The sequence below is a fragment of the Hymenobacter sp. M1-2 genome (genome assembly GCF_057808495.1).
In genome coordinates this window covers 1-57,671 of record NZ_JBTYZO010000025.1, presented here as the reverse complement: position 1 = coordinate 57,671, position 57,671 = coordinate 1, and the positions used below count along the sequence as shown (strand labels likewise).

Below are 57,671 nucleotides of genomic sequence, written 5' to 3'. Positions count from 1 at the left end.
ACGGCGCGCCGCAGGTCACAGTGTCGTCGCAGTTTCTAGTTTCGGAGCTGCGTAAAAAGCTCGATTACAATCAGTACCCATTCCGGTTTGCGAACACCAACAATGCCGACCTGACCCAGGAACCGGTGCAGCGCTACGACTACCAGGATTTGATTTTTCGCACTGCGGTAGGCACCGACAATTATGTGTCGCTGTCGGGTGGCAATGGCGGCACCAAGTATTTTGCTTCTGGCAACTACTTCCGTAATCAGGGAATTATTGATAATACCGACTTCAACCGTGGCGGCGGACGGGTGCGGGTGCAGCAGACACTAGGTAGCAAAGTTAGCCTGAGCGCGGGTGCTGCTTACACGCTGAGCCAAAGCCGGGATGTGCCAAATGGGGGAATAATTGAAGCTTACGGCGCCTTGACGGGTTTTGTCTTTTCCAACAACGACATCGACCCTAATCCTGACCCCGTGACCGGGCGCTACCCTAGCACGGCACGCAACATTGCCCGCACTAATCCGCTCGAAGCCATCAACCGCTTCGACTTTCGACAGCGTACTTCCCGCTTTATTGGTGACGTACAGTTGAATCTGACACCTTTCGTGGGCTTCACCATAGACTACGTGCTTGGCTACGATGCTAGCACGCAAATTGGCACGGGCTTCATCCCGGTAGGCAGCACAGCCCCCACTTACACGGCTGGCTATGCTCGCCGGGCCGACCGCACGGCTCTGCTCACTAACAACGACCTAACACTAAGCTACCGCCGCGACTTTACGCCGTGGCTGGCCAGCACCACTACTGCAGGTGGCACGTTGCAGTCGGATCAGACCTTCAGTCTTAATAACCGAGGCGTAAATCTCTCGCCCGTAGTGCAAATCAGTGCTAATGGCACTGCGGTAGCGGGAGAGGAGCGCACGGAGCGCACTATTCGTGGGGCGTTTTTGCAGCAGACGTTAGGCCTCGGCAACCGCCTGTTTCTAACTGGCGCCGTCCGTGTGGATGAGGGTTCCATTTACGGCGCCAACAACCGCACTCAAACCTATTATAAAGCGGGGGCGTCCTACGTGTTGTCAGACGAGAACTTCTGGAAAGAGAGTGCGCTAAGTCGGGTGCTGCCACAAGTGAAGCTGCGGGGCTCCTACGGGCAAGCCGGCAACCTAACAGCTATCGGTGCTTATCAGCGCTTCACCAACTTCGACCCCGTGGTGGCTGGCTCGGTACCAGGTCTGCTGGCCAATACTCTACAAGGCAATCCAGACTTAGGACCGGAACGCCAGGAAGAATTTGAGGTGGGTGTTGACCTAAGCGCGCTCAACGACCGACTAGGGTTTGAATTTTCGTACTACAACAAGCGCGTGAGCGACCTTATTCTGCGCCGTGACCTCAATTTCAGCAGTGGTTTCTCTTTCCAGTTCGACAATGTTGGCCTGCTCACTAACCGTGGCGTGGAACTGCTGCTACGAGCCGTACCAGTGCAGGCTCCTGCTGTGCGCTGGACGGTAACGGGTACTTTCACCACCAACCGCAACAAAATTACCAACATCCCCAACGGGCTGGTTACTTTCCCTGATGGTTTCGGGCTCGTGGCGGCTGTAGAAGGCCAACCACTGGGCACGTACTACGGCACTTACTCGGCCCGTAATCCCGATGGTTCACTGCTGCTAACGCCGGCTGGCTTGCCTCAGCGGGAGCGCGGCATTCAAGGCAACTTTGGACAAGCTAATACACCGCAACGGGGGGCTGATGGTCAGCCTTCAGGTGCGCTTCTAAATGGGGTTGTTGGCGACCCCAATCCAAAGTATATCGCCTCCCTTATCAACGAAGTGAATTTACTCAACGACCGTCTTACGTTTCGGGTGCAGTTCGACACGCAACAAGATTTCGACGTGTTTAACTTCACTAAGCGCGTGGGCACTCGCGATATCTTCGGCGGACTGGCTGGCTATGAGGCCGAACTACGTGGCGAAGTGCCTAAAGGCACTAGCACCGCTGCCTACAACACCTTCGAAAAGTGGGTAGAAGACGGCTCGTTTGTGAAGCTACGCGAGGTTTCCCTTAGCTTCCTTATTAAGCCCAAAGCACTAGGCCTGCGCGATCTGCGCCTGAGCGTGGCTGGCCGCAACCTCCTCGTGTTCACGGACTATACCGGCTATGACCCGGAAGTGAACGCCGCCGGCCAGAGCAACGCTGTGCGCGGCTTCGACTTCGTGGAGGTGCCCATTCCACGCTCGGTATCGGTGGGCTTCAACGCCACATTCTAAGGGAGTGGCTTTCTGACTTTTATTCTTCAAGAACATGAAATCCATTTCCTTAAAACTGCCGGTTGCCAGCTTCGCGGCGCTACTGATGCTGCTAACATTGCTGAGCGGATGCGACATAGATCTGCCCAATCCCAACGCGGCCTCGGACGAGGACACGCTTAGCTCACGTGAGGGCCTACTAGCGTTGAGTGTGGGCTTGCGCCAGGTGTACTCCACTCAGGCTCTGGAGCCTATTATTCTCACTACCGGAACTACGGCCCGCGAGGTGAAAGGCATCACGACGTTTTTCAACATCACGGAGCTGGAGCAAGGTGGACCGCAGCTTTCGCCTAATAATGCAAATACCTCGGCCCTGTTCGCGCGCAACTACCGTGTTATTCGCACGGCCGATCAACTGATTGGAGCCGCGCCGGGAGTGCTAGCCGCCGATGCGCCCACTCGCAGTGGTGTACTGGCACACGCCTATCTGTTCAAAGCTGCCGCGCTGGCAGGAGTAGCTTCGGGCTTCGAACAGGGGCCGCTGACGGCCGTCGATGGCACCCCTACTTTTGTCCCACGTCAGGAACTGCTGGCTGAGAGCATCCGCCTGCTCGATCTAGCCGCTGAGACGTTGGCAGCTAATCCTCCCTCGGCCGAGTTCAACACTACGGTGCTAGGCACGGCCTTCAACCTGCCCAATACTGTGCAAGCCTACCGTGCCCGCTTCAACCTGCGAGCCGGCAACTACGCTGCTGCCCTCGCCGCCGCTAACCTTGTCAACCTGTCTGTACGCTCCGAGTTCACCTACTCAGCTCAAAATCCAAACCCAGTATTTCAGTTCACTATTCTAGCGGGCACCAACTTTCGCCCTCGCGAAAACTTTGGTTTGTCGGCTAATCTGCTGGAAGTTGGCGACGGCCGCTTGGCTTTCTACCTGACCGGACCCGTGGTGCGCAATACAGAAAATGGAAGTACCGACAACATTCGGTCGTTGGCTGGCTTCTTTGGCACAGTTAGCACATCTATTCCGGCATACCAGCCCGATGAAATGCGTCTAATACGGGCTGAGGCCAATTTACGAGCTGCTACCCCTAACATTCCTGCTGCCTTGGTTGACATCAACGCCGTGCGTACCCAGGCTACTGGTGACTTGTTCAACGTCCATGCTAACCTACCTGCTTATAGCGGTCCGCAAACAGTAGAGTCCTTGCTGCTAGAAGTATACAAGCAGCGCTCTGCCGAACTGTTTCTGAGCGGGCAACGACTGGAAGATAGCCGCCGCTTCGGCCGTCCAACCCCACCAGCTAATTTAACGGAGCGCAACCGTAACTTTTACCCTTACCCCCAGCAGGAGCGTGTAAACAACCCCAATACACCCGCCGATCCTGCGATCTGAGTTGCTTTGATAGACTGAAAACGTCATGCTGAGCGCAGTAAAAGCACATGGCCTAGTTCGCTGGAAGTGTATTCCAGTAACATGGTCGAGTGCTTAGTCCTGCGTCTAGCATGGCGTTCTTCTTGTTACCGTATCTTGATTTTGCTAACGCGAAACTTCTGGGTGATAAATAGTGCCTCGATCTTCACTTGGAGCGATACCCTTCATAACTTTTCACATCGCCCCACTCCACCCCATGCAAACCACTACCCAAGCCGCTGTAGAAACCACTGGTGCGATGCCGTTGGCTGAGGCTTCGCAGCCGGCGCGCCTCGTTTCGCTTGATGTGTTTCGGGGGCTCACTGTGATGGCGATGATATTGGTGAATAACCCTGGCGACTGGGGCCACATTTACGCGCCGCTGGAGCACGCGCACTGGCATGGCTGCACGCCCACGGACCTCATTTTTCCGTTTTTTCTGTTCATTGTGGGGGTGAGCATCGTGTATGCGCTCGACTCGGCGCGGCGGCAGCCAGCCACGCACGGCCGCACAATGGCGCGGATTCTCAAACGCTCGGCCATCTTATTTGGCTTGGGGCTGTTGGGGGCGCTATACCCGAAGTTCGAGTTTGATACAGTGCGGATTCCGGGAGTGCTGGCGCGTATCTCGTGGGTGTTTCTGGTGTGCGGGGTGCTGTTTCTGAAGACCACGCGCCGGCAGCAGCTGGGGCTGCTGGCGTTGGTGCTGGTGATCTACAATGTACTCCTGCAAGTGGTGCCGGTGCCTGGCTTCGGTGCGGCCAATATTGAAGCCGGTACCAACCTTGGTGCTTGGCTGGATAGGCTCGTCTTCACCGAAAACCACCTCTGGAAAAGCAGCCGCACCTGGGACCCGGAGGGGTTGCTCGGTACATTGCCCGCCGTGGGTACCGGCCTGCTCGGGATGCTGACAGCCCAGTGGCTGCGCCGTAAAGACGTGGAGCCAGCTGCGCGGGTGGCGTGGCTGTTCGTAGCTGGAGCCGGGGTCATCATTCTAGGAATGATTTGGAATAGCTGGTTTCCCATCAACAAAAGCCTCTGGACCAGTTCCTACGTGCTCTACACCGGCGGCCTTGCTATGGCTTCCTTAGCTGGTCTTTACTGGCTTACGGACGTGCAGGGCTACCGCGGCTGGTGGACCAAACCCGCCCTAGCCTACGGGGTCAACGCCATTACCGTATTCTTCCTCTCTGGCATCGTCGCCAAAACGCTCAACTTTATCAAAGTGCCCGGTGCTGATGGCACTCCGGTGGCTTTGAAAACGTGGATGTACACTACCTTCTTTACACCTTATTTAAGCCCCATCAACGCTTCTCTAGCCGGTGCCATCACGTGCGTGCTTATCTGGCTGGGCGTGTTGTGGGTGATGTACAAGAAAGGCGTGATTATTAAGGTCTGATCACGGATTAGCACGGATTTTAACGGATTGCACGGATTTTGTGGACGATTAAAACCAGCAGGACTTGCCTTATGGCAAGTCCTGCTGGTTTTGGCATATTTAGACGGAATTAGTGTCGCCCACGAAATCCGTGCAATCCGTTAAAATCTGTGCTCATCCGTGATCCGAAAGTCGTGAAATTCGCTTAAATCCGTGCCAATCCGTGATCAGAAAGAATAGCCCGCGAAATCTTGGCGGAGTTTGGTTTTGAGGAGCTTGCCGGTGGCGGTGTGGGGTAGCTCATTCACGAATTCTACGGCGTCGGGTTTCCACCAGGTGGCTACTTTGCCGTCGTAAAAAGCCAAGAGTTCTTCCTTGGTTACGGTGGCGTCAGGTTTGCGGACGACGATTAGCAGGGGCCTTTCGCTCCATTTCGGGTGGGGCACGCCGATGACGGCGGCTTCGTCTACTTGGGGGTGGGCGACGGCCAGGTTTTCCAGTTCGATGCTCGAAATCCACTCGCCGCCTGATTTGATGACGTCTTTGGAGCGGTCCGTAATCTGTACGAAGCCGTCGGGGTCGATGGTGGCGACGTCACCGGTGCGGAACCAGCCGCTGGCGGTGAGTTGGCCTTGCGTTTCGGCGCGGAAGTAGTCGGCCACGACGAAGGGGCCGCGCACGAGTAAGTCGCCGAAGGCGTGGCCGTCGTGGGGTAGGGGGTGGCCGGTATCGTCCACTATTTCCAGGTCGATGCCGAAGATGGCGCGACCCTGCTTGGTTTCAATGGCGAACTGCTCGTCTTCGCTGAGCTTAAGGTGCTTGGTTTTGAGCGTGCAGACGGTGCCCAGCGGCGAAGTCTCCGACATGCCCCAAGCGTGGCGGATCTGCACGCCCAGCTCCTCATCGAATGCTTTTAACAAAGCTGGTGGGCACGAGGCGCCACCCACAATCATGCGCCGGAGCGTGGTGAATTGCAGTTTTTTCTCCCGCATAAACGTCAGCAGCCCAAACCAGATGGTGGGCACGCCAGCCGTAAACGTGACCCCTTCCGTCTCATATAGCTCGTACAAGCTAGCCGCGTCCAGGCCGGGGCCGGGCAGCACGAGCTTGCAGCCATTGAGCGGCGCCGCGTACGGAATGCCCCAGGCATTGACGTGAAACATGGGCACCACCGGCAAGACGACGTCGCGGGCCGAGCAGTTGAAACAGTCGGGCAGGGAGGCGGCGTAGGAGTGGAGCAACGTGGAGCGGTGGGAGTAGAGTACGCCCTTGGGCTGGTCGGTGGTGCCGGAGGTGTAGCAGAGCGAAGACGCCGTATTTTCGTTGAACACGGGCCACTCGTATTCCGCCGACTCGGCCGCCAGCAGGTCTTCGTAGCAGCGGAGGTTGGGCAGATTACTGGTCTCTCCTTCCGGGGTTTGGGGCATGTGGGCGCGGTCCGTCATTAGCACCCAGTCTTTCACCAGCGGGCAGTGCGACGCCAGTTTTTCCACCAGGGGCAGGAACGTAAGATCGAAGAAAATTACGCGGTCCTGGGCGTGGTTGATGATGTAGACGAGCTGCTCGGGAAACAGGCGCGGGTTGATGGTATGGCACACGGCCCCGCTGCCCGACACCGCATAATATAGCTCCAAGTGGCGGTGCGTGTTCCAGGCCAAGGTGCCCACCCGGTCGCCAATACTCACGCTCAGACCAACCAGCGCATTGGCCAGCTGCTTGCTGCGCTGGCTCAGGCCAGCGTACGTGTAGCGGTGCAACACCCCCTCGGGCAGGCGCGACACAATTTCAGTATCAGAATGCCACTTGGCGACGTATTCCAGCAGCCCTGCGATGCGCAGAGGCTCGTTCATCATTAATCCTAGCATGGGAAGAGCGTTGGTGGGCCTTTAAGCTAGGAATTTGTACCCGTTATTCCACGTAAGATTCTCTGCTCCCATTGCCTGACACTGCGAATCTCTGCGCCTAACCCTGCGAAACACTGAGAGAAACAAAAAAGCCCCGACCATTAGACCGAGGCTTCTCGAATGAGGCGGAATAAGCTTTAACTGGCCCGCCCAATTTGCGTAGCAGCCGGCACTTCAATGAGTTGACCAGTTTTCACGTCGTAGATGTAGCCGTACACCGGAATGGTGGCCGGTACCAGCGGGTGCTGCCGAATACGCTGTACGTCATCGACCACGCTTTGCTCTAGGTTTTTGAAGGTGAGGAAAGCAATGTGGCGCGCTTCCGTCGAACCGGGACCCTGGCCGACATCATGCCAGCCAGTTTCATCGACGGTGGCCGTTTCCAGGCTGTTAGCCAGCAGGTCGCGGATGATGTCGTCGGTGAAAAGCGCCATGCCGCAGTCGGTGTGGTGGATGACGAAGAATTCCTTGGTGCCCAGCAGTTTGTAGGAAATGACCAGAGAGCGAATGGCGTCGTCGCTGGCCCGGCCGCCAGCGTTGCGGATAACGTGGGCATCACCTTCGGCCAGACCAGCATACTTGGCCGGGTCGAGGCGGGCATCCATGCAGGTGAGAATGGCGAAACGGCGAGCCGGAGGCAGCGCCAAGCCGCCTTTTTCGCCGAAGCTGGCTTGGTACTGCTGATTGGCGTCGAGAACTTCCTCTAAAATCTGGCTCATGAAAAACTGGTTTGGAATGGCAGAAAACGGGTGAGTTTAGGCTAAGCGGGTAAGGGCTGCGCGGCGGGCCAGTCGGTAGGCACTTGGGCAATGTGTTGCACGTAGTTGTTGAAGGTGTTGAGCGCCACCACCCCAATCAGCTCCACAAGGGCCGCTTTGCTGTAGCCGGCCGCGAAAAACTCGTCGAGCGTTTCCTGCGATGGGTGGCCGTTGTTGCCGACGATGCTCAGCGTCAGGGCCGCCAGCGCGTTGAGGCGGGTATCGGTGCTGCTGGCGGTGCGCACGGCAATGGTTTCTTCTTCGGTCAGACCCTGGAGCTTACCGACGGTGGTGTGGGCGGCCACGCAGTAGTCGCACTCATTGGCTTCGGAGGCGGCCAGGTATATCGTTTCAATTTCGCGGCCGCTTAGCTCGCCTTGGCTCAAAGCCGTACCGAAACCGATGGACCCATTGAGAGCCTGCGCCGAATGGGCGAAGGTGGCGTACAAGTTGGGCACGAAACCCAGCTTGCCGCGCAGGCCATCGAAAGTGGCTTTGGCGCCCTCCGGGGCCTGCTCACGGGTGAGTACTTGCAATTGATTGCTCATGAAGAAAAAGTAAAAGTGTGAATGGAAGAGAAGGCGAAAAGGCCCTCTTCGCAGTTCACGCGCGGCAGCTACCATGGACCTCTTCTCCAACTTCTGCCACCCAGCTGTGCAGCCGTACGGCCGCGTTTGCTTCAGGCAAGCACGCTAAGCACCAAGGCACATAAGGCCAAGGCTTAACCCGAAAGACAGAAAAGAGGAAAGGCGCGGTAGCGGGAAAACGCGATACGCAGTCAGGCAAGCAGCCAGTGCTGGAGCGCTTCAGGGCTGGACTAGCCTACCGTAAGCGCAAACTGGAAGAGGAAACGTGTGGGTCCTTCAACAACCACTCCCGGCCGGACACGCGACGCAACAACACATTCGCAGGCTAGCAACGAGGTGGGGCGGTAGGGCAGGGGAGGGAAAGAAGGTGTCCACGGCAACTTGTTTTTATATGGTCAGGAGTTGGCACCGTTCCAGCTTGTCACTGGGGGTTGCCGGCGTTTCGTCGAGCCTGTCTCTCCACGCCTCTGTATAAAAACAATCCTTTTATAGGTAAAGAATTGGTGCTCAAATGTAGTAGATGAATTTCAATAAAGCCACATAGCCAAATTGTTAAGAAATCGGGGCTTAGAATTGCGTGATGAGAGCTTAGACCAACTGCTTGTTTTGAATCTTGTTACGACTTGCTCAGTCAGAATTTTCCAGCCCCGGAGGGGCGGCATATCGGTAGCCCACGACAGCACACTATCTCCTAAGCCCTGTAGGGGCGACACTGGTTTAGGCCCTAATGGCGTGTCGCCCCTACAGGGCTTGTTCTTTCTCTTCTCGCTAAATACTACCGATATGTCGCCCCTCCGGGGCTGGAAGAATGTCAATAGTGTAAGGCTTGCCCGTACACAGATTGTGTAGACGTTTGTTCTACTTGACCACCGGGGACAGCGCGTCCTGACATGCTGAGTGCAGCCGTCGCGCTAGCATCGGTTACGACATTAGCCAGATGCTTCCTGCACTCGGCATGACAGGGTGCCGCCACATAATCTCAGAGAAAACGCAGCGGCCCGCAGAAGAATATCCTCCGCGAGCCGCTGCGTTTTTGGGCTGTAGAACCTCTTGGAAAGTTATTCCTCTACCGTTGTTTCTACAGTTTGCTTCTGCACCGGTCGCACACTTTCCAGCGTCACTTGCAGCACGTTGGTGCGCACGTTCAGCTCCGAGATTTTATTGTTGCGGCGCGTGGGGTTCACGCGGTTGGTAAGCACGATGCACATGATTTCCTCCTTGGGGTCGACCCAGAAATAGGTGCCCGTGTAGCCGGTGTGGCCGTAGCTGAGTGGCGAGGCGCTTTTGGCGGAGTTCACGGCCGGGTTGGTGGCGGGCCGGTCGAAGCCGAGGGCGCGGCGGTTGTCGGGGCAGAACTGGCACTTGGTGTACTCGGCCAGAGTTTCGGACTTCAGTATCTGTTGGTTGCCGTAGCGACCGTTCCAGGCGTAGAGCTGCACCAGCTTGGCCAGGTCGTTGGCGGAGCCAAAAAGGCCGGCGTGGCCGGAGAGGCCGCCGAGCAGAGCCGCGCCTTCGTCGTGTACGGTGCCGTGGAGCTGGCCGTGGCGAAACAGCGAATCGTACTCGGTGGGGGCAATGCGGCTGAGCGGGAAGCGGCGCGTGGGGTTGTAACCGAGTGTGGTGGCGCCCAGCGGCCGGTAGATTTCGTCGGTGATGAACTGGTTGAGGGGCTTGCCGCTGGCGGATTTCACGAAGCGCGGGTATAGAATGAATGACAAATCGGAGTACACATACCCCGGCTTCTCATTCAGCGGCGACTCGGCAATGGCTTTCACAATCCGCGCTGGGAAGTCCTTGCGCGCCCACAGCTTGGGGCCCGCGTGTAGCGGGAAGCGGGCCGATGAATCGGGGCGGAAGTAGCGGCGGCTTAGTTCCGAGGGTTTGGTGGTGGACACGTCCTTCGCGTCGGGGCTTTTGCCGAACAGAGCGTTGAAGATGCCGCGCGGCTTGGTGTAGTCTTTCCAGAACGGAATCCAGGCTTTGAGGCGAGCTTGGTGGGTGAGTACGTCGCGCAGCTTCAGGTCTTGCTTGTTGGTGCCGGCCAGTTCCGGGAATAGCTGGCCCATGGTCATGTCGGGATTGAATTTGCCTTGGTCCTGGAGCCGCATAAGGGCCGGCAGTGCGGCGGCTACCTTCGTCACGGAAGCCAAGTCGTAGAGGTCGGTGTTGCGGACGGCGCGGCTGGGTTTGCCGGCCTGCGCGGGGGCATCGGCAAAGGAGTGCGTGCCGTAGCTTTTGCGCATCACCACCGTGCCGCGCCGGGCAATGAGCACCTCGCCACCGGGAAACGCACGAGCCGCAATGGCGCCGTTCATGATGGAGTCGACGCGGGCTTCGAGGTTGTTGTTCATGCCCACGGCTTCGGGCTGGCTGTAGCGCAGCCGAATGCCGCCTTGTGTGGCTAAGCCCTTGCCGTAGCTGTATTTGTCGCTCACCGTCACGGGCAGGTGGCCGCTGGCCGAGATGCCGCCGAAAATCACCTCTGCCGCCACGTCCTGGGCGTTTTTACTTTCTTGGTAGGCCATGACCACGGCATCGGCGCGGTCCAGGTCCCGGATTTTAGCCACGGCGTACGCTGAGCCAAACACCGTCACGATGAGTTTTTGGCCCTTGCTGCCCATTTCGCGCAGCAGCACGTTGGTTTCCGGGCTCACCCCGAAGTTGGTGGCGGGCAGGCGGCCGAGGTTGTTGACGCCAATCAGCACCGTGTTGTAGGCTTTCAGCGTCTCGCGCATTTGCGTCAGCTCGTTGAGCGAGGGTGCGGCTGGCAGCCAGAAGTGGCGCACCGGCGCGTAGTCGGCCACCATGCGCTGGAAGTCGGTGGTGTCGCGGGTGCCGATGGTGAGCGTGGCGAGGCGCAGCGTATCGAGGCGTTGCAAGGGGAGCAGGTTCTTCTCGTTGCGCAGCACCGTCACGCTTAGCTCGGTGAGGCGCTGGCTCAGGTATTGGGCGTGGGGCGTGTTGAGGTCGGCGGTGATATTCTGGAGGTCGATGGGGCGGTATTTGTTCAGGCCGGCCCATTCTTTCAGGGCCAATACTTTGCGGCAGCGAGCATCAATGTCAGCCTGCGAAATCCGGCCGCTGTCGATGGCGGCGCGCACCATTTTCAGGGCCAACGGCACGTTTTTGCTGAACTCCAGAATGTCGTTGCCGGCTTCGAGGGCGCGCACGTCGGCTTCGCCGGGCGGGTACTTCGAGATGACGCCCTTCATGTTCATGGCGTCCGTGAAGATGATGCCCTCAAAGCCCAGCTTCTGCTTCAGTAAACCCGTCGTGATGGGCCGGGAGAGCGTGCTGGGCAGGCCGGTGGTGTCGAGGGCCGGAATATTGAGGTGGGCCACCATCATGCCACCCAGCCCGCGCGCCATCAGGCTCCGAAACGGGAACAGCTCTAGCGTATCAATGCGCCGCTTGTCGATGCGCAGCAGGGGCAGGGCCAGGTGGGAGTCGGTGTCGGTGTCGCCGTGGCCGGGGAAGTGCTTAGCCACGGCCAGCACGCCCGCATCCTGCATGCCTTTCATGTAGAGGTAGCTCTTTTCGGTCACGTTCTGGCGGTCTTCGCCCCAGCTGCGGAAGCCGATAACGGGGTTGGCGGCGTTGTTGTTGACATCAACCACCGGCGCGAAATTGACGTGCATGCCCAGGCGCTTGAACTGCGCGGCTACTTCGGTGCCCATGTCGTAGAGGAGCTGGTTTTCGCGGACGCCCCCCAGGCTCATCTGGTAAGGAAACCGCACCACGCTATCCAGGCGCATGCCCACGCCCCATTCGGCGTCCATGGCCACCAGCAGCGGCACTTTGGCCTGGCTCTGGTAGCGGTTTAGGAGCTTGCTTTGCCGCACTGGCCCGCCCTGAAAGAAGATGAGCCCGCCCACGCCGTACTGCTGCACCAGCGCCGTCACGGAGTCCTCATCGATGCGCTTGCGGTTGGAGTAGGCGGCCACCATAAAGAGCTGCGCCACGCGCTGGTCGGGCGTGAGCGTCGCCATCACCGAATCGACCCAGCGGGACTTACGCAACTGCCCGACAAACGGCACCGGCTGGTTGCGGCGCTTCGGGGCCGGCTTGGCTTTGGCGGTAGTCTTGCTAGCCGCCGTGCCCTTTTTCGGTGTGGCCGCTGGGCGTTTGGCTACGGAGGCGGGTTGGCTCCGGGAGGTTGCGCGGCGGCTTACGGCGCGGGTGGTTTTCTTCTTGGACGCGGGCTTGCGGCGGCTTTGTGCGGCGCTATCGAAGGGGCTCAGCAACACCAGCAGCAGCCACAGAAACGGGAGAAAACGGGGGGTAGGCAAGGACAGGAGAGGATGGGTTGGGTGGCGAATTTACGGGAATACGGGTCTTTTGTGTCAAGGAAAAGGAGCTGTGGCAGAAGCGCCGTATCTGCGTACGCAATCCATTCACTGCCAGAAACTCACTACCACACTATAACCGCAAGCCAAAAGCCCACCTCATCACCCACAGACACGCTGGAACAAGCGGACGAAATTGCCACCGATGATGCCGTTGATATGGTCGTTGGAATAGTTGCGGCGGGCTAGGCCTTCGGCTAGTGCGCTTAGGCGGTTGGGAGCGTTAAGGGCGGCTACGCGTACGTGTTGCACGGGCCATTCGGCGCTGGGATTGCCGTTGTTTAGCTGCTGTACCCGCGCCATGCGGGTTTGTTCAGCAGTGGCATCGAGCTGGTCAAGGCCGCCGTCGCTGCCGAAGCCTACCTGGGTGGGGCCGATGAGTTGCACGGCGTGGTCAATGTGGTCAAGTACGGTGTCGAGTGAGGCCGTGGGGCCTGCGGTGAGCCAGGTCGTTAGGTTGAACACGCCGAAAAAACCACCGGCTTTGCCGAGCGCCCGTATCTCGTCGTCGGTCTTGTTGCGGGCCGTGGGGGCCAGGGCGTGGCAGCCGGCGTGCGTGACGGCGCAGGGTTGTTTGGAGAGGTCTACGGTGTCGAGCAGAGTCTGGCGGCTGCAATGTGACAAATCGACCACCATGCCCAGAGTGTTCATCGCCGCCACCAGCCGCTCGCCGGCTCGGCTCAGCCCGCCGTCGCGCTTTTCCATAAACGAATCGGCCCAGGGAGTGCGCTCGTTGTGGGTGAGCTGGAGCACGCGCAGCCCGAGGGTGTGAAAGAGGCGGAGCGTGGCCGCGAAATCACCCGACGGCACCCCCAGAATATTCGCATCCTGGCAGGCTAGCACGATACCTAGCTTGGCTTCCCGTTTGGCGCGGGCGAAGTCTGCGGCCTGGCGTACGGCCACTACCTTGGCGTCGGGCGCTTGAAACCGCTCGTTCCACTGTGTGAGCACGCGCACTGCTCCTGTATACTCCCGTGGGTATAGGTCCAAATCGAATACTGCTGCCGACAGCCCACCTTTCAAAGCTCGGTCGATTGTTTCGGGCGTGATTCCGTCAAAGTTGTAGCACAGTGTGTCGATTCGGATAGGGTCTTTGGCGGCCAGAGCATCGGGGGCGAAGGCACTACCGGGCCATTCGGCACCGGTGGTGGGCAGGGCCGCCACCATACCCGCTGAAGTCAGGCCGGAAAGAAAGTCGCGTCGGGAAAACATAAATAGGAGCTGGCTAGAAGTTGAGGATGGAAGAGAGGAGCAGCGCGCGGCGTCGATTAGACGTTAGCGTTTCGCCTTCAAATGCTTGAGGGCCGCTTCCAGCACCGTGTCGCGGCCGTTGCGCACGTCGCGCACGGTCGGATGCACTACTATCTGCGGCTGCACGCCAACTCCCACGAATTCCTTGCCGTCGGGGTAGGTGTCGCGCTTGGTGCAGATGCGGGCCGAGCCGCCACCGGGCAGCGCGAAAGATACCGGCTGGCCGGTACTGCCGCCAGTGGGCTCCCCCATGATTTGGCCGCGTTTCATGCCGTCGAAAGCCACGGCAAAATCCTCGGCGGCCGAGTACGTGCCGGCGCCAGTAAGCACCACTACGGGCTTGGTGTAAAGGGTGCCGCCTCCTTTAGGTTGATTAGGAGCTTCGGCCTCCGACACCCACTGCGGGGTTCTGCCCCAGGCCCGAAACGGAGCAATGTAGTTGCGCGTCCTCCATTGCGAGGTTGGGAATGGCTGGTCGGTTAGGTAGCTGAGCACGTCGTACCCGATGTCGCTGTTGCCGCCGCCATTGTTGCGCACATCGAAAATGAGGGCGCTGGTTTGGCTTAGCTGCGGGTATGCATCGGCGAAGAGCTTCTTCAGATTTTCGTCGCCGAAGGTATTTAAGGCCACGTAGCCCACATTGCCGGGCAGCATCTTCACTTCCATAATCGGGCGCTTGGGAGCCTGATCGGGGTAGCCGCTCCGCGCAATGGTTTTCTGGAAAGAGCGGCCCTTGGCGTCGCGCAAGGTCAGGGCGATGGGTTGGCTGGCACTGCCGGCCAGCAGCGTATAGGTGTAGATCCGCTGGGTAAGGTCCTGCGGTGTAGAGGCACTGGCCCAAGCGGCCCGCGCCTTGGCGTAGTCGTGCACCGGAATCCCATCAACGGCCACTACTTCCAGCCCCGGCGCTAAACCCTGTTGCTGTAGAGTTAGGCTCGTGACTTCAGTGATCAGCACTTTCCCCTCCATGAGGCTGGTGCGCAGAGGAGGCCGTTCGTTTACTTCACTTTGCAATTCTTTGGGCGGATATACATTGGTGTGGCCGTCGTGTAGTTGGGCGCACATTGCTTGCAGCACTTGGTAGTAAGCCAGCGTAGTAGGCGCGGCTTGTACTTTCGGGATGGTAGCCAAGTAAAGACTGTCCCAGGACAGCTTGGGCACCTTATCAAAGAAGGCAAAGCCGTACTTAGCTTCCGACCAAAACTTGGCGAGACCTGCTAGTTTCTGGTCGTCGCTGAGCATGGGTTGGTAGGGCGTTTTCCAAACCGGGTCATTCCACAAACGCTGCTCTACTTTCACCTGTTGGTCGGAGTAGGGGATGTAGACGGGCTGGGGCTGTTGCGCGCGGCCGGGAAGCGCCGCCAGTAGCGGCAGGGCAAGCAGGCAGAGGTATCTCATACACAATGAGGGGAAGAGGGTGTGTAGTCCGAAGCTAAAGACGATGAGCCAAAGACAGCCCGAGGCTCGCCGAAGCTGCGTACCTGGCTGGCTTCCCCTAACCCCCGCCAGTTGACTAGGCGCCGCCTTCCGGCCTGTTTCTTGAGCGACGTAATGAGCTGCAAATAAAGAAAATCACCCCATAAAAAAGCCCGCCGTGTGGTGCAAACCGGCGGGCTTTTCTATGACTGGTCAGCGGCAGGACTACTGCCGCTCTTTCAGGAAACCGAACTTGCGCCGTTCGGCGTCGGCGCGGGTTTCGTCGGGGTAGTTGGCTTCGATGAGGCGCAGCAACGAGCGAAGCACCTGCTCCACGTCGTCGCGGAGGGTGTTTTTGCCGGCTACGCCCGTGGAGCGGGTACCGCGGGCTTTATCGGTCTTCTTTACCAGGGCGGCGTACTCGGTGGCCAGGGGCTGCCAGTAGGCAACGCCAAACTCCGCGGCGGGGTCGAAGCCGTGGGCGGTAAGGGCCGCTACCAGCTTCTTCAGGCTCTTGGTGCGCTCGGTGCGGTTGCGGGGCAAACTGCCCTTGCTGTCGAATCCAAATTCGGGGTGGAAGGCGCGGCCCTTGTTCTGGCGGGCATACTTCACGGCCAACATACTGCGCACGATGGAAGCGTGCTCATCAATTTCGTCGTCGAGCACGCCCAGGCGCGCTACATCGGGCGAGAGGGAATCGCCGGTCTGGTCGGTGGCACCGAGGTTGGCGGTATAGTCGGTGGCGAGCTGCCGGAACGCGGCGCTGGTGGTGTACACCAGCGTCAGCTCGGGCCGTTGCAGCCATTCATCGGCGGCCAGCTCGGCCAGGGAGGCGATGTCGAGCTCGGCGCGGGGGATATAGCCCGTTTTACTGGTAGAAGATGGGGCCTGCGGCGTACCGTCGGGGCCGGCGAGAGGAGTAGGCATAGAAGAGAAAGGATGAAGAAGAGAAAAGCACCACGTTTAAATATATAAATAATAATGTACAGGGCGCGCCACGGACCCTCCGCGTCTTTTCCCGAGGCTCCGTGGCACGCCACGCGAGCCTAGCAACTTTTCCCGAGGGCGCGTGGCATGCCACGCAAGCCCGGGAAATTTTCCCGAAGGCCCGTGACACGCCACGCGCCCTCGGGAAAAGGTACGGAAGGCGCGTGGCATGCCACGCGCCTCCAGGAGTGTTACGCGGCAGGTGCGACACGCTACCGGGGCGCTACTTCACGTCAATAACCTGTTCGGTCAGCGGCTTGCCGTCTTCGCCTTTGAGCTGGGCCGTGACGAGCAGCTTCTTGCCCTTCTCACGGAACTGGAGTAAGCCGTAGTGCTTCTGGTTGATGAGCGGACCCACGCGCAGGTCGTTGGCCTCACCCTTGTTGTTGGCGGCCGGGTGCGTGAGGCCGCTGGATGTGATTTCGTAGACCGGGTACGTGCCGCCGGTCGGCGTGAGTTTGGAAATCTCCCCGATGTGCCGGTCGCCGCTCACGAGCAGCACGCCTTTGGCTTTGCTCGAAACCAGCAGGTCGAGGAAGCGTTGGCGGGTGGCCGGGAAGTTGGCCCACTTCTCGTAAGGGTGCTGAGTGGGCAGAAACTGAATGCCCGAGGCGATGATGTGGGCATCGGCGGTGCTATTGGTGAGCTGCTGCTCCAGCCACTGCCATTGCGCCGCGCCCAGCAGGTCGCCGGTGGGGTTGGGCAGGTAGCCGCGGGTCGGGTCGCGTTGCAGCTCGTCCTGGAAGTACCGGTCGTCGAGCAGAATCACCTTCACTTTCTTACGGCCCACCTGGTAGTCGTAGGAAGTGTAGATGCCCTCCTGCGTGCGGCGTGGGGTGCCGGCGGGTTCCTTCAGGAAATCGAGGGCGAGTTGCTGGCTTTCTTTCTTGTAAGGATACTCTTTGCCGGCGTCGTTGCGGCCGTAGTCGTGGTCGTCCCAGGTGCCGATGATGACGGGCACCTGCGCCCGGAACTGGCTGTAGGCGGGCAGGTTGAACTGCGTGTCGTACTTCTGCTTGAGCACGGCCATGTCGTCGGTGTCGCCGTAGATATTGTCGCCGAGCCACATCCAGACGTCGGGCTTGTCCTGGGCAATAACGGGCCACAGCGGCTGCGGCAAATCAATCCGGTTGCAGGAGCCGAAGGCGATGGTAAGGTCTTTCTTCTGGGCTTCGGCGGGGCTGCTCCACAGCAGAGCCGCCGCCAGAGCGAACACTAGAGTTTGCTTCATGCCGCAAAGATGCCACATTGCCCAAGCCAACCGTCGGGACGCGGTGTGAAGATTAGGTTAAGAGGCATGTGAGATACCGAATTGTAGGGCAAGAGAAGTAAGAGGGTTCGGTGTCTTCTGAGATGCTGTTTTGCCCCGGGTATTCGTGCCTAGCTACAGCCTGCTTAACCCAAGTTGCGACGTAGCCGCGTAGCGGCTCAAGGATTGTAGAAAACAAGCCTAGAACGACCCCGCGCCGCGTAGCGGTGCCAGATCGACGGACGTCTCTCCTCGAACCGAATTGAGGCTACAAACCTATTGCCGCTACGCGGCTACGCCGCAACTTGGGTTACGGGGCCTACTTATCAGCAACGAAAAAGCCGCTCCCGATAGGAAGCGGCTTTCGTGGTGGTGCCTGCTCTGGTCTGCCCGCTTTTTCGCGGGCTGACCGGTCGAAGGGCGCGCGGCTTGTTAAGGAAGAATTGCGGTGAATGGGCAGACGAAACAACCTCAGCTTGCGGCGACCGGTCTGCCCGCTGAAAAGAGCGGGCAGACCGGGGCGTTCTGGCGTTGCGCCGATTCCCACCCGGTAGGCAGTTTTTCGTCGCCTGCCGGGTGGGTTCAGCCGAAGCGCGCTACTGTTTCTGGAAGCGGCGGGTGAAGGTGCCGTTGTCGGTGGTGATGCGCAGGAAGTACACGCCCGGAACCAAATCGGCCACGCTCAGGCGAGTGCTGGGCTCGGGGCGGCGGAGAGTTTCGGTTTGTACTGTTTGGCCTAGCACGCTCAACACTTCCAACCGGCGAATAACTTCCCCGGCCGGACCTTCCACCCGCAACTGGCGGCTGGTCGGGTTGGGGTAGAGCTGAAACTCGCTGGCTGCCCGGACCGGCCGGTTGGACAGCGGCGCGCCCTGGTAGTCGGCCGCCGAGCGGGGCCACAGCTCGTAGCCTTCCGCGTAGGGCATATCGGCATCGAACTGATACACCACGCCGCGGAGCGTGAAGTAGCCTTGTGGCGCGGAAGCGTTGTAAAGCGCCGTTTGGCGATGGATGAAGGCGCGGTAAGTCCGCACGCTATCCTGCACATCCACGCCAAAGCCGGGGAAGCCCTGCCCGGTGGTCCATTGCGCGGCATTCACGAGGCGCAAGCGGCGCAGCTCCACCGGCAACGACTCCAGGCTGTCCACCAACGCGCCCGTTACGCGCAGCGGCGTAGTCAGCGGCGCGGCGGCCGTCAGCAGCCGAATCGAATCGGCCTGGAAGCGAATCAACCCATTTTCCTGGCTCAAACGGCCAATCACCCGCAGCCGGTCGCCGAGGCGCACGGCGTAGCTGGCATTGTCGGCGGAGCGGAACACGTTGATGGCTTTGCCGCCATCTACCAGCGAGAAATCGAGGCCGGTAGCGCGGAAATTGGGCGAGTTCACCACGCCTTCGAGCTTGCAGTACACGCCCACGGAGTCGGCCGCGCCGGTGGGACGGATGCCGCGCACCTGCGCAATCCGATAGGCTGGGATTCGGCCCACTACTGGCGCTGGCCCGCCAGCCCGCACTCGCACGTAGCGGTGGATGCCCAGCCCGTTCCAGGCACAATAAATCAATGTGTCGCCCGTCACGGATACGCCCAGGCCGCGGGCTTCGGCGTTGCCAAGCTCCGGCAGCGGCAGCGTCCAGAGGCGCTTGTTCACTTCGTCGCGGAAGTGGAAGGATGCCGCCGTGGCCCCCGCCGCCCGCACGGCGGCGTAGACTTTACGGCCTCGCAGCACCTGCACACCGCTGGAACCCGCCGCTAAGCTGGTAATGGGTGTGGCTAGCTGGTAGTTCACAGTATCGGTGCTGGTGAAGCGCTGGATCTGGGCCGTGCCGGGGTCGGGGAGGTAGAGCGTGAGGCCGTTGGGCTCGATGGCGAAGGCGCGGGCTAGAATGCGGCCCGGCAGCGTGAGGCGTCGCACCTGCTGATAGGTGTTGCCGGTTTGCTTGAGCACGTACACGTAGTCGTCGCCCCAGAGGCTGGCCACGTACACCCGGCCCAGACTATCAGCGCGGGGCGTGGTGAGGGTGTTGCTCTGCGTGTTGGACCGCACGGGCGCGGTCCAGGAGGCCATAATCACGCCGGTCTGGGCGTTGATTTTCACCAGGCGGCTGTTGGAGCTGAGTAGGATGTGGCCGTCCCGGTCGGTGCCCAGGCCGGTGTTGTTGGCGCTCAGGCCCAGGGCCGAATTGAGCAGCGGCGAGAAGCTAGCGGGTACGCCGGCGCGGGTCTGGGCGTAGATCTTGCCGTAGTAATCCACGTACCACAGTTTGCCGAAACCGTCGTAGGTGGCGCCGTAGCCACTGCCGTTGGGCACGAGGTTGCCGTCGTAGCGGTACTCGGGCGCGGGCACTTCCACGAGGTCGGTGAGCGGGGCGTCGCTCTTGGTGAGCTGCAACACCCGGGCCGGACCAGCGCTGATGTTTTTGCCGTCGGAAGTAAGCACGCGCTGGTAGAACGTAACGGGCGTGCCAGCTGGCGTAGCGCCAAGCAGCGCGTACCAAGCATCTTCGCGGCGGCGTAAAGTGGTGAGGCGGCCAGTGCCCTGCTCAAATAGCACAGTGCTGAAAGAAGAGTCGCGGGCCAGCTGGTAGAAGTAAGTCACGGCGTCGCCGTTGGGGTCCACGCTGTTGGCCCAGCTCACGTTGAAGAGCGCCTCAATATTGCGCACCGCATACACGTTGCCGGGCCGCGTGTTAGTGACGGCCGTACGGGCCGGGGCGCGGTTGGCGGCATCGTACAACTGGCCGCGAATTTCCCCGTTGGGCGCGGCTTGCGTGCGCAGCTTCACGAACAAGCCGCCCGCCATGAGTTGGTCGGTAATAGTATCGGACTTGGCATCGAGCGTGCCCGTGAAGGAGCCGCTCCGTCCGTCCGCCGACGTTACGGTGAGCTGCGTCAACAACCGGCCTTGCTCGCCGTGCGGGCCGCTGTATACTGCCACCGCCGAGCGGTCTTCGAGCAGCGGGCTGCGCAAATTGCTGAACGTGCCCGTAACCTGTACGCGGTTGCCGCTGATGGTAGCTTGGGCCGCGCCGGTTCCCTGCGGAGCTTGGCCGGTTTCGAGGTGGAGGCTGGAGAGGCTGGCGCTGCTGGGCGCCAACTTGGCATCGCGCCGGATGATGAACGTGCCGTCGTAGGAGTAGATGATGCGCGGCAGGATGCTCGGGTCGAACACGCTCATATCGGCCGCGTTGCGCTGTTGGATGTCGTAGGTGGTGTAGGCCACGCTGTCTTGGTCGTAGAACACGTCCATGAGCGTGATGGTGTTCACCGGCGCTTTGTCGAGCGTGAGCCACGGACGCGGACCCGAGCCAGCCGCTCCGGCGTTAAGCAACTCCAGGTCGCCGCGCTTGCCGGGGTAGTAGGCGTGGTGGTGCCCGCTGATGTAGGTGGTCACGTCGAGGTCCTCCAGGATGCGGCGCAGCTGCTCGCTGTTGCGCAGGATGTTGCCCGGCGTGTCGCGCTCCTGGGCAATAGCGTACAGTGGCAAGTGGCCCACGAGGAAGCGCATCTTAGCGGCCCGCGCCGCCGGCGAGCTAAACTGCTGCTGCACCCAGGCCAGGTTGGCGGGCGTAATCTGGTCCGAAGAAGCATCCCAGCTCACGATAAACGCCTGATCCTGCTTAAACGAGTAGTACACCGGAAACTCGGTGCTGTCCACGAAATCGAGGCGGGGCGTCACAGCCGGATTCTGCCAGAATTCCTGCGTAACGCGCCGCTCCAACGGCAGCGAGCGGGTACCATCGTGGTTGCCGAGCGTGAAGGCAAACGGCACGTTGGCCCGCCGAAACTTGCTGGTTACGGACCTATCGAAGCCCTGCCACATGGTACGCATGATGGCCTCGGTGCTCACGCCCTGGCCCGCCACCATGTCGCCGCCACACACCACTAGATCGGGCCGCCACAGGCGCGGAATCCGCTGCATGATGCTGTCTACCTGCCATTCGTAAGTGCTGGAACCCAGCGCCCCGTTCAGGTCCGATACCACCGCAATGCGCAGATTGCCCCGCTGCGGCTGGCTGCCGCCGCCTCCCCCAGGGAAACGCTCCAGCTCCACCAACCGAATGGCGTCGGCCACTACGCGGGTGCCGCCCTGGCCGCGGGCTAGCAGTTCCACGTAGTCGCCGGGGTCCAGCTCGAAGGTGCCGAGCACGTTCCAGCGGGCCGTGGTAGAAAGGTCGTTTTGCGCAGCGTACAGTGTGTCGCGGCGGGTGCCGCGGTGCAGTACGTAGGGCACGCGCCGGGCATTGTCGAGGCCCTGCGTCCACCAAGCCGCCAACTGATAGCGGCCGCGGGCCAGCTGGCCCAAACCGTAGCGGGCCGTGGTGCCCACGGCGCCTATCGTCGCCGTTCGGGAAGCTGTAGTGCCGTAGTTGCTCGTGTGGTTGGTGGCACTCCATAACCCCTGCTCAGTATAGAGCGGGTTGTTGGTGTCGATGATGGTAACGGCGCGGCGTGGAGTTGCCACGTCCTCTTGCAACACCAGCGCCGAAGCATTAGCGCGCAATTGATTGCGGTTGCCGCCATCCTGGTCAGACGGGTTATTCACCACTTCGTCGGCGGCTAGCATGGTCGTGGAGCCGCCGCCATCAAGGTTGAGAGCCTCGATAGCGCCTAGCTCCTTCATCAGCTGGGCCAGTTCCTCCAGTGTAACGCCGGCGCTGGCCCGCTGGCGGCCATCTACGGCCACTACCATCACCGTGTCGCCGGCCAGATAGCCCACGGCCGTGCGCGGATTGCGGGCCAGAATATCATCGGCTACTACCTCCTCACCACTCGTGATGCGCACGGTGCCATTGTGCACCAGCACTGGCGCTCCACCCACGGCTTGGCTGGCATTCCAGATGGCCGCGCCCGCCGGAAACGTGGGGCTAGGTACCGGTTGCGGAGTTTGGGTGGGATCATTTGGGCTGGGAGTCGGATAAGCCCAGGTGGTGTTATCGGGGCCGTCTACGCTGCCGCCCAGGCCGTAGACCCAGGCCACATCGGGGCGGCGGTTTACGAGCCCGAAAGCACCGCGGGTCGGGTAGTAGGTGCGGCCGTTGCGGGCAATGGCTTTCTGGTTGGGAGCCACGCCATTGCCATCCGTGATAACGAGGCTAACCGACGCGGTGGAGCTGAAAAAACCACCGTTCGAGGCCCAGATGGCCTGGTTGGCCTGCGCGTGCTCGGCGGTGGTTTTTAGGCGGAAGTTGGGTCCTTTTTCTGCTCCTACAGCCCGCAGGCGCAGGTTTCGGTCGGAAAGAGCCATTTTGGTGTACATGGCCCGTACGCGCTGGCCGCCGGGCAGCGTACCGTTGGTTTCGAACACGCGCACCGAGGGCGGGAGCAGCACGTTCAGGTCTTCGCGCGGCGCCCAGCGCAGGTTGAGGGGCGTGGTGGGCTGGGCGAGGCTGGGCAGCCAGGGCAACAGCGCGCCGGCCAGCAGCAAGTACAGCTTTTTCATAGGTGTGGAGATGGAGTTAGACGGAAAGCCAGGCAAAAGTATCTCCGCATTTTTCCATTTTGTGCCACTTCCCGAAGGCTTAACTATAAGGTTACGTAGCGGTAAACTAGGCAATGTGGCTCGCAGCAAATAGCCCGAAACCCAATCCTAATTAAGCTATAAGCTGACGTTGCGCAGCGAGGCTGTACGGAGCTGAATCTGGTAATCATAGCTGATTTCCTGGCCCCATGCTTGTAACTACGGAAGCTGCCAGCAGCTACCTTTGTGTTTTCCGCTATATGTATTGCAACTGGTACGTCGTTTGACAGGCTGGTTGTCTCCTCACGTTTGCTAACTCAGCTGCCTCAATGCCTTTTGTATCTCTCCTGGTTTCGTTTGCCCGGCTCCGCTGGTTGTTGCTCGTCGGCTTACTAGGCCTGCTCACTTTTTCGGCCCAGGCGCAGATACAGCTGCGGGGTACCGTCGTAGACAAGGATTCTCGCGAGACGCTGCCCTTTGCCAGCGTAGTGGTGCGCAACACTTCCCTCGGTACCACCACCAACGCCGACGGCGCTTTCACGCTGACCGTGCCCAAGCTGCCCGTCACGCTGCTGATTTCCGAGCTGGGCCACCTCAAAGACACCGTGCGCGTTACGAGTGCCGGCGCGCCGCTGCAACTGGCCTTGGCCACGGCTTCGGTGGCGCTGCCCGAAGTGAAAGTGGGCAGCTACCCATTTCAACTTGTGGATAGGGCTTACCGGCAAATGAAAAGCAACTACGGCCGCAAGTACTATGGTAAGGCCTTCTACCGCCAGATCACGCGCATCGACAAGCAGCCGACGGAGCTGCAAGAAGTGGTATGGAACGTGAAGTCGAGCAACGCCCGAATTGAGGGCACAGCCATTGCGCAGGGGCGCTACGCGGCGGTTCCGAGCCTCACCAACTTCGGCAACTTCTCGCTCTATACCAAGTCCTACGGCCTCTTCGATGCCAACGCCGACACCACGAAATCCCTGGCCTTGCTCAGCCCCAACGTGGTGACCAACTACCTGCTGGAGCTAAAAGGCGTGGTAGCCGGTGCCGATACAACCAAGGGCGGCATCGCCGAAATTGCCTTTCAAACCCGTCCCGAGCTGACGAAATACCGCGCCGAAGGCACCATCTGGATTGACGTAGACACCTACCGGATCGTGCGCTACCACATGACCTCGCCCAATTTCACCGGTTCTACATCCAACCCCAATCAGAAATTTCGCAACACCAAGCTGGAAATCGAAATGGCCTTCCAAAACCTTGACCAGGAAGCCGTAGTAGCACCGCTGGAATACATGAAAGTGAACCTAGCCGCCGACCTCATCAGTCCCGGCAAGCCTACTACGCCGCTCACTGTATCGTCCTTCACCTTCTTCTACGATACCAACACCACGCCTACCACCATTCCCTACGCCCGCGTAAGCGTGCAGGACCGCGACTTGGTGGCCATCAAAGCCATTAAATACGACCCGGAGTTCTGGGCCAACAATCCCGTGGTGCGTCGTACGCCTGTGGAAGATGAAGTTGTTGCCTCCTTCGAGAAGAAGGGCGCTTTTGGTACGATGGTGAAAAAGGCCGAACCCAAACCCGACGTACGAATCCGCAACGGCCGCATTGAGTAGCCTACGCAGTGAGATCTTAGATTTGAGAACTTAGAGCTTAGAAGAACACATTGGGCGTTTACTTCCGCCCAGCTGCTTCTCGTGCGTCTGCTGAGAAAACGGCCTGACGAGCAACAAAAAAGCCGCTCCAATGTAGGAGCGGCTTTTTTGTTGCTGAAAGCCAAGGCTTGAGTGGTTGGCATAAGGAAAGCGCCCTGCTGCTATATGCCGCAACCTCGTTAGCAGTACCATAGCTCGACTCTTAGTTCTAGGCTCTACCTACTTAGCTTTTGCGGGCAGCTTCGTAGCGGCGGTTTACTTCGTTCCAGTCTACCAGGTTCCAAAAAGCAGCTACGTAGTCGGGCCGTTTGTTCTGGTATTTGAGGTAGTAAGCGTGCTCCCATACATCGAGGCCGAGAATGGGCGTGCCCTGCTGAATGCCAGGCAAGTTCATGAGCGGATTGTCCTGGTTGGCTGTGGAACTGATAAACAGCCGACCCTGCTTGTCGCGGCACAGCCAAGCCCAGCCAGAGCCGAAGCGACTGGTAGCAACTTTGGTGAATTCCTCTTTGAATTTATCGAACGAGCCGAAAGTCGTGTTGATAACGGCCAAAAAGGCGCCCTCCGGCTGCTTGTTGCTGCGGGGCGTGAGGATGGTCCAGAAGAAAGAGTGATTCCAGTGGCCTCCCGCGTTGTTCCGAACGGCGTCAGTTTGCTGGTCGGCTATGGAAAGCAGCTTCTCCAACGACATTTTCTGCTGGGGTTTACCCTCCACAGCCTCGTTCAGCTTCGACACGTAGGTTTTATGGTGTGCATCGTGATGCACTTCCATGGTGCGCGCATCAATGTGCGGCTCCAGCGAGTTAGCAGCGTAAGGTAGAGCGGGCAGCGTGAATGGACCATCGGCAATGGGGGTAGCACGGGCTTCTCGCAGGAGTTTTTCGTCGTGGGCCCGGGCCAACAGCGCAGGACTCACGAGGGCACCCATCATGGTTAGCAGGCTATTTTTCAGGAACTCTCTTTTCAGCATAGGATGAAGAAGGGGAAAGGAAGGTGAAGGCCTAAGATAACGCCGAAACTACAGGAAATCCACTGCCGATGGCACAAAACCACTAGCTGGGCTTTCTTCTCAAATTACAACGTCAACCATTCGGAAACCGGCTTTGGGTTATGGATTGGTGCTCCACATGCCGGCTTCTTTGATAAAGATGCGCCGGTTGAGTTTGAGTTGCGCCACGATAAATTCGGCCAGGTCTTCGGGCTGCATCACTTTGTCGGGGTTGCCGTCGGTGAGCTTGTTGCTGATGGCGAGTTCCGTCGCTACGGTGCTTGGTGTGAGAGCCGACACGCGGATGTTGTGGCGGCGCACTTCCTGCATCAACGATTCTGTGAGGCCAAGCACCGCAAACTTGGACGCGCTATAGGCACTCGTGGTAGCCGCACCGCGCTGCCCAGCCGTGGAAGCAACGTTGATAATGTCGCCGGTTTCGCGGGCTATCATGCCGGGTAGTACGGCGCGGGTAGCGTAATAAGTGCCCAGCAAATTCACCTGAATAATATGCTCCCACTCAGCCGGGTCCATGTCCACGAGCTTAGCGAAAGTGCCGATACCCGCGTTATTGATCAGAATGTCGATGGATCCAAGCGCGGCGGTGGCGCTTGCTACTGCCGCCTCCACAGCGGCCCGGTCGGCTATGTCAGCGGCGACTATTACCGGTTTGCCGCCGAGGGCTTCAATCTCTTGAGCTACTGCTTGCAATTGGGCTTCGTTGCGGGCCAGCAGCGCCACCTGTACGTTTTCTTGCGCCAGAGCCAACGCTATGGCACGCCCAATTCCTTTGCCCGCGCCCGTCACGAGGGCCTTTTTACCAGCTATAGAGTCCATTGATGAAGGAGTTATAATTTAGATGCCAAGGGGGTAGCATGGCATTGCGGCTACTTAACGCCTCGCCAATACTATATGTTGGCTACGGCCGGGTATTCTCCCGAATGGAGAAAGTTTTTCCCAAAAAGGCATACCGTTTTTAGCAGTGAATTAGGATTTTCAAATATTTCATAAGTACAAAGAAGTGCCACTGTTATAGTTGCGGGACAAAGCTTCGGGCTTGATATATCTAATTGCTTTGAACGATTATTTATTAGTATAGAATAATACTTGTATGTGAAATTTTAGTGTTTACACACCGCCATAATGCGAAGGAAGGCGTAAAGGTCACAAACAATTCCTGTTTAGTTTAAACAAAGCCGCCTTTCCCATGAAAACCCATGTACTTTCTTTCGTTCTATTTCTGCTGTTCGGGTTCAGTGCTTCTTCGCGAGTACTAGCCCAAGTCACGTACACTTCTCGACCCGGGGGTGGTGCCTGGAGCAACCCCAATACCTGGGTCGTGAGCGGAGCATCTGGTGCTTCGTCCGTTCCATCTAGCAGCACCACTCGTGAGCGGGAAAGCAACAACATCATCGTCATCACCTCGCCAGTCCGCCTCGACACCGACTACAACATTGATGGCGCCGCTGGCATGCTGACCATCAACGCGGGCGGCTCATTGATTGAAGACGCTCCGGGCCGCCGGCTAAACTTTGGCAGCCAGCAAGGCGCCGACCAGCTGCGTCTCGTTCTCAATGGCACCCTACAAGTAACCTCGCTGAGTTTCTACAAAGCCGACGCGGAAATAAACGCGCCGCTGCGCACTAGCTGCAACATCTCGGTCGAAAACCAATCGACGCTAAATGTGAGCGACAACGTGACTATAGCCGGCAACTTGATTGTGCGCCAAGGCAACCCTAGTATCGAAGGTGCCGGCCAGTTGAACATCAGCGGCTGCGTGCTCAGCAACAACAATGGCTCTTTGAATGGCCTGTTCGGTCCTAATCTGCGGGTGTGCGTGCAAGGCCTGGCCAACACCTGCGATACGGAAGGACTGAGCTGCAACCCCCGCGTGGCGCAGGCCATCAGTATCAATGGCTGCCGTGGGCCGCTGCCGGTAGAGCTGCTAAGCTTCACGGCCCGCAACGTAAACGGAGCAGTTGAGCTGCAATGGTCCACGGCATCGGAAAAGAACTCAGCCAGCTTCCTAGTGGAGCGTTCCACCGAAGGCTACGAATTTGCGCCAGTTACCTCGGTTCCGGCGGCCGGCACTTCGCAAGGCTTGCGGTCCTACTCCACCCTCGACCAACGGCCGCTGGCGGGCGTCAACTTCTACCGCCTCAAGCAGATTGACTTGGATGGTACGTTCTCTTACTCGCCGGTGGTGAGTGCGCAGGTAGCCGGCACCAGTAAGCAGGAGTTAAGCGCTTATGGCAACAGCGGCCGGCTGAACGTGGCAATGAACACCCCCGCCGTGTGCCAAACTCTCCGCATTCTCGACAACATGGGCCGCGTGGTATACACCGAGTCACTACCGGAAGGCACCACCGGCAACGTGGTGCGCGAAGTACCTTTGCGTGGAACTGGTGCCGGCGCTTACATTGTGCAAGCCATTACAACGCAGGGTACCATCAGCCGCCGGTTTATGCTGGTCGAGTAAGCTCCTCCCGGGTAATTGCTACCTGATCTGAAAAAGCCCGTGGCGCAGTCCACGGGCTTTTTCGTGTTTGTGGGCGAGGTAGAGGTATTACGGTTCAATAAACCTCTTACCTTTCCCCTCTTAAAACCACATTTCCCACTCCCATGAAAAGACTTGCCCTCACTGGCCTGCTGGCCGGGGCACTGCTAGTTGGCTGCAATCAGCAGAAGCCGGCTACGGAGTCCGGTACGGCGCCTACCGCGACTTCGCTCGCCAACGTGAAAGACGTGAATCAGCTGTTCGAACTGTACTGGGAAGAAAACGCCAAGCTCTTCCCGCTGGAAGCCACCACCCAAGGCGACAACCGCTACAACGACCAACTGCCCAACGACGCCTCTCGCGCCTTCCGGCAGAATCTGGTCAGCTTCTATCAGAAGTACCTGGACCGACTCAAGAAATTTGACCGGGCCAAGCTGGCCGCTAAGGACAAAGTCAGCTACGATATTTTTCAGTACGACCTCGAAAACCGGCTCGAAGGCCTCAAGCTGAACACCTGGATGATGCCGTTCCAGCAGTTCTGGGGCCTGCCCATCTCCATGGGGCAGTACGGTTCCGGCGAGGGAGTGCAGCCCTTCAAAACCGCCAAAGACTACGACAACTGGCTGGGCCGGGTGTGCGGGTTTTCGGCGTGGGCCGATACGGCCATCAGCAACTTCCGGCAAGGCATGCAGGCCGGCGTCGTGCTGCCTAAGACGCTGGTCAAGAAGATGATTCCGCAAATGCGCGACCTGGTGGTGACGGACCCAACCAAGAGCCTGTTCTACGGCCCCATCAACAAAATGCCCGCCGATATTTCGGCGGCCGATAAGGAGCGTATTACGGCCGCTTACAAGAAGGCCATCATGGAAGAGCTGGTGCCTACTTACCAGAAGCTCGGCAACTTCCTGGAAAAAGAATACCTGCCCAAAGCCCGGCCCAGCACCGGTATTTCGGCTATTCCTAATGGCTCGGAAATCTACCGCTACTACGTCAAAACGTGGACTACCACCGACAAAACGCCGGAGGAAATCTACCAGACCGGCTTGAAAGAAGTGGCCCGTATTCAGAGCGAGATGGAGAAGGTGAAAACCCAAGTGGGTTTCCAGGGTGATTTGAAAGCCTTCTTCGCCAACCTGAAAGAAGACCCCAAACTAATGCCCTTCAAGCAGCCGGAGGACGTGCTCAACGCCTTCCGCGGCATTCAGGCTAAAATCACCCCGAACCTGCCTAAGATGTTTGGGCGCACGCCCAAAACGCCGTTCGAAATTCGCCAAACGGAAGCCTTCCGGGCCGCTTCGGCTTCGGCGGAGTACAACCAAGGCTCCCCCGACGGCTCCCGACCCGGCATTTTCTACGTGCCTATTCTCGATGCCACCAAGTTCAACGTGACGTCGGGCATGGAGTCGTTGTTTTTGCACGAAGCCATTCCGGGCCACCACTACCAGATTTCGTTGCAGCAGGAAAACACGGATCTGCCCAAGTTCCGGCGGTTTGCCTGGTATGGTGCCATGGGCGAAGGCTGGGCCCTCTACACCGAAAGCCTAGGTAAAGAGCTAGGTCTCTACACCGACCCGTACCAGTACATGGGTGCCCTCGGCGATGAAATGCACCGGGCCATTCGCCTGGTGGTAGACGTGGGCATGCACACTAAAAACATGAGCCGCGAAGAAGCTATCAAGTACATGATGGCTAATGAAGCCATCAGCGAAGAAGGCGCCACGGCCGAAATTGAGCGGTACATGGCCATTCCGGGCCAGGCGCTGAGCTACAAGATTGGAGCACTCAAGATTCGGGAAATGCGCGCCAAGTACGCTAGCCAGCTAGGCGCCCACCACGACAAGCTGCGCGAGAAGTACGCGGGCCAGAACCGGGAGCATTTCAACTTGGCAAACTTCCACGACGAACTGCTCAAAGATGGCGTAATGCCCTTGTCTGTGCTGGAACGTAAGATGGACAACTGGGCCGCATCGGAGAAGTAGCACCGCCGCTCACAACTAATAAAGCCCGCCTCACGCTCAGTTTCCTGAGGAGGCGGGCTTTTATTGTAAGGTCAGGTCTTGGTCAGCTAATCCGGGGGACTATATAAGCTGTGGGCAGAGTATCAGGTGGTCGAGCCGCCGGTTGAGCCAGAAGTAGAACCGCCTGTAGTGCTGCCGCTGGTGGTACCCGAAGTGGTGCCACCCGTTGACCCAGTGGTAGAGCCCGAAGTAGTACCGCTGGTTGAGCCAGTAGTAGAGCCAGACGTAGTACCACTTGTTGTACCTGTGGTACCGCCAGTAGTCGTACCAGAAGTGGTGCCCGTAGTACCACCAGTGGTGGTACCGGAAGTGGTGCCGGTAGTACCACCGGTAGTAGTACCAGACGTGGTACCCGTGGTTCCTCCAGTGGTAGTGCTCGAAGTGGTGCCCGTAGTACCACCAGCAGTCGTACCGGAAGTTGTGCTGGTAGTAGAACCCGACGTTGTGCCCGAGGTGGTACCAGTAGTGCCGCCTGCAGTAGTGCCGCTTGTCGTGCCAGTCGTGCCACCGGCAGTCGTGCCCGACGTAGTGCCAGTGGTTCCGCCAGCAGTCGTGCCCGAAGTGGTACCGGTCGTGCCGCCAGATGTCGTGCTGGAGGTTGTACCTGTTGTGCCACCAGCAGTGGTACCAGATGTCGTGCCAGTCGTACTACCTGAGGTAGTGCTGCTGGTCGTGCCGGATGTGGTGCTGCTGGTCGTGCCCGTCGTAGAGCCCGAGGTGGTGCCACTAGTCGAACTAGTGGTGGAGCCCGAGGTGGTGCCGGACGTAGTACCTGTTGTAGAGCCCGACGTGGAGCCCGAGGTGGTACTGCCGGAAGTTGTAGAAGGAGTGCTGTTGTCGTCATCATCGTCGTCACAGGCAGTGAAGACGAGGGAGGAGCAGAGGAGGGTGCCGACTAGCAGCGGAAGCCAAGATTTCTTACATGACAAGCAAAGGGGGTGAAGGTGGATAACAAGACTGAAACGCCCCTTTATACGCCCCGTTGGCCAGGCCCTAGGTGTTTATGAGCACTGAAGAAACACGGATTTTGACCCGGTAAAAAACTACGGTTGTGGGCATTTTTAACGATAGTTCACGTAGTTACTACCATTATGTCTGTCCAGTTTTTGAGTCAGCAATCAATTGTCGAGTCAGTTCTACGAGGCTGCTATAAGCGCGTATCGACCGAGAAAGAGCAGCTTTCTACCTTGCCTCGGAAAACAATGCGCCACAGTTGCTAGTCCAGCTGCTGCCGTCTCACCCGTTCCATCCTTTTATCGCATGCGCCACCTCACCACCGCCGATCTGCAAGGCTTCGACAAGATCTTCCGCCTCAACCTCGTCAATGCCCTGCCCGGCTATAAACCCGCCAATCTCATCGGCACGGCCAACTCGGAAGGCGCCACGAATTTGGCCATCTTCAGCTCGGTGCTGCACCTAGGCTCGGCCCCGGCCGTGCTCGGCCTCGTAACGCGGCCCACCACTGTGCCGCGCCACACCTACGAAAACCTCAAAGCCTCCGGCTGCTACACCATCAACCACGTGCCCGCCGACTTCGTAGCCCAGGCCCATTACACCTCCGCCGATTTTGCCCGCGAAGAATCAGAATTCGATGCGTGTGGTTTCACTCCAGCGTGGCGCGACGATTTCCCAGCTCCCTACGTGGCCGAAAGCCCCATCAGCATGGGCCTGCGCCTACGCGAAGAGCTACCCATTCACAACGGCACCGTGCTGCTGGTAGGTGCCGTAGAGCACATTTACCTATCCGAAAACCTACTGCTCCCCGACGGCACCCTCGACCTTGTAGCCGCCGATACCGCCAGCATCTCCGGCCTCGACTCTTACTACCGCGCTCAGCCAGTAGGCGCCTTTGCTTATGCCCGACCCGGCCAAGGCCCCCAGCCAAAAGCTGAGTAACTACCTACAATGAAAAAGCCCGACGCAACTAGCGCCGGGCTTTCATTTTCTATTTCCCGAAGGAGTGAAGAACCTTAGTCGAGGATGTAGCGCAAGCCGATCTGAGCGCGCCAGCGGCTGTTCAAATCAGTGTTGTTGATGAAGGTCTGGTTACCGCCTGTGAAGTTAAATGTTGGCGTGTTGGGCGTAGCCGTTGGATAAGCTACTTCTACCAAACGATTGTTGGCAAACACTCGCCGCACGCCCCAATCGGAGTTGATCAGGTTGCCTAAGTTCTGAATATCAAAGCTGACCTGGAAAGTGTGCTTTTTCTCACCAGTCATTACAGAGAAATCTTGCAGAAGTTTAGCGTCAAGCTGGGTGTACCAAGGGCTGATAGCACCGTTGCGCTCCGTATACTGGCCGCGGCGGCTCCGCAAGTAGTCGTCCTGCTCGATGTAAGCATTTAGGCGCTGCCACTGCTGGTCGGCCGTTACGGTGCCTTGCGCATTAGTGACATCTACTAAGTTGATTTGCTCACGCGAGGCTGGCACAAAAAACAAGTCATTGCCAGGAATACCATCGCGGTTTAGGTCACCGGCATAGGTGTAGGAGAAGCGGTTGCCCTGCGCTGCTTCAAAGAAGAAGCTTAGCGTAGTAGCCATGTGTTTGTTGGCATACTCAAACCGCTTACCTGCCGCCCCAATAATGCGGTGTTGTAAGCCGAAGTCACTGTAGGCCAGCTGCGGGTTGTTTGCGTTGCCGACAACCGGGTTGCGCTGGAAGGCGTCAGCCGCAATTTCGCCGGGATTAGAGGTTACGTCCTTGGCGCGCGAGTAGGTGTAAGCTGCTTGCACATACAAGCCATTGGCAAAATCCTTCTTCAGTTGCCCTGTGAGCGAGTATTGGTAGCCTTTGTTGGTATTCTCCAGTACGATTACGCCAGCATCTAGGAAGCTGAATTGCCCATCAGGACCATTGAAGCCCGGCGTAATGCGCGGTCCAGCAGCTGGATAAATTAGGCGGTCGTCGGTTCCCGTTAGTCGCTCAGTGGGAGTCACCAGGTTGTAGTTGCGGTGAATGGCCGCATTGCGATCCTTGGAGTAAATGGCCTCCAGGGTTGCTACGATGCCGCCTGGTAGTTGCTGGTCGATGGCGAGATTAGAGCGCCACACCTGCGGGAACTTGAAATCGCGGGATGTGCCATTAATCTGGAAAGTATAACCTGCGTCAAATTGGGCGTTAGAAGCTTGGTTGCTGATCCATACGAAAGGAATACGGCCCGTGAAAATGCCCGTGCCACCGCGTATCTGCGTAGTGTAGTCGCCTTCCACGGCATAATTGAAGCCCAAGCGTGGCGACCATAGCGGTGTAGCCTTAGGAAACTGGGTCACATCGACTTTCGCTGGCTGGCCTTCTGAGTTTAGCAGCGGCGCATTGAGAATTTGCTGGTTTTGGGGCACAGTGGTATCGTAGATGGGCAAATCAGCCCGGATACCTAGAGTCAGCTTGAAAGACGGAGTCACATTCCACTCGTCCTGCGCGTAAAGGCCAAGCTGAGCTACATTCACGTCTACTGACTTAACTGGCCGCCGACCACCGGCCTGAGCAATGGCAGTCAGATCCACGAAAGAAGTGTCTAAAGGGTTGGTTACCTTGAAGAACTGGTCGACGTCCAAGCCCCCGAAGAAAGGATAGCCGTAGCGTTGCAGGTTAAAAGCATTCACGAAAGCAAACCGCTCATACGTTACACCCGCAGTCAGCACGTGGGCTCCCGCGAAGTAGCTCAGGTTATCCGTGAACTGGATGATGTTTTGGTCCAGCTTGTTGTTGGCCGAAAACTGCTCCGTGCCCACCGATACATAAGTGGTACCATTTTTAGTGATGTCGATGAACGGAAAGAACGTGCTAGAGGGCAGGTCCCGGAAGTCGCGGAAAGCAGAATAACTAAGCTGTGCCTTGTTGCTGAATTTCTCCCCAATGCGCGAGTTCAACTCGCCTACCACTGAGTTCAGGTTGTTGTTGATAGTGTAGCCGGAGTTCGAGAATTGGAGCGTGTTCACGCCTTGTACCCGCGAAGAAGGAGCAATAGCAATGGGGTGGGGGCCCTGTTCACGGTAGCTTTTGAGGTAGTTGTACCGGATCGAGAAAGTGTTTTTCTCATTAATATTCCAGTCCAGCTTAGCCAGAATTTTGTCGCTGTACGTGCGGTAGGTAAAATCTCGGTACGTGCCGGGGTCGTAGCCATATACAGTATTCAGGCGTTCGCGGATGGCTATCAGGTCGCTCTCCAACACGCGGCTCACGCCATCAGCGCGGCCGTTGAGAGCAGCATTTGCTTCGTCGGCATTTGCAGCGGGCCGGAAAGTCAGAGCCGGGTCGTCGCGGCGAGTGATTTCGGCGTTCGTGAAGAAGAACAGTTTGTTCTTGATGATAGGGCCGCCGAGCGCGAAGCCCGTTTGATTGAACTTCAGGTCGGGGTTGGAGATTTTCGCATCACCTACCTTCTCTCCAATCAGGCTTTCGTTACGCAGGAACGTGTACACGGTGCCTTTGATGTCGTTGGTACCGCTCTTGGTTACAGCGTTTACACCGGCACCCGTGAAGCCGCCTTGGCGCACGTCGAACGGCGCAAGGCTCACTTCAATTTGCTCAATGGCGTCGAGGCTTACCGGCTGCGAGTTGGTTTGGCCGCCCGGCGTGGGGGCATCCAATCCAAATGAGTTATTGAAAATGGAGCCGTCGAGTGAGAAGTTGTTGTAGAGCGTATTGCGGCCCCCAAAGCTCAAGCCGCTGCTTTGCGGGGTGAGGCGCGTGAAATCTTCCTGGGAGCGGCTGATGGTGGGCAGCGTCCGGATGGCGGCGCTGCTTACGTTGGTAGAAGCACCCGTGCGGTCTTTATTGATCTGGCCGTCGCGGTTGCCTTTTACTACCACTTCGCTCAGAGCTTGGGCGCCGTCGGCCAGCGTAATCTTGCTTTCAAAGGTCTTGCCCAGCGCCAACTGAATACCCGTATCAGTGTGGGTTTGGGCACCGACGAACGAAACCACTAGTTCGTAAGGCCCCCCAATACGCATGTTGAGCAAGTCGTATTGGCCATTTTCGCGGGTGGCGGTGCCATATTTCGTGCCCGATGGCAAGTGGGTGGCAATAACCGTGGCGCCTGGTAGCGGCTCTCCTTTGGCATCCAACACCAATCCCTTCATTGCGGAGGTCGTAACCCCCTGTGCCAACAATGTGCTGCTGCCCGTGAAAAGTATAAAGCCGAGCAGTAAAAACAGTAGTATTCTGTTTTTCATAAAAAGAGCTTTTTTGTTTATCCGAGGCGCTTCCTCAGAATTTCGTGGCAAAAGTAGGTTAAGGCATTGTGAAGTATACTAGCGTAACAATTTGGTAACAATTTGGAAATACAAATAAATACTGCTCTGATAAACAAGTATTTAATATAAAGCAATCTTATTTTTCATACTTCAATCAAAAGGCTAATTCTAGTACAGAGCTATAAAACTTGTGTGTTTTCCCGCGCGCATGTGTGTTTTCCCGCGCGCAGATAATACATAGGATTTTTGAAAAATTGAAAGTAAAACGGATGTAATTTTTCAGTGATGCACAATGCTGAGCTCAAAACGTTGAAGTTATGGCAATAAGGCTCATCCTGTGGTTTAAGGGACTGGTTAGTAGATAACGTGAGGCAAGAGCTTGGCTTTTTTGAAAGCGCTTACGTTAAACAAGCATTCGTATCAAGCTTCATCCTCTCACCTATGACCAAATACTTCTGGCAAACCATAGGCCTGGGCACCGTAGCTGGCTTCCGCAGTATGGCGGCCCCCGCCTTGCTGACAGCCAACCTCGTCAAATTTCACCCGCAGGGCTTAGCTGGTTCACCGCTACGCTACCTGCAGAAACCGTTGGTAGCTAAAGGCTTCCAGTTGCTAGCCGGCGGTGAGCTTATTGGTGATAAACTTCCGCAAGCTCCCAATCGAATTGCTCCACCCGTATTGCTGGGCCGGTTACTGTCGGGAGCGTTGGTAGGAGCAGCACTCTACAAAGCCAACCACGGTAGGACACTCAATGGGGCATTGCTGGGGAGCATCGCTGCGGGTGTTGCTACTTTCGGCAGCTTTTGGCTGCGCCAGAAAACCACCAGCGCTTCCGGCCTTCCTAGCGCGCTAGTCGGTGGGTTAGAGGATCTGTTGGTATTCAGCAGTGGTTTGGCTTTGTCGAAAGGAACTGATGCTGGCGCTCCAGCTGGCTGGGCTTTGTAAAAGTGTTATCGGCAGTAAACAGAAAAGTCCATCAACGTAGCGCTGATGGACTTTTCTGTTTGTAGGTTTCCCTAAGCTGCAAGCCAAGGTTTCCTAATTTCTCTGCCGAGAGCTAACGGTCCAGCTTGGTTGGGGTGTTGGGGTTGTTAGCGGAAACGTCTATGCCCGAATTGACGGAGCGTTTCTGGTCATACGCCGAGCCGGTGCCAATTGGCCGGTAGGTGTCTATGTGGGCGCTGATGCTGTCCCGGTTGGTTTCGTTGGGGGTGGCGGGCGGAGCATCAGCAAAACTATCTCTCAAATGTGAGTCATCGCCGGGAGTGAGGGTGTAGTCGCAGGCAGTAAAAGCAGCGCTCGACACCAGCGCCAGCAAAATAGAGGCAGTGCGTTTCATGGAAAAAGTAGAAGAGTATGCTATGGCAAACGTGCCTGGTTAGGCTGCGGTTACAGCTAGGCTGATCGAAGCGGCTGAACTCCTCACTCGGTAGCTGTTCCAGCTTCAATTTCGTTTATTTATTAACAGTGCAGCTTCGCCTGCATATTGCGTTTTAAAAACTGGCCTTTTACACTCTGCTGCCGCAATGAGCATTGCTTAGAAGCTCTTAGGTTGCTTCTAATACGGCTACTTGTAGGCGCATCGTAGGCGCATACCCGTATAGCGGAAGGACAGCGGGAGGTTTGGTGCTCCTGCCTGTTCACCGTTTATGGGTTCCAACCAGCCTACCACTAGCATGTCCGATTCTTCATCTAGCGTTGTCTTGTTTGACGGCGTCTGCAACCTCTGCAATGGCTTCGTCCAATTCGTTATCAGCCACGATCCGGCAGGCCGTTTTCATTTTGCCGCGCTGCAATCAGAGGTAGGAAAGACGCTATTGGCGCAGCACGGCCATGAGGCGTCTATTGCTCCGGAAACGGTTATGTTGCTCGAAGACGGATATCTGTATACCCATTCTACGGCGGCTTTGCGCATCGCGCGCGGGCTCAGTTGGCCGTGGCGGGGCTTTGCAGTGGCCTTGTTACTGCCACGTTTCCTGCGCGATGCCGCCTACCGTTTCGTGGCGCGCCACCGGTATCGTTGGTTTGGCCGACAGGAAAGCTGCTGGCTGCCCACCCCAGAATTGAAAGCGCGCTTTCTGTGAGACTGCTGAATGATGAAGCGAGGAGAAAAGCAACTTCACCCTTGGTAATGTTAGCTTAGCCCACGCGCTTAGGCCAACTCTCGTTCGTGATTGTGCAGGTATTTAGGCTAATGGTTCTCACGCCAAAACCGCCGTACTTGCCTTGACTATTTCTACCATCACCCACTTCAATTCCTCCGTCCCCATGCAAGCTCTTGTTCTTGATGGCATCAACCAGCCCGTGCAATTTCGTGAAGAGCCCACGCCGCAGCCTGCACCCGGCCAGGTGCAGGTACAACTGCATGCCGCGGCCCTCAATCACCGCGATGTCTGGATTCAGAAGGGTCAATACGCGGGGCTGAAATTTCCCATCATCCTGGGCTCCGATGGGGCCGGCATCATTACGGCAGTAGGAGAAGGGGCAGATGCCAGCCTGCAAGGCCAAGCGGTGCTTATCAACCCCGGCCAAAACTGGGGCGACCAGCCCGCCGCCCAAGGCCGGGATTTTCAGATTTTAGGGTTGCCCCAGAATGGCACCTTTGCCGAGTACGTGTGTGTGCCGGCCGAGCAAGTGCAAGCAAAACCAGCGCACTTGAGCTTCGAGCAGGCCGCCGCCTTACCGTTGGGAGGCGTTACGGCGTACCGAGCCCTGTTTACGCGGGCCAAGCTGCAAGCTGGCGAGCGGGTGCTAATCAGCGGCGTAGGTGGCGGAGTAGCTTTGCTGGCGTTGCAAATGGCCGTGGCGAGTGGGGCTGAAGTATGGGTTACTTCGGGTTCGGAGGAGAAAATTGCCAAAGCCGTGAGGTTAGGTGCCAAGGGCGGGATCAGCTACAAAACGGAAAAATGGCCCGCTACGCTCACCAAGCAAGCTGGCGGAGGCTTCGACGTTATCGTGGACAGTGCCGCTGGGCCGGGCTTTAATGATTTAGTTGATGCCGCGGCTCCGGGTGGGCGCATCGTATTCTACGGTGCTACGCACGGCGATATTCCGAATATGGCGGCCCGCAAGGTGTTCTGGAAGCAACTCTCACTGCTCGGCTCTTCTATGGGCACGCCGCAGGACTTTGCGGCGATGGTGAGCCTGATGGAGCAATACAGAATCGAACCAATCATCGACGTAACCTTCTCGCTGGTGGAAGGACAAGCCGCTTTGAAGCACATGGAAGAAGGGTTGCAATTCGGCAAATTAGTACTCCAAATAGGGTCTTGAAATACAAGGTGTTGTAATGATATAATTCAATAAAAATACCTGCCTTGCAAGGAATGAAAAGTAGGCCGTGGCTGTTAGTTTTTTAATAAGATTTTCAGTCTTCTCTTAGCTAACTCTGCTCCATGAAAACGCCCGCCGAATACCTACAGTGCCCAGTTTTTGAACTGACGTATCCTACGGGCGAAGCCGCCGAGTCGGTGCCGGTAGTGACCTATGACGATGCGCTACGTGCCGTAGATGCCGCCCTGGCTGACGCGGAGAAATACAAGTACCTGCTGATGCGTGCTTTGCGCCGCCACCGCACCGAAACAGCTGTCGGCCCGGCTTTGGTGCCGCCTGTTTCCAACACCCGTGAGCTTTCAACGCAGCCCGACACGCCGGTCTTCCCGCTTTACCCTGACGAGTTAGCGGCGTAGCACCGTGCTAACGGTCAATACTTCATTATACCAAAAAAGCCAGACCTCATACGTCTGGCTTTTTTGCTCTGAATAGCTCAATCGGAACTACGAGTGCTTCTTGGCATAAATCTCAAGTCTCACTTCTTACCAGCGCCGCGCTAGTTCCTGCGCCAAAGCCACCGCTTGCTGCCGCAACTCCGGCACGGCTGTCGACTCAAAGTAGGCGGGGCGGCGGCTTGGGCCGAGCGTAAATAGCACGGCTGAAGGCTGTTGCCTGGCATCAAGCAAAGCGCCGTGCTCATTGGTCTGGATGCCGAGGCGGAGCGGATCGGGCAGCAGGTGGCCCGCGGCTCGGATGCTCACTACCAGCGGGTCCTGAATGCGGCTATAATCGAGTAGGGGACCCGTACAGCTGATAACGTGCTGCGTGCGCAGCACGTGCTCCGCACTTTGGAGGCGAGTATGCACCAGCAATTCTTCGCCTTCAACTGCGATACTGCTCACGCGGCCGGGCCACATTCGCACCTGCCCGGTGGCCATCATTTCGCGGATTGCCACATCGTTTTGAGGTGGGCTGCGGTGGCGCAATACGGCCCAAATAGAGGCCAAATGCCGCAAAAACCTTTCTTGCTCGTTTAGCGGCCATGCTGCCCAGATGGCTCCCAAGTCAGGTCGGATAGAGTCGAATACTGGGCGCCAATCTTGGCCAGCAGTTATAGCCTTCTGAACGCGCCGCCGCACGATGGCCAGCACTTCACCCACGGTATGCAGGCCGCACAACTCGGCCGCGTAAAAACTGGGGCAGGGTGTACTAAGTGGGCCGTGTACTGCCGGCCAGCGCTGGTGCCTCGATACCACTGTGATAGGGCCGCGGTGCCTATCAGCGCGCAGACTCAGCAGCACATCCATAGCAGTTAGCCCCGAGCCAACGAGCAAAATCGCATCACTGGAGCCAATATTACGCAGGGCACCCGGCGCCCACGGGTTACCATGAAAACGTGGGTGGGTAAGGTAAGCGCCAGGGCCGGCCGGCGATGGTGGCGGAAAGTTGCCTAGAGCCAGCACTACTTTGTCGCTGAGTAGTTGGGTGCCATCAGCCAGGTGCACTGTAGCCTGGGAGCCAGTGGAATCTAGTTCGGCGGCCACGGCGGCTTGCGGGTGCCAATGGAACGAAAGGCCATTGGCGGCGGGCCGGGCTAGTAAACCAGTTATTATTTCTTGTAAGTAGCGGCCGTAGATATGGCGCGGGCAGAACCCTTCTTCGCAGGAAATTATACCATTAGCTTGTAGCCAATCAACAAAATGAGTGGGTTGGTTGGGGAAGGCGCTCAGGAAAGGCGCCCGCACGTTGAGCAGGTGTTCGGGCCGGTGAGTGGAGTAAGCCAGCCCCGGGCCTGGTTCTGGCCGCGGTTCCACCAAGTGCACCACGCCGGGCAATGGCCCCGGCAGCCGGGCTAGCTGCATCGCCAACATCGAGCCCGAAAAACCGCCGCCTAGAATCGTAAGGGTTCTTTGCTGCAAGAGGAGAGAGATGAGAGGTAGCGGAATGAGCCGGAAAGAAAGGCTATTCCAGAACAGCAACTCGCCAATTAAGGCAAAGCCGCAGCCTATTTAAAACGTGTAACCCGGCCGTGAGTTCCTCACAACCGGGCTACGGGAGCCGTTAGGGGCCTTTTCGCGCTAGAACGAGTGTTGCGCTCAGCTAGTTAGGTCCCACCTATAAAATTTGGGCCTAGAGGTAGGCGCCCGGCACCAGATAGTTGCGCACGTAGTCGTTGATACCATCTTCGAGGCGCGTGAAAGGCCGCTCGTAGCCGATGCTGCGCAGTTTGCTCATGTCGGCCTGGGTGAAGTACTGGTACTTGTCGCGGATGTCTTCGGGCGTGTCGCGGAAGTGGATGTCGGCCACGCGGTCGAGGGCGGCGAAGGTGTTGAGGGCCAGATCGAGGAAGGTGCGGGCTTCGCCGGTACCGAGGTTGTAGATACCGGAGTTTCGGCGGTGGTGCATCAGGAAGTAACACACTTCTACCACGTCCTTGACGTACACAAAGTCACGCATCTGCCCGCCGTCGGTGTAGTCGGGGTTGTGGGAGCGGAATAGCGTCATGGAGCCGGTTTTGCGAATCTGCTCGAAGGCGTGCAGAATCACGGAAGCCATGCGGCCTTTGTGGTACTCGTTGGGCCCGTACACGTTGAAAAACTTTAGGCCCGCCCAGAAAAACGGCTTTTCTGCCTGCTGCACGGCCCAGTTGTCGAAGTCGTTTTTCGACTCACCGTAGGGATTTAGTGGGCGGTATAGAGGCAGCAGCGCGTCGTCATGGTCGGAATAGCCGAGGGTGCCGGACCCGTAAGTAGCCGCTGACGAAGCATAGACCAGCGGTAGCTGATACTGCACGCAGGCCTGCCACATCTGCTTGGAATAGTCGAGATTGAGCAGGTCTAGGATGGCGCGGTCCTGCTCGGTGGTGTCAGTACGGGCGCCGAGGTGGAAGATGAACTCCACTTGCTCGTGGTTGGCGTCGAGCCACGCAAAAAACTCGTTGCGGTCCACGTATTCGCGTAGGTGCTTGCCTTTGAGGTTGGCCAGCTTGCGCTCCACGGCGAAATTGTCGACCACCACGATGTCGTTGAAATTGGCGGCGTTGAGGCGGGTGACAAGGCAGCTAGCAATAAAGCCGGCGGCTCCGGTGACGACTATCATAGGGCAGGAACTTTCGTCAAAAGTAGGATTGATTTTGCGGAGTACGCGTTTCAGCACGGTTCCGATAAACAGCCCCGGCCACTGATTTGTGTTGTTAGCCCTGGTCGTGTTCTACCTTTGATGCATGCACTCCTATTCCTTCCGGCCGCTGCTGAAACTGCTGCCGCTCTCATTACTGGCGCTGGCCTGCCAGCCCGATAAGCCCGCCACCACCGAAAAAACTGCCGCTCCTGCTGCCCCGCAGCACCTCACCGACGACCTAGGCCGCCGCCTCACTGTGCCCGCGCACCCGCGCCGCGTCATGGCCCTGGCGCCATCCATGACCGAAATGCTCTACGCCGTAGCCGATACGGCCACCATCATTGCCCGCACCCAGAACTGCGACTTCCCGGCCGCTGCGCTCCGCAAGACCGTCGTAAGCAACTACCCGCTCGATATGGAAAAGCTCGTGGCCCTGCACCCCGATGTGGTGTTCAGCTCAGAAGGCATGACCTCGCTCGATGACGCGGCGCGGCTAGAAAGTTTCGGTATTCCGGTCTATTATCAGCGCTACAGAACAGTGGAAGATGTGTTTCGTGGCCTGCGTGACCTAGGCCGCATTCTAGACCGGACTCCACAAGCCCGCCACCTCGCTGACTCCTTGCGTACGGAGCTAGCAAAGGTTGCCAGTGCCACGCCCCAAAACGGCCCGCGCGTCCGTGTGCTGGCCATCACCTGGCAAGACCCGATCTACGCGTACGGCCAGAACACGCTCTTCACGGATAAAATACGGTTGGCCGGCGGCCAAAACGCGGTGGTAGAGAAGTTTGCTCAGCCGTATCCAGCTCTCACCCGCGAATACATCCTCAAGCTCAATCCCGACGTGCTCATTGGCGGCAGTTTTGGCAAGCTGGACAGCACCTTTTTTAAGAATTATCCTGAGCTGAAGCGCATCAACGCCTACCAAACCCGCCGCGTGTACGGCATAACCGGTAACTTGATGGAGCGTCCCGGCCCCCGTGTAGTAGAGGGCGTGCAGGAGTTGCGGAAAATAGTGACGGGACGCTAACTGCAAACCCAAGCGGCCTGCGCGGGCAGCTGATTTCTTGTAAAACCGCGGTTCTACGAGGGAGCACAATTTGGCGAAAGTCGTAAAGCAATACACTTCTCACTGTGAACTCATAGCTAACAGCATGAAACGAGAGAGTAGATGATTTTGATAATCATCCATCAGTCTCATGTCTTGGTTCTCCTATCTCACTACCTAGCCGCTACTTTTGCCGGAATGAACCGCCGCGCCCTGCCCTGGATTATAGCCAGCCTGCTCCTCATGGTGGCGCTGGTGCTGGTAGGCCTGCGTGTGGGTTCCTACGCCACCAATTACTCCCTCATTCTGCGGGCCCTGACGAATTACAACTCGCAAGACCCAGTACAGCTGGTGCTGGTAGAGCTGCGGCTGCCGCGCATTTTGCTGGCGCTACTGGCCGGGGCTGGGTTGGCGTTCAGCGGCTACCTCATGCAAGCTATGGTCAACAACCCGCTCGCCGACCCTTACTTGTTGGGCACCGCCTCGGGAGCCTCATTGGGGGCTATTATTTGCTTTTCTCTCGTGCCTGGCCTGACCTTGGCGGGCTTCTATCTGCCGCCGTTGTTTGCGCTGGCTGGAGCCTTGCTTACCACGCTAGTGGTGGTAGCCGTGGGTAGCCGACGCGGGCAGATTATTCCGGCGCAATTGCTGCTGGCTGGTGTGGCGGTGGGCTCCTTGGCTACGGCTGTGGGGGGCGTGTTCACCTTTCTGTCGGCCACGGAGGAGAAGCTGCGGAGCATTACATTTTGGGCGGCGGGCAGCTTCGAGCGAGCGGGTTGGAGCGTACTGCCGTACCCAGCCGTGCTACTGGCGGCGGCGCTACTGCTATTTGGCTTCGTGCAGAAAGACCTCAACATCCTGCTGCTAGGGGAGGAGCGGGCCCAGGGTTTGGGCGTACACGTAGCTCGCACGCGTTGGCTGCTGCTGCTGATGGCCTCGGCTCTTACTGGCTGCGTAGTGGCATTGTGCGGGCCCGTAGGCTTCGTGGGACTGATGGTGCCTCACATCACGCGTTGGCTGCTGGGCGTCACGGGCCGGGCCAATATGCTGTTCTGCGCGCTGCTCGGCGGCAATTTCCTGCTGGCCTGCGACCTGCTGGCTCGCGTACTGTACCCACCGGCTGGCTTGCCCGTTGGGCTGGTTACGGCTCTATTCGGCGTACCGTTCTTCGTATATTTGCTGCGAAACAAGAGTTGATGGGCTGTTGATGTGTTGATTGTTTGATGTGCTGATGTGCTGATTGGTAGGACTTACCTTTAGTCGAGCCTAACAATTTGCTAGGCTTCGCACTAGTTGAATCCGTCTCGCATTCAAACCAGTTTTCAATTAGCACATCAACCCATCAGCAAATCAGCACATCAGAAAATGATTTACATCAGCCGGCAGGAACACTTCAACGCGGCGCACAAGCTCTACAACCCCAAGTGGAGCGAGGAGCGCAACCGTGAGGTGTTCGGTCCCTGCGCCAATACCAACTGGCACGGTCACAACTTCGACCTCATCGTGACGGTGAAAGGTAAACCCGACCCCGAAACAGGGTTCGTCATCGACCTCAAGCAACTCAGCACCCTTATTCGCACGCACGTCATCGAGAAGGTAGACCATAAAAACCTCAACCTCGATGTGCCCTTCATGGCCGACCAGATGGCTAGCACCGAGAACCTGGCTATTGCCTTCTGGAAGATTTTGGAGCCTGAAATCGGCCAGATTTCTTCCGCCCGTCTGCACAGCATCAAACTCTACGAAACGCCCCGCAATTTCGTGGAGTACCTTGGGGAATAATTAATAATTAGGAATCAGTAAGTAAGAATTGTCGAAAGCTCTGGAAGTGGAAATGGCTTCATAATTCTGATTGCAGAAATTCTTAATTACTAATTACTAATTATTAATTCAGCACATGAAGTATTACCTGATAGCTGGCGAACGGTCCGGCGACTTTCATGCCGCCAACCTCATGACGGAATTGCGGCAGCAGGATTCCCAGGCGGAGTTTCGTTGCTGGGGCGGCGACCAAATGCAGGCCGCTGGCGGCACGCTCGTACATCACTATCAGGAGATGGCCATCATGGGCTTTTGGGAAGCCGCCACCAGCATCCTCAAGTTTCGGGGGTATCTGAAAGAATGTCAGCGCGATTTGCTGGAGTACAAGCCTGATGTTCTGATTCTGGTCGACTACGCGGGCTTTAACCTACGTGTAGCCAAATTCGCCAAGGAAAACGGCATTAAGGTCTTCTATTACATCTCGCCCAAAATATGGGCTTGGAACCAGGGGCGCGTGCACACGGTGAAAAAGCTCGTCGATAAGATGTTCGTCATTTTGCCTTTCGAGCAGGAGTTCTACCAGCGTTTCGGCTACGATGTCGACTACATTGGCAATCCCACTGCCCACGCCGTAGCCGAGCACGCCCCCGCCGACAACTTCTACCAGCGCAACCACCTCAACCCTGAGCGGCCCATTATTGCTGTGTTGCCCGGCTCGCGCAAACAGGAAATCGAGGAGATGCTCTACGAAATGACGGCCATCATCCCGCCGTTTCTGGACTACCAGTTCATCGTGGCCGGCGTCGATAACCTCGATCCGAACTACTACGCCCACTTCGAGCGCAACAACGTCCGCATCATCTTCGACCAAACCTTCGACCTGCTGGCCCATGCCAAGGCGGCTCTCGTCACGAGTGGCACCGCTACGCTGGAAACTGCTCTTTTCGATGTCCCACAGGTGGTTTGTTACCGCACCAGCGCCGTGTCTTACGCCATCGGCAAGGCCGTCATCAAAGTGCCGTACATCTCGCTCGTCAACCTCATTGCCGGCAAGGAAGTGGTGAAAGAGCTTATCCAGGGTGATTTTAACTCTCGCAATCTTGTGCAGGAATTAAAGAAAGTAACCGCTGACCAAGCATTCATCGCCCAACAAAAGGCCGGTTACGCTGAAATCCGGGAGAAGCTTGGCAAACAAAACGCCGCGGAGAAAGCCGCGAAGCTGATGGTGAGCTATTTAACTTAATTGAAACTACGCATACTGAAAAGCGCGGCTCTCAATGGGGGCTGCGCTTTTTGCTGTACGGTATGTTGTCATAAGTTGTACTCTGTGCGCCATCACTTGCTGCTGAAACTTGCTACAGCCGAAGTAAGAAGAGGCCCTTCGGTAGCTCTTTCTGCAGTGGATCAAATAGAACAGGCGTTATGAAGACTTCCGAGCAAGGCCAACGTCTTCCATATCAAACAGTAGAAGGATGTGTGAGCTTAGTTTATAACTTGATTCACTGCACTTCAACGAACCCCTATGAAGTCACTCTACACGCTCTGCCTGTTCCTCTTTTTCGTCTTGCTCATGAGCCCCGCCGCAACCGCCAAAGACTATCGGTTGACTTCGCCCGACAAAAAACTCACCATTACCGTTACGGCGGCGGCCGACCTGCGCTGGGCGGTTTCGTACGGGAAAGAGGTGTTGTTGCAGCCGAGTATGCTGGCGATGCAGCTAGCAAACGGGCCACAGTTGGGTGGTAAACCGGTAGTGAAAAAAGCCGTTCGAACCAAGGCAAATACTACTATCACAGCGGTAGTGCCCGTGCGTAACCGGCAAATCCAAGACGTCTACAATCAGCTGCGTCTGGAATGTAGCGGAGGCTACGCTGTCACGTTTCGGGCCTACAACGATGGCGCTGCCTACCGCTTTGAAACCGACCTACCCGCTCAAATTCAGGTGCAAAACGAAACAGTGGATTTCCGTCTGGCCGATAACTTCCGCGTTTTCTGGCCCGCCGACCCTGATCCTAATTTTCAGTCGCACTTCGAGGTGACATTTCAAGACACGCTGACAGCATCGGTGCCGGTGGGGCAGCATGGCGCGTTGCCGGTGCTCGTGCACACAAGCCGTGGCACGCACATGCTCATCACCGAATCTGACCTTTACGATTACCCCAATCTGTTCGTAGCAGGCACGGGGCGGGCCGAACTGGCGGGCATCTTGCCAAAAGCCCTGCTGGAAACCCGCATGAAAGACGACCGAGCCATCGAAATCGTCCGGCAGGCCGACTACATTGCCAAAACCAGCGGCAAACGCCCCTTTCCCTGGCGGGCTCTGCTTGTTGGGAGGGAGGACAAGGACTTGCTGGAAAATGAGCTGGTGTACAAACTGGCCCGGCCCCAGCAAATCCAGCAAACCGATTGGATCAAGCCCGGCAAGGTTTCCTGGGACTGGTGGAATGCCAACAACCTCTCCGGCGTAGATTTTCGCGCGGGCATCAACACGGCCACCTATAAGTACTACGTAGATTTTGCGGCCGAATACGGCTTGGAGTACGTCATTCTGGATGAGGGCTGGACTCGCACCACCCTCGACCTCACTGCGTCCACCAAGGACATCGACATGCCGGAACTGCTGCAATATGCCAAGCGCAAAAATGTCCGGCTGATTTTGTGGGTGCTCTGGAATGCCCTCGACCAAGACCTCAACGTAACCCTCGACCGTTTCGCGCAGTGGGGCGTGGCCGGCATCAAGGTCGATTTTATGGCCCGCGCCGACCAGGATATGGTGAACTTCTATGAGCGAGTGGCCGCTGCCGCTGCGGAGCGCCGGTTGTTGGTCGATTTTCATGGGGCATATAAACCTTCGGGCCTCAACCGGCGGTTTCCTAACGTGCTCAGTTTCGAAGGCGTGAAAGGGCTAGAGCACAGCAAGTGGGATACCGTAATCACACCCCACCACGACGTAACGCTTCCTTTCACCCGCATGGTAGCCGGCCCCATGGATTTCACGCCGGGCGCTATGCGTAATGCCTCGAAAAGCAACTTCAAACCTATTTTCACCGAGCCCATGAGCCAGGGCACGCGTGCCCACCAAGTAGCCATGTTCGTGGTGTATGAAAGCCCCTTGCAAATGCTCTGCGATGCTCCTACCGCCTACCGCGCCGATACGGCCTGCACCCGCTACATCGGCCGCATCCCAACGGTGTGGGACCAAACCGTGGGCCTCGCGGGCAAAGCCGGCGAGTATGTAGCCGTAGCTCGGCGTCACGGCCAACAGTGGTACCTCGGAGCCATGACTAACTGGGACGCCCGCACGCTGCAACTCCCCTTAACCTTCCTCGACGGCAGAGGGTACCGGATGGAAATACTGCAAGACGGCCTCAACGCCGACCACCGCGCCTCAGATTATAAAATCACCACGCAACAAGTACAAGCCAGCCAGACGGTTAGCGTGCCACTACGCAGCGGCGGCGGCTGGACAGCTATTCTTACTCCGTTGGAATAGCGGCCATTCCTACATATTCTTTTCTGCAAAAAGCAAGACCCGGTGGAGCGACGCTTATGAAAGTGTCGCTCCACCGGGTCTTGCTTTTTATGTTAGCTGATGCGCGTTGAGTAGCCGTTCACCAGAAAGCTCAACAGCGGTACTACGCCGCCCGCAGTTGCTTTATCGGCGACTGCTCAAACTTGCTGCGCGCGTAGTCAAGATCAATGACCAACTCTTTGGTGTCTACTTCGGAAGGCATATCAAACATGGCGTCCGTCATGATGCCTTCGCAGATGGAACGCAGACCCCGGGCCCCGAGGCGGTACTCGTCGGCTTTCACTACGATATACTCCAGCGCGCCTTCCGTAAAGGAGAGGTGAATGCCTTCCATATCGAACAGGCGCTGGTACTGCTTTACAATGGAGTTCTTGGGCTCCGTCAGAATCTTGCGCAGCGTGGCATGGTCCAGCGGATTGAGGTGGGTGAGCACCGGTAGACGGCCAATCAGCTCCGGAATCAGGCCGAAGGCTTTCAGGTCCTGGGCCGTCACGTAGCGCAGGAAATTCTGTGTATCGATTTTTTCTTCCAGCTGCGTCTTGGCAAAGCCGATGGGCTTGGTATTGAGGCGATTTTTGATGATGCGCTCAATGCCCACGAAGGCGCCACCGCAGATGAAGAGGATGTTCTCCGTATTCACCGTAATCATCTTCTGCTCGGGGTGTTTGCGGCCACCGTGCGGCGGTACGTTCACCGTCGTGCCCTCAAGCAGCTTCAACATGGCCTGCTGCACGCCCTCACCGCTCACGTCGCGCGTGATGCTCGGGTTGTCGCTCTTGCGGGCAATCTTGTCAATCTCATCAATGTAGACGATGCCTCGCTCGGCAGCTTCCACGTTGTAGTCGGCGGCTTGGAGCAGGCGAGTCAGGATGCTTTCCACGTCTTCGCCCACGTAGCCAGCCTCGGTCAACACGGTGGCGTCGGCTATGCAGAAGGGCACTTGCAAGATGTTGGCCAGCATGCGGGTCAGGAAGGTTTTGCCCGTGCCTGTTTCGCCCACCATAATAATGTTGGACTTCTCAATCACTACGTCGTCCTTCTGCGGCTTCTGCATCAGGCGCTTGTAGTGATTGTACACCGCCACCGACATCACCTTTTTCGCCTCGTCCTGGCCTACCACGTACTGGTCGAGGTAGTCTTTCATCTCCCGCGGCTTCACGAGGTTAAACTTCGGTGTCTTTGAGTTCGACCGAATCTTGTTTTCCTCGTTCAGGATTTGCTGGGCCTGACCCACACAACGCTCACAGATATGCGCGTTGATGCCGGAAATCATAACCGAGACGTCTTTTTTGTTCTTTCCGCAGAACGAACACGTTATATCTGCCATTGCCAAGGGAGCTCTCAGGATAGAGGAGAAAGGCTGCTTTCACGAACCTACCTCAAAGGTACGAAAAGGCCAACGCCGTGCGCAGCTAAAAAAGTGCCGACGAGGTTGGCCTCTACTTAAAAGAAAAAGCCCGCTTTTGCGGGCTTTTTCAGAAGTGAGAGCTTAGAATTGAGAACTTAGAGGCTGTTCCACTAGAACGTACGGAAAAGGGTATAAGCTCTCACTTCTAACTTCTCAGCTCTATTCATTAGGCTTTTTTCTTTTCCAGCACCTCGTCGATGAGGCCGTATTCCTTGGCTTCGTCGGCGCGCATCCAGTAGTCGCGGTCCGAGTTGTCGTGAATTTCCTGGTAGGTTTTGCCGGTGTGCTGCGCCAGAATGTCGTACAGCTCCTTCTTGAGCTTGAGAATCTCGCGGGCCGTGATTTCGATATCCGACGACTGGCCTTGCGCGCCGCCCGAAGGCTGGTGAATCATGACGCGGGCGTGGGGGAGGGCCGAACGCTTGTCTTTGGCGCCACCAGCCAACAATACCGCGCCCATAGAAGCGGCCAGGCCCGTGCAGATAGTAGCCACGTCAGGGCCCACGTACTGCATGGTGTCATAGATGCCTAGGCCGGCATACACCGAGCCACCGGGCGAGTTGATGTAGAGCAGAATGTCTTTCTTGGCGTCCACTGACTCCAGAAACAGCATCTGCGCCGTCAGAATATTGGCAATGTAATCATCTACGGCCGTACCCAAGAACACGATACGGTCCATGATAAGACGCGAAAACACGTCGATTTCCGCGAAGCGCGTGGGGCGTTCCTCAATTACGGAGCGCGTCATGCCCGTGAAATTTTGGCGGGCCACGCCTTCCATATGGTTCAGATACTGATCCACACCCAGGCCGTTGAGGCCCTGGCCCTTCACGGCGAATTTGCGGAACTCTTGTTTATTCAGCATGATGAGAAAAGAGAAGTGAAAAATTTAGAAGTGAGCGGCGAGAACCACGAGATACAAGACAACGAGCAGGAAACTTAACAGTCTTGCCGCTCACTTCCAATACCTCACTTCTACCCCAATAAAAAAGCCCATACGGTAAGTAAGGGCTTTTTTGTTGGTTCGAAAACCGAAATGTCAGCGCTTAGCCGGCATTCTGATTGCGGAAGTCCTCGGCCGTAATCGGGTTGTCGTTAACAACAACTTTGCCGCGCAAGTTTTCCAACACTTTCTCTGCCAGAATGGCCTCGTACTCCTGTACGTAGTTCTTACCGTTGTCCTGGCGCAGGTGGCTGTCGGCGAAGTTACGCACCGATTCTTCCAGCTCCGGTGTCATTTCCATGTTGAACTGGCCCAGAATCTTCTGCACAGTGCTGTCCACGATTTCCTCGTTCGACACTTTCAAGCCCTGCTCTTCCACCACTTTGTTGCGGATCAGGGACCATTTCAATTCCTTCTCGTAGTCGTCGTAGTGCTCTTCTACTTGCTCGGGGGTCAGCTTGCCGTCGTTGGCGCGCACCAGCCACTTCTTGAAGAACTCCTTCGGAATCTCAATGGTAGTGTTTTCCAGCATCTTGTCGATGATCTGGCGCTTCACCAGGTTGTCAGCTTCCCGGTCGTAGTTCTCTTGTACCGTGCTGCGCACCTTCTCGTCGTACTCCTCTTTCGAGGTCACGATGTCTTTGCCAAACACCTTGTCGAACAGCTCCTGGTTGTGCTCAATGGTCGAAGTACGCGTGATTTTGTCTACCGTCAGCGTGTATTCGCCTTCTACGGCGGCGGCTTCGTCCTTGCTGAAGCCCGTGAAGTTGCGGATAGCCGAAGCGTCGCCGTCGAAGGCATCTTTCAGGTCGAAGGTCACCACGTCGCCGGGCTTCACGTCTACAAACTTGTCAGCACCGTTCTTCACTTTGTTGGTTGGCAGCATCACGGGGCGGCCTTCGCCTTCCTCGTCGGCTTTCTTCAGCTTGCCAGCCAAGTAGTCGTCTGCTTCCGAAACTTCGGGCTCCGAAGTTTCGCCGAATTGACGGCCAATCTGCTCGTACGTCTCATTGAGCGTGCTTTCGTCGAGCTCCACCTTATGGCGGTCCACCGTAACAGCTTGGTCGGCCGGCAACTCGAACTCGGGCAACAGGCCTAGTTCAAACTGAAAAGCATAGTCCTTCTGCGCTTCCAGATCAATATTATTGGCTACCGGCAGTGGCTCGCCCAAAATCTTGAGGTTATTTTCCTTGATATAGCCATCTACCGCCTTGCCCAGCAACGCATTGATTTCGTCGGCCAGAATGCCTTTGCCGTACATCTTGCGCACCAGCGAGGCTGGCACTTTGCCCGGGCGGAACCCTTTGATCTGCGCCTTTTTGCTGTATTCCTTCAGCTTAGCGTCTACGGCAGGAGCGTAGTCAGCCTCCGTGAGGTTTACTGTCAGGATGGCATTCAGCTGGTCGTCTTTTTTGTCGAGGGTAATGTCCAAAACGGGTAGTCGGTTAAGGGTAAACTTCGGGTACACTGGGCCGGCCGGAACCGGGAAAAAGAAACCCCCAACGGGTGGGTTGAGGGCTTCGGGGTACTAAAAAACTATTGGTGCGGATGGAGGGACTCGAACCCACACGCCTTGCGGCACCAGATCCTAAGTCTGGCACGTCTACCAATTTCGCCACATCCGCGTCCGGAGGCCAACTGCCTCGGGGCCGCAAAGCTACGGAAGCCAACCGAAAATTCCAATGTAGCTTCAGCTTTAGCTTTTCGCACTGCTTTTCTAATCCCGGTATCTCGCTTGCACCATCTCCGCCGTCCACTTGTTTAGTAGAGGCAGCAAAGTATAAATCTCTGTCCGGCACAAGCTGAAGCTGCTATTACATGCCGTACTTTAGCACTTATTGACTCCGGCGCCCTAGCGCCACCCGTGTAGCATGGCCACCCTCATTGACCCCGAAATAGAGCGCCAGGAAATCCTGCGCCACTACCGCCGCCTCCTTCGTACCGCCAAACCCTACCTGGAGCCCGGCGACGCTAAGCTGATCAAAAAAGCTTTCAATACTTCCCTGGAAGCGCATAAGGACATGCGTCGCAAGTCCGGGGAACCCTACATTCTGCATCCGCTGGCCGTCGCGCAGATTGTGGTGGAAGAAATTGGCCTCGGTACTACCAGCATTGTGGCGGCGCTACTGCACGATGTGGTAGAAGACACGCCCTGGGAAATTGCGGATGTGGAGCGGGAATTCGGCGCCAAGGTAGCCCGCATCGTCGATGGCCTGACCAAAATTTCGGGCGTTTTCGAGTATGGTACCTCCGAGCAGGCCGAGAACTTCCGCAAAATGCTGCTTACGCTTTCGGAAGATGTGCGCGTCATCCTGATCAAGCTCGCCGACCGCCTGCACAACATGCGGACCCTCGACTCGATGCCGCGCCACAAGCAGCTCAAAATTTCTTCCGAAACTATTTATCTCTACGCCCCGCTGGCGCACCGCCTTGGCCTCTACGCCATCAAGACCGAGCTGGAAGACCTGCACCTGAAGTACACCGACACCGACGTATATAATGAGTTGGTGAACCGGGTGCGTCAAAGCCGCAGTGCCCGCAACCGGTTTATCCGGGAGTTTGTGCAGCCCATCGAAGAGGAGCTGAACACGCAACACTTCGAGTTTGAAATCAAGGGCCGGCCCAAAAGTATCTACTCCATTCTCAAGAAGATGCGCAAACAGAATATCACCTTTGATGAGGTGTACGACCTGTTTGCCATCCGAGTGATTCTGGATGTGCCGCAGGAACAGGAGAAAGCCGCTTGCTGGCAGGTCTATTCCATCGTCACCGACTTCTACCAGCCCAACCCCGACCGTCTGCGCGACTGGGTGAGCACGCCCAAAGCTAATGGCTACGAGAGCTTGCACACCACCGTCATGTCGCGCTCCGGGCAGTGGGTGGAAGTCCAGATTCGCAGCCGCCGCATGGACGACATTGCCGAGAAAGGCTACGCTGCCCACTGGAAATACAAGGACACCGGCGCCGTGCAGCCCGAATCTACGCTCGAAGCGTGGATCAACAAGGTGCGTGAGATGCTCGAAACCAACAATTCTAGTGCCCTGGAATTCATGGACGAGTTTCGGCAGAACCTCTTCGTGAAAGAAGTGTACGCCTTCACACCCAAAGGCAAGCTCGTCATCCTGCCCGACAAGGCCACTGCCCTGGACTTCGCTTTTGATATTCACACACACATCGGTCTGCAATGCTTGGGCGCGAAGGTGAATCAGAAGCTCCAGCCCCTGAGCTATCAGCTGCGCAACGGCGACCAAGTAGAGATCCTGACTTCGCACAAGCAAAAGCCCACGGAGGAGTGGCTCCAATACGTCATCACCTCCAAAGCCCGCAGTAAAATCAAGGACTGGCTCCGCGATGATAAGCGCGCCAAGGCAGAAGATGGCCGGTTTATAGTAGAGAAGCGCTTAGAGTTGCTCGGCGTGGAGCTTTCACCCGAAAACCTCAACCGTCTGCTGGCGCATTTTAATACCTACAGCACGCAAGAGTTTTACTACCGTGTCGCCATTGGCCAGGTCGATGGTCGAGAAATCAAGGCAGACCTTTTCGACCCGACGGTGGAAGTCACGCGGCTGCCCTCCATGTTAGAGCCTAAAGCCTTCGACCACGAGGTGCAGAAGGTACGCGGCGTCAATGCCAACATGCTCGTCATCGGAGAGCGAACCGACAAGTTCGACTATACCATCGCCCCTTGTTGCAACCCCATCCCCGGTGATGATGTGTTCGGTTTTGAAACTGAAGAAGGCATCATCATCCATCGCACGTCTTGCCCGAAAGCCGTGAAGATGATGTCGAACTACGGCAACCGCATCGTACGCGCCAAGTGGACCGACCAATTGGAATTAGCCTTCCTCGCTGGTATTCGCATCAAAGGCTCTGATAGGGTAGGGCTGGTCAACGATGTCACGCGCATCATCAGCAACAGCCTCAAAGTCAACATGCGCTCTATCACCATTGATTCTGACGATGGAATGTTCGAGGGTCAGATCATGGTGTTCGTCAACGACACCGACCACCTCGAAAAGCTTATTCAGCGCCTATCACGCGTGAATGGGGTTTTATTAGTCGAGCGGTTCGATTCCTGACATGAATTAAGTTTTAAATAGCTCTAAGAAAAGCTAGGAGTACAAAAGAGTATAAAAAGGAGTGGCACACAGAGGCGTTAGCCGACATCTTTCGGGCGGGCTGGTTGTTATCCTGTAGCTTTGCATCACTCCTTATTATAAGGTTGCCTAAAATGCTCGACAAAGAGAAATACGAAGAGGTCAAGAAGATATTCACGGCTTACCTCGAAAATAAAGGCCTGCGCAAAACGTCGGAGCGCTACGCCATTTTGCAGGAAATATACTCCCGTACTGGCCACTTCGACGTGGAGGAACTGTATGCCGGCATGCGCAGCCAAGACTTGCAAGTGAGCCGCGCTACCGTCTATAATACGCTTGATTTACTGGTAGAACACGGACTGGTAAGCAAGCATCAGTTCGGCCGCAACCTCGCGCAATACGAGAAATCGTACGGTTATCGGCAGCACGACCACGTTATCTGCACCGAGTGCCATAAGGTGGTTGAGTTCTGCGACCCTCGCATCCACGGCATCCAAACTATGGTCGGGGAATTGCTCAACTTCCATATCTTGCACCACTCTTTAAACCTGTATGGCGTGTGCGGCGACTGCCGCGCAAAAGCCGCCGCCCGTTCTCTAGCCGAATGAAAACCGAATCCACCCTTCAGGATGGCATCCTCTTCGTGCGCCTCTCCGGCGACCTTATCGGTAGCCCCGATACGCAGCAACTCCTCCAATCCGTCGATCAGCATTTAGGCGATGATGTTCGGTATTGTGCCGCCGACCTTTCCGAAGTCCGGTACATCAACAGCACCGGCATAGGGGTGTTAGTATCGCTACTCACCAAGTTTCGCAGCCGTGGTGGCGAGCTAGTGCTCATCAACCCCGCCGACCACCCTCGCAAGATGCTGGCTCTAACAAAGCTGAACGCCATTTTCTCCATTGCGGACGATGACCAATCGGCCGTTCAACAGTTGAAAGCCGCAAACTAATGCCTGTTGACGTACTAGTAGGATTGCAGTGGGGAGATGAGGGCAAAGGCAAGATCGTCGATGTACTCGCCCCCACCTACGACGTAGTAGCCCGGTTCCAAGGTGGCCCCAATGCTGGCCACACCCTTACTTTCGATGGCATTAAGCACGTGTTGCATCAGGTGCCATCCGGAATCTTTCACCCACACATTATTAATGTAGTCGGCAATGGTGTCGTCCTCGACCCTGTTGTGTTCCGGCAGGAACTCCAAAAACTCACCGACCGGGGAGTCAATTGGGGCACTAACCTCTACGTTTCGCGCAAGGCACAGCTCATCCTGCCCTCACACCGAGCCCTCGACCGAATCAGTGAGGAAGCTCGGGGTGGCAGCAAAATAGGTTCTACTCTGAAAGGAATAGGTCCTACCTACCAGGATAAAATTGGTCGCACCGGCCTCCGCGTCGGCGACATCCTGCTTCCTGATTTCCAGCAGCGCTACCAGGATGCCGTATCCCGGCATGCCACACTGGCTGAGTTCCACGGCCGCAGCCTAGAAATTGAAGAATTTGAAGCCGATTTCTTTTCTGCCGTTGAATTCTTGCGTACCCTGCAGCTCACCGATACGGAGTATCTGCTCAACGACCTATTAAAGCAAGGCAAGAACGTTCTCGCGGAGGGCGCTCAAGGAGCCATGCTCGATATTGATTTTGGCACCTATCCATACGTTACCTCGTCGAGCACCATTGTAGCGGGGGCCTGCACCGGGTTAGGTATCGCTCCGCAGCATATAAAGAAGGTATATGGCATCAGCAAAGCGTACTGTACGCGAGTTGGCAGCGGACCATTTCCAACAGAACTACAGGATGAGGTAGGGGAGCAGATTCGGCAAGCCGGCCGAGAGTTTGGTTCTACCACCGGCCGTCCTCGTCGCTGTGGTTGGATTGACTTACCTGCCCTGCGCTATAGCATCATGCTGAATGGCGTAACGGAAATCCACCTTATGAAAGCGGATGTTCTAGACGAGTTCGACGAAATCCGCGTTTGTACGCACTACCAATTCCCGGATGGTCAGCAAACGGATCAGCTACCAGACCACGGTGATCTGCAAACTATGACTCCGGTATACGTTAGCTTGCCTGGCTGGAAAACCACGCTTCAAACTATCTCAGATCCGCAAGCATTGCCTGCTGAACTAAAGTCTTACGTTGGATTTCTGGAGCAATACCTTGACGTTCCGGTAAGCATAGTAAGTGTAGGGCCTGACCGAGTAAGCACCCTGCATCTGAACTAAGCTTGAAAAATGAGCCATGAGGGGCGTTGCACGAAAGTAGCGCCCCTCATGGCTTTTTATATAATTGGCTATTATTCTGTCCTGACTTACACGACAGCAAACCAAAGCCACTGGGCTCGATAAAAATTTCGAAGTTTCTGGTGGACCAACTACCTCAGTTAAGTAGTTCTGCACCAGCGTACGGCGCCTGGCAGAGTAACAACAGGTATTCTTTAGGCAAGCGATTTCTACGAAAAAGAGCGGGAGAAGGCTTGCAGAAGAAGAAATGGTCTGCTACTTTTGCACTCCCAATCCGAAACGCGGAGGGCAAGGCGAGCAGCAAACCAGCGGGAACTAAGAGCGGCTTTTTCGGTGTTTATCTGGAAATGCTCCTATTGCGCTGGAATGGACCAGGCTACCTGCCAAGGTAGTCAGCGCTGAAAAAAAGTTTGCGAGAGTACTTGCGAAAGCGGAAACGGCGGTTGTATCTTTGCAGCCCGTTTCAGTCGGAAGCGGAAGAGGGCCTGAGAAAACTGCTAAAAAAGTTAACGCAGCCCTTGACAAACCCGCCTCGCTGCTTGTAGCTTTACAGCCGGCTTCCTGACAAGCAGGAGCGGTGCCCGGAGAAAGGACGGGGCAAGAAAAAACTTTTGCTTTTTCTTGCTTCGAGTGAAAAGAGGATAGTATCTTTGCAGCCCGCTTCGAGAGGAAGCGCGGAATAAGAGAATAACAAACAGGCCTCTAGTAGGGAGGCCACGAGGTTTCTTCAGCTGGAAGAGACGCACGTTCTTTGAAAGGATGGAAAGACAAAGGAACAGGTACACTGCTTGGAGTAGGCAACTACGAAGAGACAGTCACCTTGCGTAAAGAATGAGTACGACCGATGTGATCATCGGTTAAGTGAGTCGGATTAAGCCTCGACAGCAGCCTATCTTAGGGTAGGGGAAGAAGTATATA

39 protein-coding genes, 1 tRNA gene and 1 riboswitch (1 of these 41 running past the window's edge) are annotated in these 57,671 nt (G+C 57.2%); of the genes, 21 read left to right on the top strand and 19 right to left on the bottom strand.

What is annotated here, in order from left to right; all coding sequences use genetic code 11:
- The 3 genes from ACYSMN_RS20875 to ACYSMN_RS20865 all read left to right on the top strand — a co-directional run.
- A protein-coding gene (locus ACYSMN_RS20875) for a SusC/RagA family TonB-linked outer membrane protein (RefSeq protein ID WP_488925855.1) crosses the window boundary here: on the top strand, window positions 1-2,252 show its 3' portion. 799 nt of this gene lie to the left of the window's left edge; only the last 2,252 of its 3,051 coding nucleotides appear in the window; its start codon lies off the left edge, out of view; the stop codon is at window positions 2,250-2,252.
- A gap of 34 nt (window positions 2,253-2,286) precedes the next feature.
- Window positions 2,287-3,627, top strand: a complete 1,341-nt coding sequence (locus ACYSMN_RS20870) for a RagB/SusD family nutrient uptake outer membrane protein (RefSeq protein WP_488925854.1) — start codon at window positions 2,287-2,289, stop codon at window positions 3,625-3,627.
- Window positions 3,628-3,862: 235 nt separating this feature from the next.
- Window positions 3,863-5,044, top strand: coding sequence for an acyltransferase family protein (locus ACYSMN_RS20865; RefSeq protein WP_488925853.1), 1,182 nt, complete (start codon window positions 3,863-3,865; stop codon window positions 5,042-5,044).
- A gap of 206 nt (window positions 5,045-5,250) precedes the next feature.
- On the opposite strand, the gene ACYSMN_RS20860 is transcribed toward ACYSMN_RS20865, so the two are convergent.
- From ACYSMN_RS20860 to ACYSMN_RS20820, 9 genes are all read right to left on the bottom strand, one after another.
- The gene (locus tag ACYSMN_RS20860) at window positions 5,251-6,888 is read right to left on the bottom strand and encodes a 3-(methylthio)propionyl-CoA ligase (RefSeq protein WP_488925852.1); all 1,638 of its coding nucleotides are present in this window, start codon (window positions 6,886-6,888) and stop codon (window positions 5,251-5,253) included.
- A gap of 176 nt (window positions 6,889-7,064) precedes the next feature.
- A complete protein-coding gene (locus ACYSMN_RS20855) occupies window positions 7,065-7,646 on the bottom strand; it encodes a beta-class carbonic anhydrase (protein ID WP_488925851.1) in 582 nt (193 codons plus the stop codon).
- Between the two features lie 41 nt (window positions 7,647-7,687).
- The gene (locus ACYSMN_RS20850) at window positions 7,688-8,233 is read right to left on the bottom strand and encodes a carboxymuconolactone decarboxylase family protein (protein WP_488925850.1); all 546 of its coding nucleotides are present in this window, start codon (window positions 8,231-8,233) and stop codon (window positions 7,688-7,690) included.
- Between the two features lie 423 nt (window positions 8,234-8,656).
- Window positions 8,657-8,750: riboswitch (SAM riboswitch) on the bottom strand.
- A 580-nt stretch (window positions 8,751-9,330) separates the two neighbouring features.
- Window positions 9,331-12,561: a serine hydrolase domain-containing protein gene (locus ACYSMN_RS20845; RefSeq protein ID WP_488925849.1), complete on the bottom strand. Its 3,231-nt coding sequence runs from the start codon at window positions 12,559-12,561 to the stop codon at window positions 9,331-9,333.
- 159 nt (window positions 12,562-12,720) lie between these two features.
- The gene (locus ACYSMN_RS20840) at window positions 12,721-13,830 is read right to left on the bottom strand and encodes a dipeptidase (protein WP_488925848.1); all 1,110 of its coding nucleotides are present in this window, start codon (window positions 13,828-13,830) and stop codon (window positions 12,721-12,723) included.
- Between the two features lie 63 nt (window positions 13,831-13,893).
- Complete coding sequence (locus tag ACYSMN_RS20835; RefSeq protein ID WP_488925847.1) at window positions 13,894-15,267, bottom strand: S41 family peptidase; 1,374 nt, start codon at window positions 15,265-15,267, stop codon at window positions 13,894-13,896.
- Between the two features lie 243 nt (window positions 15,268-15,510).
- Complete coding sequence (locus tag ACYSMN_RS20830; RefSeq protein WP_488925846.1) at window positions 15,511-16,212, bottom strand: hypothetical protein; 702 nt, start codon at window positions 16,210-16,212, stop codon at window positions 15,511-15,513.
- A gap of 283 nt (window positions 16,213-16,495) precedes the next feature.
- The gene (locus tag ACYSMN_RS20825) at window positions 16,496-17,503 is read right to left on the bottom strand and encodes an alkaline phosphatase D family protein (RefSeq protein ID WP_488925845.1); all 1,008 of its coding nucleotides are present in this window, start codon (window positions 17,501-17,503) and stop codon (window positions 16,496-16,498) included.
- Between the two features lie 614 nt (window positions 17,504-18,117).
- Window positions 18,118-22,962 (bottom strand): phosphodiester glycosidase family protein, encoded by a 4,845-nt coding sequence (locus tag ACYSMN_RS20820; protein ID WP_488925844.1) that lies wholly within the window; start codon window positions 22,960-22,962, stop codon window positions 18,118-18,120.
- Window positions 22,963-23,309: 347 nt separating this feature from the next.
- On the opposite strand from ACYSMN_RS20820, the gene ACYSMN_RS20815 reads away from it, so the two are divergent.
- Complete coding sequence (locus ACYSMN_RS20815; RefSeq protein ID WP_488925843.1) at window positions 23,310-24,596, top strand: carboxypeptidase-like regulatory domain-containing protein; 1,287 nt, start codon at window positions 23,310-23,312, stop codon at window positions 24,594-24,596.
- Between the two features lie 262 nt (window positions 24,597-24,858).
- Here ACYSMN_RS20815 and ACYSMN_RS20810 read toward each other — a convergent pair whose 3' ends face one another.
- Together ACYSMN_RS20810 and ACYSMN_RS20805 are read right to left on the bottom strand one after the other, a co-directional pair.
- Window positions 24,859-25,605, bottom strand: a complete 747-nt coding sequence (locus tag ACYSMN_RS20810; RefSeq protein WP_488925842.1) for a superoxide dismutase — start codon at window positions 25,603-25,605, stop codon at window positions 24,859-24,861.
- A 138-nt stretch (window positions 25,606-25,743) separates the two neighbouring features.
- Window positions 25,744-26,460 carry a 3-ketoacyl-ACP reductase gene (locus ACYSMN_RS20805; RefSeq protein ID WP_488925841.1) on the bottom strand — a complete coding sequence of 239 codons (717 nt, stop codon included), beginning with the start codon at window positions 26,458-26,460 and terminating at the stop codon, window positions 25,744-25,746.
- 370 nt (window positions 26,461-26,830) lie between these two features.
- On the opposite strand from ACYSMN_RS20805, the gene ACYSMN_RS20800 reads away from it, so the two are divergent.
- The 4 genes from ACYSMN_RS20800 to ACYSMN_RS20785 all read left to right on the top strand — a co-directional run bounded on the left by ACYSMN_RS20800 (window position 26,831) and on the right by ACYSMN_RS20785 (window position 32,034).
- Window positions 26,831-28,102 carry a hypothetical protein gene (locus tag ACYSMN_RS20800; protein WP_488925840.1) on the top strand — a complete coding sequence of 424 codons (1,272 nt, stop codon included), beginning with the start codon at window positions 26,831-26,833 and terminating at the stop codon, window positions 28,100-28,102.
- Between the two features lie 143 nt (window positions 28,103-28,245).
- Window positions 28,246-30,099 carry a DUF885 domain-containing protein gene (locus tag ACYSMN_RS20795; protein WP_488925839.1) on the top strand — a complete coding sequence of 618 codons (1,854 nt, stop codon included), beginning with the start codon at window positions 28,246-28,248 and terminating at the stop codon, window positions 30,097-30,099.
- A gap of 126 nt (window positions 30,100-30,225) precedes the next feature.
- Window positions 30,226-31,080: a hypothetical protein gene (locus ACYSMN_RS20790; protein ID WP_488925838.1), complete on the top strand. Its 855-nt coding sequence runs from the start codon at window positions 30,226-30,228 to the stop codon at window positions 31,078-31,080.
- Between the two features lie 318 nt (window positions 31,081-31,398).
- Window positions 31,399-32,034 (top strand): flavin reductase family protein, encoded by a 636-nt coding sequence (locus ACYSMN_RS20785; protein ID WP_488925837.1) that lies wholly within the window; start codon window positions 31,399-31,401, stop codon window positions 32,032-32,034.
- 74 nt (window positions 32,035-32,108) lie between these two features.
- On the opposite strand, the gene ACYSMN_RS20780 is transcribed toward ACYSMN_RS20785, so the two are convergent.
- Entirely contained in the window at window positions 32,109-35,312 is a 3,204-nt protein-coding gene (locus ACYSMN_RS20780) for a TonB-dependent receptor (RefSeq protein WP_488925836.1), read from the bottom strand.
- Between the two features lie 462 nt (window positions 35,313-35,774).
- On the opposite strand from ACYSMN_RS20780, the gene ACYSMN_RS20775 reads away from it, so the two are divergent.
- Window positions 35,775-36,278: a DUF4126 family protein gene (locus ACYSMN_RS20775; protein ID WP_488925835.1), complete on the top strand. Its 504-nt coding sequence runs from the start codon at window positions 35,775-35,777 to the stop codon at window positions 36,276-36,278.
- Window positions 36,279-36,390: 112 nt separating this feature from the next.
- Here ACYSMN_RS20775 and ACYSMN_RS20770 read toward each other — a convergent pair whose 3' ends face one another.
- Window positions 36,391-36,672: a hypothetical protein gene (locus ACYSMN_RS20770; protein ID WP_488925834.1), complete on the bottom strand. Its 282-nt coding sequence runs from the start codon at window positions 36,670-36,672 to the stop codon at window positions 36,391-36,393.
- Window positions 36,673-37,009: 337 nt separating this feature from the next.
- On the opposite strand from ACYSMN_RS20770, the gene ACYSMN_RS20765 reads away from it, so the two are divergent.
- From ACYSMN_RS20765 to ACYSMN_RS20755, 3 genes are all read left to right on the top strand, one after another.
- Window positions 37,010-37,417: a thiol-disulfide oxidoreductase DCC family protein gene (locus tag ACYSMN_RS20765; RefSeq protein WP_488925833.1), complete on the top strand. Its 408-nt coding sequence runs from the start codon at window positions 37,010-37,012 to the stop codon at window positions 37,415-37,417.
- Window positions 37,418-37,601: 184 nt separating this feature from the next.
- Complete coding sequence (locus tag ACYSMN_RS20760) at window positions 37,602-38,606, top strand: zinc-binding dehydrogenase (RefSeq protein ID WP_488925832.1); 1,005 nt, start codon at window positions 37,602-37,604, stop codon at window positions 38,604-38,606.
- 122 nt (window positions 38,607-38,728) lie between these two features.
- Window positions 38,729-39,022, top strand: coding sequence for a hypothetical protein (locus tag ACYSMN_RS20755; protein WP_488925831.1), 294 nt, complete (start codon window positions 38,729-38,731; stop codon window positions 39,020-39,022).
- A 126-nt stretch (window positions 39,023-39,148) separates the two neighbouring features.
- On the opposite strand, the gene ACYSMN_RS20750 is transcribed toward ACYSMN_RS20755, so the two are convergent.
- Together ACYSMN_RS20750 and rfaD are read right to left on the bottom strand one after the other, a co-directional pair.
- Window positions 39,149-40,525, bottom strand: a complete 1,377-nt coding sequence (locus ACYSMN_RS20750; RefSeq protein ID WP_488925830.1) for an FAD/NAD(P)-binding protein — start codon at window positions 40,523-40,525, stop codon at window positions 39,149-39,151.
- Window positions 40,526-40,736: 211 nt separating this feature from the next.
- Window positions 40,737-41,705, bottom strand: coding sequence for an ADP-glyceromanno-heptose 6-epimerase (gene rfaD, locus ACYSMN_RS20745; protein WP_488925829.1), 969 nt, complete (start codon window positions 41,703-41,705; stop codon window positions 40,737-40,739).
- Between the two features lie 124 nt (window positions 41,706-41,829).
- On the opposite strand from rfaD, the gene ACYSMN_RS20740 reads away from it, so the two are divergent.
- From ACYSMN_RS20740 to ACYSMN_RS20720, 5 genes are all read left to right on the top strand, one after another.
- The gene (locus ACYSMN_RS20740) at window positions 41,830-42,753 is read left to right on the top strand and encodes an ABC transporter substrate-binding protein (RefSeq protein WP_488925828.1); all 924 of its coding nucleotides are present in this window, start codon (window positions 41,830-41,832) and stop codon (window positions 42,751-42,753) included.
- Window positions 42,754-42,969: 216 nt separating this feature from the next.
- Window positions 42,970-43,968 carry a FecCD family ABC transporter permease gene (locus tag ACYSMN_RS20735; protein ID WP_488925827.1) on the top strand — a complete coding sequence of 333 codons (999 nt, stop codon included), beginning with the start codon at window positions 42,970-42,972 and terminating at the stop codon, window positions 43,966-43,968.
- Window positions 43,969-44,136: 168 nt separating this feature from the next.
- Window positions 44,137-44,553, top strand: a complete 417-nt coding sequence (locus tag ACYSMN_RS20730; RefSeq protein ID WP_488925826.1) for a 6-pyruvoyl trahydropterin synthase family protein — start codon at window positions 44,137-44,139, stop codon at window positions 44,551-44,553.
- 115 nt (window positions 44,554-44,668) lie between these two features.
- The gene (gene lpxB, locus ACYSMN_RS20725) at window positions 44,669-45,775 is read left to right on the top strand and encodes a lipid-A-disaccharide synthase (protein ID WP_488925825.1); all 1,107 of its coding nucleotides are present in this window, start codon (window positions 44,669-44,671) and stop codon (window positions 45,773-45,775) included.
- 279 nt (window positions 45,776-46,054) lie between these two features.
- Window positions 46,055-48,025 carry a glycoside hydrolase family 97 protein gene (locus tag ACYSMN_RS20720; RefSeq protein ID WP_488925824.1) on the top strand — a complete coding sequence of 657 codons (1,971 nt, stop codon included), beginning with the start codon at window positions 46,055-46,057 and terminating at the stop codon, window positions 48,023-48,025.
- Between the two features lie 142 nt (window positions 48,026-48,167).
- Here the strand turns inward: ACYSMN_RS20720 and clpX are convergent, their stop codons facing one another.
- The 4 genes from clpX to ACYSMN_RS20700 all read right to left on the bottom strand — a co-directional run bounded on the left by clpX (window position 48,168) and on the right by ACYSMN_RS20700 (window position 52,040).
- Window positions 48,168-49,391, bottom strand: a complete 1,224-nt coding sequence (gene clpX, locus ACYSMN_RS20715; RefSeq protein ID WP_488925823.1) for an ATP-dependent Clp protease ATP-binding subunit ClpX — start codon at window positions 49,389-49,391, stop codon at window positions 48,168-48,170.
- A gap of 247 nt (window positions 49,392-49,638) precedes the next feature.
- Window positions 49,639-50,337 carry a ClpP family protease gene (locus tag ACYSMN_RS20710; RefSeq protein WP_488925822.1) on the bottom strand — a complete coding sequence of 233 codons (699 nt, stop codon included), beginning with the start codon at window positions 50,335-50,337 and terminating at the stop codon, window positions 49,639-49,641.
- Between the two features lie 181 nt (window positions 50,338-50,518).
- Entirely contained in the window at window positions 50,519-51,847 is a 1,329-nt protein-coding gene (tig, locus tag ACYSMN_RS20705) for a trigger factor (protein ID WP_488925821.1), read from the bottom strand.
- A 108-nt stretch (window positions 51,848-51,955) separates the two neighbouring features.
- Window positions 51,956-52,040: transfer RNA gene (locus tag ACYSMN_RS20700), tRNA-Leu, on the bottom strand.
- A gap of 246 nt (window positions 52,041-52,286) precedes the next feature.
- Between ACYSMN_RS20700 and ACYSMN_RS20695 the strand changes: the two genes are divergently transcribed.
- The 4 genes from ACYSMN_RS20695 (at window position 52,287) to ACYSMN_RS20680 (ending at window position 56,735) form a co-directional block, all read left to right on the top strand.
- Window positions 52,287-54,494 carry a RelA/SpoT family protein gene (locus ACYSMN_RS20695; RefSeq protein WP_488925820.1) on the top strand — a complete coding sequence of 736 codons (2,208 nt, stop codon included), beginning with the start codon at window positions 52,287-52,289 and terminating at the stop codon, window positions 54,492-54,494.
- A gap of 152 nt (window positions 54,495-54,646) precedes the next feature.
- On the top strand, window positions 54,647-55,120 hold the full coding sequence (locus tag ACYSMN_RS20690) for a Fur family transcriptional regulator (RefSeq protein ID WP_488925819.1): 474 nt from the start codon (window positions 54,647-54,649) through the stop codon (window positions 55,118-55,120).
- Entirely contained in the window at window positions 55,117-55,464 is a 348-nt protein-coding gene (locus tag ACYSMN_RS20685; RefSeq protein WP_488925818.1) for an STAS domain-containing protein, read from the top strand. The genes ACYSMN_RS20690 and ACYSMN_RS20685 overlap by 4 nt, the downstream gene beginning before the upstream one ends.
- Complete coding sequence (locus tag ACYSMN_RS20680; protein WP_488925817.1) at window positions 55,464-56,735, top strand: adenylosuccinate synthase; 1,272 nt, start codon at window positions 55,464-55,466, stop codon at window positions 56,733-56,735. Before ACYSMN_RS20685 ends, ACYSMN_RS20680 begins: the two co-directional genes overlap by 1 nt.
- Window positions 56,736-57,671 lie beyond the last annotated feature (936 nt).

Bases quoted from the DNA above. Each gene is read 5' to 3' on its own strand.
- ACYSMN_RS20795 (WP_488925839.1), top strand. From the start codon at position 28,246: ATGAAAAGACTTGCCCTCACTGGCCTGCTGGCCGGGGCACTGCTAGTT.
- ACYSMN_RS20805 (WP_488925841.1), bottom strand. From the start codon at position 26,460: ATGGACTCTATAGCTGGTAAAAAGGCCCTCGTGACGGGCGCGGGCAAA.
- ACYSMN_RS20825 (WP_488925845.1), bottom strand. From the start codon at position 17,503: ATGAAGCAAACTCTAGTGTTCGCTCTGGCGGCGGCTCTGCTGTGGAGC.
- ACYSMN_RS20735 (WP_488925827.1), top strand. From the start codon at position 42,970: ATGAACCGCCGCGCCCTGCCCTGGATTATAGCCAGCCTGCTCCTCATG.
- ACYSMN_RS20785 (WP_488925837.1), top strand. From the start codon at position 31,399: ATGCGCCACCTCACCACCGCCGATCTGCAAGGCTTCGACAAGATCTTC.
- ACYSMN_RS20680 (WP_488925817.1), top strand. From the start codon at position 55,464: ATGCCTGTTGACGTACTAGTAGGATTGCAGTGGGGAGATGAGGGCAAA.
- ACYSMN_RS20800 (WP_488925840.1), top strand. From the start codon at position 26,831: ATGAAAACCCATGTACTTTCTTTCGTTCTATTTCTGCTGTTCGGGTTC.
- ACYSMN_RS20835 (WP_488925847.1), bottom strand. From the start codon at position 15,267: ATGAGATACCTCTGCCTGCTTGCCCTGCCGCTACTGGCGGCGCTTCCC.
- ACYSMN_RS20840 (WP_488925848.1), bottom strand. From the start codon at position 13,830: ATGTTTTCCCGACGCGACTTTCTTTCCGGCCTGACTTCAGCGGGTATG.
- clpX (WP_488925823.1), bottom strand. From the start codon at position 49,391: ATGGCAGATATAACGTGTTCGTTCTGCGGAAAGAACAAAAAAGACGTC.
- ACYSMN_RS20810 (WP_488925842.1), bottom strand. From the start codon at position 25,605: ATGCTGAAAAGAGAGTTCCTGAAAAATAGCCTGCTAACCATGATGGGT.
- ACYSMN_RS20695 (WP_488925820.1), top strand. From the start codon at position 52,287: ATGGCCACCCTCATTGACCCCGAAATAGAGCGCCAGGAAATCCTGCGC.
- ACYSMN_RS20775 (WP_488925835.1), top strand. From the start codon at position 35,775: ATGACCAAATACTTCTGGCAAACCATAGGCCTGGGCACCGTAGCTGGC.
- ACYSMN_RS20740 (WP_488925828.1), top strand. From the start codon at position 41,830: ATGCACTCCTATTCCTTCCGGCCGCTGCTGAAACTGCTGCCGCTCTCA.
- ACYSMN_RS20760 (WP_488925832.1), top strand. From the start codon at position 37,602: ATGCAAGCTCTTGTTCTTGATGGCATCAACCAGCCCGTGCAATTTCGT.
- ACYSMN_RS20720 (WP_488925824.1), top strand. From the start codon at position 46,055: ATGAAGTCACTCTACACGCTCTGCCTGTTCCTCTTTTTCGTCTTGCTC.
- ACYSMN_RS20870 (WP_488925854.1), top strand. From the start codon at position 2,287: ATGAAATCCATTTCCTTAAAACTGCCGGTTGCCAGCTTCGCGGCGCTA.
- ACYSMN_RS20770 (WP_488925834.1), bottom strand. From the start codon at position 36,672: ATGAAACGCACTGCCTCTATTTTGCTGGCGCTGGTGTCGAGCGCTGCT.
- ACYSMN_RS20850 (WP_488925850.1), bottom strand. From the start codon at position 8,233: ATGAGCAATCAATTGCAAGTACTCACCCGTGAGCAGGCCCCGGAGGGC.
- ACYSMN_RS20710 (WP_488925822.1), bottom strand. From the start codon at position 50,337: ATGCTGAATAAACAAGAGTTCCGCAAATTCGCCGTGAAGGGCCAGGGC.
- ACYSMN_RS20730 (WP_488925826.1), top strand. From the start codon at position 44,137: ATGATTTACATCAGCCGGCAGGAACACTTCAACGCGGCGCACAAGCTC.
- lpxB (WP_488925825.1), top strand. From the start codon at position 44,669: ATGAAGTATTACCTGATAGCTGGCGAACGGTCCGGCGACTTTCATGCC.
- ACYSMN_RS20865 (WP_488925853.1), top strand. From the start codon at position 3,863: ATGCAAACCACTACCCAAGCCGCTGTAGAAACCACTGGTGCGATGCCG.
- ACYSMN_RS20830 (WP_488925846.1), bottom strand. From the start codon at position 16,212: ATGCCTACTCCTCTCGCCGGCCCCGACGGTACGCCGCAGGCCCCATCT.
- rfaD (WP_488925829.1), bottom strand. From the start codon at position 41,705: ATGATAGTCGTCACCGGAGCCGCCGGCTTTATTGCTAGCTGCCTTGTC.
- ACYSMN_RS20685 (WP_488925818.1), top strand. From the start codon at position 55,117: ATGAAAACCGAATCCACCCTTCAGGATGGCATCCTCTTCGTGCGCCTC.
- ACYSMN_RS20690 (WP_488925819.1), top strand. From the start codon at position 54,647: ATGCTCGACAAAGAGAAATACGAAGAGGTCAAGAAGATATTCACGGCT.
- ACYSMN_RS20855 (WP_488925851.1), bottom strand. From the start codon at position 7,646: ATGAGCCAGATTTTAGAGGAAGTTCTCGACGCCAATCAGCAGTACCAA.
- ACYSMN_RS20860 (WP_488925852.1), bottom strand. From the start codon at position 6,888: ATGCTAGGATTAATGATGAACGAGCCTCTGCGCATCGCAGGGCTGCTG.
- ACYSMN_RS20765 (WP_488925833.1), top strand. From the start codon at position 37,010: ATGTCCGATTCTTCATCTAGCGTTGTCTTGTTTGACGGCGTCTGCAAC.
- ACYSMN_RS20820 (WP_488925844.1), bottom strand. From the start codon at position 22,962: ATGAAAAAGCTGTACTTGCTGCTGGCCGGCGCGCTGTTGCCCTGGCTG.
- ACYSMN_RS20815 (WP_488925843.1), top strand. From the start codon at position 23,310: ATGCCTTTTGTATCTCTCCTGGTTTCGTTTGCCCGGCTCCGCTGGTTG.
- ACYSMN_RS20780 (WP_488925836.1), bottom strand. From the start codon at position 35,312: ATGAAAAACAGAATACTACTGTTTTTACTGCTCGGCTTTATACTTTTC.
- ACYSMN_RS20755 (WP_488925831.1), top strand. From the start codon at position 38,729: ATGAAAACGCCCGCCGAATACCTACAGTGCCCAGTTTTTGAACTGACG.